This is a genomic window from Zhongshania sp. (assembly GCF_041584495.1).
Taxonomy (GTDB): Bacteria; Pseudomonadota; Gammaproteobacteria; order Pseudomonadales; family Spongiibacteraceae; genus Spongiibacter.
In genome coordinates this window covers 1-55,107 of sequence record NZ_JBFHDY010000006.1, presented here as the reverse complement: position 1 = coordinate 55,107, position 55,107 = coordinate 1, and the positions used below count along the sequence as shown (strand labels likewise).

The following is a 55,107-nucleotide window of genomic DNA, read 5'->3' as shown; positions in this document are numbered from 1 at the left end:
CGCGCAAGGAGCGCAGTGCCTTGTGCTGTAATAAGCGTCGTACGATCTCAACACCATTGATTTCATCACCGTGAATCGCCGCGCTCACAAACAGGGTTGGCCCGTCTTTGCGACCGCGAATCGCTTTTACGGTCATCGATAGTTCCGTGTTGGTATAAAGCTGCGCAACGGGCAGTTCAATCTGGGTGCGGCAACCGACGGGAATGTCAGTGCCGGCAATGGTGAGCTTTTTCATATCGTGGTCTTAACCCCTACCTCGGGTCTTATTCTTGTTTGGGCCGGCATTTTCTTCAATGAATTTTACGATCTCGGCGGCAACATTTTTCTTGCTGGCAGTCTCTATGCCCTCTAAGCCCGGTGAAGAGTTCACTTCCATGACCAGTGGCCCCCGTGACGAGCGCAAAATATCTACGCCTGCGACGTTCAGGCCCATGATTTGTGCGGCTTTAACCGCGGTGGCACGTTCTGCTGGGGTGAGGCGGGTCAGCTCGGCGGTACCGCCGCGGTGCAGGTTTGAGCGGAACTCGCCACTGGCGGCGGTGCGCTGCATGGCCGCGACCACTTTTTTACCAATGACCAAGCAGCGCACATCGGCGCCGCCAGCTTCCTTAATAAATTCTTGCACGAGGAAGTCTGCCTTTAACTCGCGGAAGGCGTCGATAACGCTCTCTGCCGCCTTGGCAGTTTCGGCTAATACCACGCCGCGGCCTTGGGTACCTTCTAGCAGTTTGACCACCACAGGGGCGCCGCCCACCAGTTTAATAAGTTCTTTGGTGTTGTGGACGTCGTGGGCAAAGCTGGAGATCGGCATGCCGACGTTTTTGCGTGACAGCAGTTGCAGGGCGCGCAGTTTGTCGCGTGAACGGCCGAGCGCGACGGATTCGGTGAGGCTGTAGGTGCCCAACATTTCAAACTGACGAATAACCGCGAGGCCATAGGGCGTGATTGAAGCGCCAATGCGGGGGATGATTGCGTCGAAGCCCTCGAGCCGTTCGCCTTTGTACCACACCACCGGCTCGCTGGAGTTTAATTCCATATAGCATTTTAGGGTGTCTAAAACGCGCACTTCGTGGCCGCGCTCCGTGCAGGCTTCTACAAGGCGGCGTGTGGAGTAAAGGCGTCTGTTGCGGGACAGTATGGCAATTTTCATTGTAGGGTATTCTCTTTGTTATCGGCTGCTAGGCGGATTGTTCAGATTGGCTTGGCTAATATTTAGTTCCGCGATTTCGGCGGGGCTAGCTTGGTACTATTTGGCTAGGCGGTTTCCGGGTTTTTGACTGGCGCAATAGGATCGGCTGGGGTCGACAATATAGCGATTCTTCATGGCAGTTCGCCCTAATAACATACGGAATAGCATTTGCGAGCGGTCAGCGAGGGTCATTTCGGCAAGAAATTGTTCGCCGCCAATACAAATACTCGTCTCGATAACATAGCGCATGCTGCGGTGACCGCCAGAATCGGTAACCTGCCGGTAGTCTTTTACCGGCGCACGGCAGGCAACGAGCTCGGTGGTCTCGTGTTGTTGGGGGTTCACTTTAAACGCTACCCACTGCTCGCCGTCTACTTCAATTGCCTGGATGTCAAAGGCGTGAAGTGAGGAGCTACGGGCGCCAGTATCAATTTTTGCCTTAATACCGTTTATGCCCAATGCGGGTAGGGTGACCCACTCTCGCCATCCTAATGTTGTCTGTGGCAAATGTGGCCTCGCAATGTCATTAGACTAAGTTTGGCAGCATAGCCGCTATGCGGCTTGGGGAGTAGCTTTTAAGTGGCTTATTTTTGCTGAAGAAATTGGCTGACACGCCCCTATTGCAGGGGCGTGGTGGGAATTAGCATGCTATTTCCGGATTATGGCTTTTAGGGTTTTATCGGCCTTGTCGCCGTAGGGGGGAATCATGCCCCCCAGTTTCTGGAAGTTAATGTTGCTTTGTTTATAAATCGCTTTGTCATGGCTGAAGGTTTTGAAACCGTCTGCACCGTGGTAATTGCCCATGCCGCTAGGGCCAATGCCGCCAAAGGGGAGGTCTTCGCAGCTAACATGGAAGATAACGTCATTGATGGTAACTGCGCCTGACACGGTGTGATCCAGTATGTGTTGCTGCTCGGTTTTATTCTTACCGAAGTAATACAGCGCCAATGGCCGTGGGCGGGCATTGACGTAGTTAATGCAATCGTCGACTTGGCGATAGGGTTTAATGCATATAATCGGGCCAAATAACTCTTCTTGCATTACCAGCATGTCGTCACTGGGGTTTACCACCAAGGTGAGCGGGATCTTGAATGTGCCTTGTTGCTGGCTGAAATCTTCCTTGGCGGGGTTAAGTTCACGAATATCTGCGCCCTTTTCCCGCGCGTCTGCTAGGTAACTCTGCAGGCGTTGATAGTGACGCTCGTTAATCACCGAGCTGTAATCTGGGTTGTCACGCACGGAGGGGAACATGGTGGCGATATAGGCGCTTGCGGCTTCGGTGAATGCGGCCAATTGATCTTCCGGCACAAACACATAATCTGGTGATAAGCAGACTTGGCCGACATTCAAGATTTTGCCACCGAAAATGCGCTCTACGGCCTCTTGAATTGGGTAGCTCTCGCTGACAATTACCGGTGATTTGCCACCGAGTTCTAGAGTGACGGGGGTTAAGTTGTCACTGGCTGCACGCAGTATATGACGGGCAATGCTGGTGGCACCGGTAAAGATAATGTGGTCGAAGGGCAATGCCGAAAATTGTGCGCCGACGTCTGGGCCGCCATTGAATACGGCAATCTCGTCAGAGGAGAAATATTTGGCAGTTAATGTAGCCAGTAACTCGCCGGTTTTAGGTGTAACTTCAGAGCACTTAATCATGGCGCGGTTACCGGCTGCCAACACGCCAGCCAGTGGTGAAAAGACGGTGTTCAAGGGGAAGTTCCAGGTGCCGATGATACCGACTACGCCCTTGGGCTGAAATTCTACCCGCGCTTTAGCGCCCATTAAATTCATAGGGAAGGGCGCGCTGCGTTTCTCGGCTCTCATCCATTTTTTGACGTGTTTTTTACTGTGCTTAAGGCACTCAATGGTTGCGTAAATGTCTGACATCAGAGATTGATGGCTGCTGCGGTGGCCAAAATCTTGGGTTAGCGTGTCGACAATGATGTCGCGATTGTCAAAAATTAAATCGATTGCCCGGCTGAGGCGATCGATACGCAGCTCTGCGCTGACCGCACCCTCTTCGGTGCACAGTTGCCGCTGGCGGTCGAGCGTAGCGCGCATATCGTCTAATGTTGGCTTACCTGGGGTGATGTTGAGATTGGTCATTGAGCTCTCCGTGATTTGTTGTTGTTATGCTGAAAGAAAAAAGTACTAAAAAGCCATTTGGGGACTAAATCAAAAGGAATCAGATGATGATAAACGCCAAAAGCTTCATTTTGAATTGTGCGGCGGCCTTTGTCTTGTCCGCTGCATCGCCCATTTTTGCCCATGCCGCCACCTTGCCAGAAGCACCTCATGTGGTGATTGCCGCCCGGGGTGAAGTGGAGGCTATGCCAGATATTGCGCGCCTGCAGCTGCAAATTTCCGAGACGCAAGACAGCGCGGTAAAAGCCAAAAACGCGGTTGATCAGCGCAGTGCGCAAGTCCTGAATGCCGCGGCCGAACAAGGTGTACCCGAACGTGATATTCGCGCCTCGCAGATTCGCATTTACCCCGATTACGAGTGGCACGACGGCAAGCGTGTGCTGCGTGGCCAGCGGGTCGAGCGCACAATTGATATTACCTTGACAGATTTGTCGCGCTACGGCGGGCTGCTTGACGCCTTGGTTAACGCCGGCATTAGTGAATTGGGTAATGTCAGTTTTGATCTGTCGCAAAGAGTGGCGCTGCAGGCAGAGGCCGTGCAGGCCGCCATCGCGGATGCCAAGGCCAGAGCTGAGGTGCTCGCGGCAGGCTTTGGTCGCACACTCGCTGGTGTTTATCACATTGACGAGGGCGCTAATGCACCGGTTGTGTATGAGCGGGCTATGATGATGGACGCCAAGGTTGGCGGGGCGGCGCCGATGCTGATTGGTAAAGAGACTGTTAGCGCAAGTTTGACGGTGGTGTTTTTGTTGAAATAAAGGGCGGTGGGCACTCAATTTTGGCACATAAAAAAAGCACCCAGAGTGTGGGTGCCAAGCGGGGGTGTTACTCCTGAGACCATTGTTAGGAGCAAAGGTCAATGAAACTGTTGCCATAGTAACGCTCATCTGGCCAGGTATATATTCGTAATTGTGCGTATCAAGACTGCAGGCAGTAACACAGTATAATTTCTAGTTAACTTGTTGAAATTTAAATAATAATTTATGGGATTTTGCTGGGGTCGCGGATGCTGTCGGCGGTGCGTTTAGCGACCTCAATTTGCGGTGTGCTGTAACTGAAGCAAACGCCGAGCATAACGTCACGATGCTCATTGGCGGCTTGGCCGACTTGAGCATCTATATTGTAGCGACGGGCGCTCGCGACAAAATAGCCTTTTTGCAGGATAAAGGCCGCCTCCAGCTCCTCGCCTGTAAAGCACGCCGATGCCCACTTGCTAAAGCCTTTGTGGAGTACGTTTTGTTTAAGCTCGTCTGGCCCGGTAATTTCCCAATTACAGGTTTGCCAGCGGTGGACGAGCTTGCCGTTGGCGTAGACTTCAGCCGCCGCGGGACTGTTGTTATTGGCCTGATCTTCTACACAAATGTCGTAAATTAACTCTGCTACGTTGCGCCTGCTGTGGCGAATGGCCAATAGTGCTAAATCGAGTAGGTGGGTGCAGTTAGAGGGTGAGTCGGTGAGGGGAATCAATGTTTGAATATCGTCGCGCAGGGCTAAGCCGATTAATTTGCGCAGAGGTCCTGCCGCGCCTGGGCAAGTATCAAATGGGATGCGCAGCACTTCGCTTGGGATATCAGTGACATTTACGCCATCGTGAAAAATAGTGCAGCGAAAGCCATGATTGGTGTCGTCGAGTTCGCCGTGAACCAGTCCCGGTTCAGATTTGAGGCGAATACGACGCCGATAGCGGCCGTGGCCATAACCAGGGTTTTTCGGGTAGTCTTCCAAGGTCGACATATCGCTCTCCACAATGAACTAGAATAGTAGCGAGTTTGTATTGGAAGGGTATGACCTTAGCGGTCTAAACGAGTGACGGTTTCGGTCAATCTGAATCGTTCTGCACACAGGGTGGGTATGTAATGCGACTTTTTTTGAGTTATTTGGCCTTGGCGTGGTTGGGTATTGGTGGCTGGCTCTTGCTCGAGCCCGCTGCCCTAGGCACCTACGCGGGGGTGGCGGCGACGTCGGTAGATGGCACCATTGAATTACGAGCTATGTATGGCGGTATGGAGCTGGCGGTAGGCCTAAGTGCCCTTTGGGCGCTCTGGCGCCCTCGCTGGGTCTGTCATGTGCTATTTTTGAACGGTGTTATTGCCGGTGGTATTGGTGCTGGTCGGTTGTTTGGTGCAGTGTTGGCAGGTAGTGCTTCGGTCTACACCTTGTCTGCGCTGTCATTTGAGTTGAGTGCGGCGGCGTTATGTTGGGTATTTGCCAAGCGTTTGCGTAGCGGAGATCAAAGCAGTGGATGAGTATCAGCAGCTAATTAGTGTGATATCCCTAACGATGGGGGTAGCTTGGGCCAGTGGCTTAAATTTATATGCGGCCATTTTGGTGTTGGGTTTAGGTGGCTCTGTAGGTGGCATTGATTTGCCCGAAAGTTTGGCAGTAGTGCAGGACCCGGCGGTTATTTTGGCGGCGGGTTTAATGTATGCGGTGGAGTTTTTTGCCGACAAAATTCCGGGGGTGGATACTGGCTGGGATGCACTACACACTTTTATTCGGATTCCTGCAGGCGCTTTGCTGGCAGCAAATACCGTGGGTGACGTTAGCCCGGCCTTACAGTTGGCGGCGGGAATTGTTGGCGGTTCGGTGACCTCGGTTACCCACGCAGCGAAGGCCAGTACCCGAATGTTAATCAATACCTCGCCGGAGCCAGTGAGTAATTGGCTGGCCTCGATTAGCGAAGATGTCGCTGTTTTTGGAGGCTTGTGGGTGGCGTTAAATCACCCCGTGCTGTTCTTGATTGGTTTTGTCGTTTTTTTACTGTTGCTGATTTGGTTACTGCCCAAGTTATGGCGAGGTATCGCGCGTATTTTCCGTAAAATTGGTCAGTGGCTGGGCCTAAGTAAAGAAACCGACGCGGCGTTAGTGGGGGCCAGCGAGGCGACAACGGAGTTGGCGAAGCCGAGCTCCCTCGTCGACGCATTGCAGGGCTTGGATTCGCTTCATCAATCGGGCGCGCTAAGTGATGCCGAGTACGCGACGGCGAAGGCCTCCGTTATTGGCGAGCATACCAGTGCAGGTGCGAGTTAGTCTGCGCTACTAAAAACTGTGCGGTGTCGGGCGTTCTCAGCACAAACCCCATGCGCTGGCTGAACAAATGCGTTTTAATCTACAGGCAGATAAGCGCGACAGTTTAGTCTTGCGCCTTGCAATAGACAATTGAGTGGCTAAATACGTGCGAATAATGGATTTTTACAGGTGTTAGTGCCAATGAGCTTTGCTCGAAAGGTGTGTCGTCTTGTCGTGTGTTTGTCGCTAACGATGAATGCAGCACACGCCGGACTAGTGCAAGATTTGCTTAACCAGACGGGTATTTTGTCCGTTGTTAGCCCAGTTACAACTGCTGTTGGTATTGATCTCAACGACAGCCTGGGTGCGATTGATGCTGGTCTGACTGGCACTATACAACCACTGGCAGGCGGGTTGACTGGCTTCGCCGTGACTGATGACTTATTGGCGATGGATCAAGGCATTTTGGCCGCGGACGAGGATGGCGGGGTTGTGGCCATCGATGCACTCGGTTCAGCCAAAGATCAACCCGCGTTGATACCGCTTGCGAATATCGATCCGGTTTTTACTGCAGGCCGAATTCAGACCGATGCCTACGCCTGTGCCGATGGCGATGGTGACGGCGTCTGTGATCAAGATGACCAATGTTTAAAAACCCCCCGTGGTATTAAAACCTTGGCCAATGGCTGTTATATCGATGGCCCTCAGGCCCAGCCACTGAACGGGGTGTTTTTTGCCCACGATAGTTCGCGGCTGAGCCTTGCCGCAAAAGCTGTTCTGGCTATGGTGGTTCCGGTTATTCAGCAATCAGATGCCAAACGTATTGAAGTGGGTGGTCATACCGATTCGCTGGGAGCCGATAAGTACAATTTGCGCTTGTCTGAGGCCAGAGCAAATGCCGTGCGAAGGTATTTGTTGAGTCAGGGCGTGAGCGCTGAGCGTTTGGTCGCCAAAGGGTATGGTAGGTCGCAGCCCCGTGCTGATAATAGCACTGAGGCCGGTAGAGAGATGAACCGGCGCGTTGAGTTAAAGCGTCTGTAAGCTATGTATTCCAACAAAAACCCGATACTACGATTAGCTGAATTGCCGGGGCCGATGTCCCGTTCAATATTTGAGGAGAGTTTGAATGGCAATTGATCTGCCACCGGTAATGCCCCCCCAGCTTGCGAGTCAAATACAGATAGAGGCCGCGGCGCGAGTTGAGACTGCGGCGATAACGGCGGTGATCGGCGGAATTAGTATTCGTATTATTGGTAATACGCAGCTCTCTACCGCGCAAATTGAGGCGCTCTTAGCCGAGTCTGAGTCACCCTCAGACGCGATCACGTCGCTGACGCGGCGCTATTATAATGCTGGGCATTTACTGGTGAGTGTAAGTTATTACCGTGTAGAGAATACGGTCACGGTACTGGTGAATCAGGCTGCGGTGAAAGGTGTACGCGGCAACCCGCAAGTCACCGCGCATTTCGCGAGTTTGGTTGGCGACCGCAATTTAAGTTTGGCGGAGTTTGATCGCGCGCGGGTTTTGGCCGATTTGCAAGCCGAGCGCGCGGGCTTGGCCTACAGCATTGCCTATGAGCAGCACTATGATAATCAGGTCATTCTTGATTTTCGAGAGCAAGTGCTTGTCGATCATGATGCCACCGATCTTGTTTTGGAAATGAGCAACAAGGGTAGCCGCTTCCTTGGTCGTTATTTTGGTCTTGCTGGCATTAAGCATCAATTTGCTAATGGCGCAGAACTCAATGTGGCCTACCGAACTATTTTTGACGAGCTGGGTGAGGCTGGAGATGGTGACGATTATCAACAGCTTGATTTCGGTGTTGAGCATCCCTTTCGTTTTGGTCTTTACGGTATTGAAGCCAGTCATATTGAGTATCAGCGCCAGCCCCAATTCACGAGCAGCAGTACGGGTGGCGGCCTATGTTTGCCGCCGCTACTGAACTGCCCGGTCGTGACGAGCAGTGAAACACTGCATTTGGATGCAGAGATAGATAGTGTTGCGCTGTCGGGTGAGCAGCTACTGTACAGTAACCCTGTGCGGCGCTGGACGGTATTTGAGCGCCTGGAGCACGTGCGTTCAGAACTGCAATCGGCGGCTCAGGACACGCCATTACTCGCGGAGCGCTACCAAACGCTGGAGCTGGGTGCTAAGTATTCCGTGCGGGGGCATTTGGCCGAGGCACCGTCTTATCTCAAACTTCAGCTGTCACTTAAAACCGGATTTGGCGACGGTGGCAGTTTTGCGACCGATACTGGCGAGGGTGTGAGCATCGGCAAGCGCGAGGCGGAGTTTATCTTACTGCAGCCAAAGCTGGGTTATAAGTTTGCTGTGGCGCCAGGCTATGAAGTGGCCTTGAACTTCAACGGTCAGTTTGCCGACAACACGCAGCTGCCTCAGCAACAGCAGTTTGTCCTAGGTGGTATCAGCAGCATGAGTGCCTACTTGCCCGGGGTATTAATTGGGGATGACGGCTACTTTCTGCATCTCGCTGCCAGCGCCAAGCCTCAGTGGTTGGGTTTGGCCTGGGAGTCGTCCATGTTTGTTGAATACGCCGCGACGCACTTCAATAATGCGAGCGGTGACTTGGCGTCTACTCAGCGCTTGGCCGACGCCGGGTTTCGGCTCGTCTTGAAACCGGGTTATGGCTTTGAGACGGAACTACTGGCCGCGGTGCCGGTTATGGATGAAGTCGTCGATGAGCCGCGTTTAGCAGCATTAGAAGCGGATTTCTTTTGGCGTCTGCGTTGGATTTTTTAGTCGCAGGGGTTCATCAGGCGTGGAGCTCAATCGGCAAAGGCCTTTTCTAATAGCTGGGTTAGGCTTGCCTGTTCTGCAGCGCTAAGTTTGGTGACGCGCGTCTGGTGCAGTTCGCTAATGGTAGCGCATAATTTTCCCGCCAAAGAGATACCTTCTGGGCTGAGTTGCACGAGTAGGCTGCGACCGTCGTTGGGGTTTTCGGGACGTAGAATTAAGTTGGAATGTTGTAAGCGATAGAGCACTTTCGTTAAGCCCCCAGAGCTAAAGAGCATCGCTTTACACAGCTCAGTTGGGCTGAGCTGATAGGGCGGGGATTGGCGGCGCAAGGTTGCCAGTACATCGAACTCGGCGCTCGTTAATTGGTGGGCCTGTAAGGCGGCGCCCAATTCCTTCATGAAGCGATCTGCCGCGCGAATAATGTTTAAGACGGCGGGGCTTGCGGCTCGGTACATTTCTGGCCAGTGCTGCTTTTGTTGCTGGCGCAATTCTTTAATGCTGATGCGCTTATCATCCATGGCAGTAACGTGTTTGCGGGCGAAGGTTTGGCTTCATGTTTAGCGCTGCGATTCGAGGCGGTGACTGAATATTATCTTGCTGGCAAGGTAATTTCCAGTTATTATCTTTCCAGAAAGATAAAAGGTGTTTTTTATGTCCTCCACGCTTCCTCCCTTGCGGCTAATACTGCTGCTGGCGTTAATTTTTGCGCTCTCGCCTTTGGCGATTGATATGTATTTGCCTACGATTCCTGCGATTGCGGCTGAACTGGGTGTGCCTGCCCAAGACATTGCCGTAACGGTGAGTCTGTATATGCTCGGTTTGAGCTTTGGTCAGTTTTTTGGCGGGCCGATTAGTGATTATGTAGGTCGCCGCCCGACACTGTTTTTTGGTTTGGCACTTTTTGCGGTCGCGAGTTTAGTCATCGCTTCTACTGAATCGCTGTCGGTGTTTTGGGCTGCGCGGTTTTTTCAGGCCTTGGGTGGCGGCTTTGCCTCAGTAGTGGTGCCAGCGATTATTCGTGATCACACCGAGGGGCAGGATACGGCGAAACTGTTCTCGCAAATCATGTTAATTACCATCATTGCACCCGCACTGGCGCCGAGTATTGGCACCTTGCTTTATAGCTTAAGCGGTTGGAAACTGGTGTTTTTAGTTTTGGCTGCCTACGCGCTTACGGTCTGCTTTCTGGCGAGTATTATTATTAGAAAGCGCGGCACTGATTCGCGCCCACCGCTAGTAGACAGCTTGCTCACCCGCTATAAATTTGTGCTGACAAATCGCACTGCAATGGCGTACCTAGTGGCGCAGAGCTTAGGTTTTAGCGTTATGATCACCTTTGTCGCCAATGCGGCGCTAGTGTATATCGACTTGTACGGTCAAAGTGAGACGGTGTTTTCGATGTTGTTTGCGGGCAATATTGTCACCCTGGCCATCGCTAATCGTATTAATAACCGTCTGTTAAATACCGTCCCCGCTGAGCAAATTTTGCCTCGGGCTATGTTCTTGTTGTTTGTTTTTTGTACGGGTCTGTTAGTGGTTACCGCTTTTGCACCACCGCTCTGGGTGGTGGTGCCCTTGGTCATGTTGGCCGTGGGCGCGCTCGGCGGCGTAATGGGGAACTCTCAGGCCTGTGCTCTGCAATATTTTCCCCAGCACAGCGGCATTGCCTCGGCGTTAATGGGGAGTGCCCAATATCTTATTGGCGGCCTTATTAGTGGGTTGTCGACGCAGTTCCACAGTGATTATATGTGGCCAATGACGTTAACGATGTTTCTTGCATCGGCTTTGGGCCTGTGCGTTGTGCCAAAGTGGGACAAAAAATCCTTAGCTGTTTCGGCATAGCTCCAGCCACCGGAGTATGCCCTCACTGCGGTATTTTTGCCGGTGTAAAATAAAGTAAAAGAAGCGTTTGAAATCTCGAGACTTTGCGTCGAGTGCTACAAGCCGTTTAGTTTCTAGGGCCGATTGTAGTGAGACTTTAGACAGGCAGCCTATTCCTAAGCCGGTTTCTACCGCGCGCTTTATGGCTTCAGTATGCTGCAGTTCTAAACGTATATTGAGGTCGGGTAACAGGTCGTGGAGCGCGCGGTCAAAAGCCTGCCTGGTTCCCGAGCCGGGCTCTCTTAGTATCCACTGGGCTGAGAGTAAATCGGCATTGCTGAGGTTTTTCTTTGTTGCCAGAGGGTGGCTTGGGCTACAAAAAATTTGCAGCTCATCTTCGCGCCATTTTGTGACCTCAAGGTCGGAGTGGTGTAACTCACCTTCAATTAACCCCACATCTAAATCAAAGTTAAGTACTTGCTGGCTGATGGCGGCGGTGTTGGCGACATTGAGAGCGACCTTGGCCGCAGGGTGGCGGCTGATGAATTCTGCCATGATGTCGACCGCAAGGTAATTGCCAATGGTGAGGGTGGCGCCAATTTTTAGCTCGCCAACTTGATCGTGACGGCGAAAACCTTGCTCTAGCGCTTGGGCCTGATCTAACAGGGCCTCGGCCTGGGGGCGCAGCGCCCTACCTAGCTCATTGATTTGCAGCCGCTTGCCAATACGGTCAAAAAGTTGGATGGAAAATTGCTGCTCTAGGTCTTTTAGGGCGCTTGACGCCGCCGACTGTGACATTGACAGTTGCTCTGCGGCGCGAGTGATGTTCTCGGTATGGGCGGCGGCGAGGAAAACTTCAAGTTGGCGAAGGGTGTAGTGCATATTTATAAAACCGATATGAAAAATCATAATAAGTCGTTTTGCCGATAGCATAGCGGGCCCGTAGACTATTGGCAAATCGGGGCTAAGGGGACGGCGCCCATCGCCGTAGGAGAGGTTAGCAGTGAGCAATATTATTCGAGAGCGAGTGACCAGCGTACACCATTGGAACGAGACGTTGTTTAGCTTTAAAACCAGCCGCGACCCATCGTTTCGCTTTGAAAATGGCCATTTCACCATGATTGGCTTGCAGCAAGGTGATCGGCCGCTAATGCGCGCCTATAGCATTGTCAGCGCAAATTACGAAGATGAATTAGAGTTCTTCAGTATCAAGGTTGCCGACGGCCCTTTAACCTCTAAATTGCAGCAGATTAAGATAGGCGATGAAGTGTTGATTAGCCGCAAACCAACCGGCACCTTGCTGGCCGATAATTTACTGCCGGGTAAAAACCTTTACCTGCTCAGCACCGGCACTGGCCTCGCGCCATTTATGAGCATTATCAAAGATCCTGAGGTGTACGATAAGTTTGAGAAAGTGGTGTTGGTGCACGGTGTGCGTTACGAGAGCGAATTGGCCTATCAGGGCTTTATTCGCGAGCATCTGCCCAGCCACGAATATTTTGGTGAGGTAGTCCGGGAAAAATTGATTTATTACCCCACCGTGACGAGAGAGAAATACGCTAATCAGGGGCGCTTGACGGATTTGATTCGCAGCGGGAAGTTGATGCAGGACGTTGGTCTTCCTGCACTGAATACCGCTGACGATCGCTTTATGATTTGCGGAAGCCCGAGCATGTTAAAAGACAGTTGTGCTTTGCTGAATTCTGCCGGGTTTCAGGAGACCCGAGCAGGGGTTCACGGCCACTATGTTATTGAGCGGGCGTTTGTTGAGCATTAATGATGTGAATATCCCGTGGTTTTAGCGCAAAAAAGCTCCGGAACGGGGCTTTTTTTGTTTTGCGCAGCCTAAAGTACTTATTTTTGATCTGGGCGAGCGCTAATGGTGGAGTCCTAGCGGCGGCCTTGTTAAGTTAGTGCTCTTGAAATTCTATTTGTAATTGAGCGCCCAAGATGATCAAAAAAATTCTGTTGCTAATCGTCGTATTGATCGTAGCAGTGATGCTGTACCTGCAATTTGGTAATTTGCCAAAGCCCTTGCCTGCCGACTCCCAGAGCAGCAAATGGCTGGAAAAGGGGATTTACGATGTTGATTATTTTGATGTGGAGCTGGTTGATACAACCCGGCCTAGCCAACCCAATGGCGACTTTGCAGGGAGTAATGAACGACTGCTCAAGACACGTATTTGGTATCCCGAAGGTATTGCTGCGCCAGCCCCCTTGTTGATTTACAGCCATGGTTTTATGTCGACGCGAACCGGCGGCAGCTATCTTGCGCAACATTTTGCCAGTCACGGCTATATTGTTGCGGCAATGGATTACCCCTTAACCCATATGGGGGCGCCGGGCGGCCCCTTGGTAAAAGATGTGGTGAATCAGCCGGGTGATATTAGTTTTCTAATCGATCAGTTTTTGACCTGGGATAGCGATAATAGCAGTCAGTTTTTTGAGAAAATTGATGAAAACCACATTGGCGTCATGGGTTTGTCGCTGGGCGGAATGACGTCGACCTTGGCGGCGTTTCACCCTGAAAATGCCGACTTACGGATTGCGGCGGCGGTCTCAATTGCTGGGCCGGTATTTGTATTTGGCCCGGGTTTTTATGAGTCGCGGGATATCCCCTTTATGATGATTGCTTCGCCTATCGACGCGATGATCGATTACGACACCAATGCCGCTACTATCCCGAAATATGTCAAAGGTTCACTTTTGGTGACCATGCAGGACGCCTCGCACACTGCCTTTGCTACCCCTGGCCGCTATTTCCGCTGGCTAGACAATGCCGACATGGTCGGGTGCAGCATGGTGACACGTGGCCTTGCCAAAACAGACGATGAGGTTTGGTCTGATGCTTTAGGTTCGCCCGAACAGGGCATTATCGCCGCCTCCCAGACCGCTTTGTGCACTATGGACCCTCTGCCTAAGGCCATGAATCCAATTCGCCAGCAGTGGCTGACGACCTTGTCGGTATTCCCGTTTTTTGAGGCGCAATTTGCGTTGAGTGAACTGCGTCGTCAAGACGCTCGAGATTATTTACTGAAAACATTGGCGGCTGAGATTCCAGAGATTAGTGTGCAACGCGGTTCAAAATAATGCTCGTCTCAAATAAGCGGCTATCTGCACGTGGTATAGCCAGTTATATTAGAATGGCGAATAACACAAAAACATAGAGGGGATAATAGAATGACAGTGGCTTTTTGGTGCGTCTTTATTGCGTGTTTACTGCCAATTGTGAGCGCTTGGGTTTGCGCCTATTTTCGCGCCAAGCAATTGGGCCGTGTTGATAATAAACATCCACGAGCACAGTACGCCCAATTGGACGGTGCGGGTGCGCGAGCCTACGCAGCTCAGCAAAATGCCTGGGAAGCACTGCCGATTTTTATCGCAGCGGTTGTGATTGCTCATTTGGCTGGGGTTGCTCCTGAGCGCTCGGCAATTGCCGCTGAAGTGTTTATTGCGGCGCGCTTGCTTTACCCCGTTTTTTACATCGCCAATAAAGATATCTTGCGCTCTTTAAGCTTTATGGTTGGCGTCGGCGCCTGTGTTTCGCTCTTTATTATGGCGGCGTGAACGGTTTATGGCGTTAGCAAAATGGGTGTATGGTCTGCCGCTAGTCTTATCTATGGCTACCATCGTCACGGCAGCACCAAAATCAACAAAAGCTGAAACGGATGAAGGTTTCGCGCCGCAGTTAGAAGAGTTTTTACCGGTTGAGGAGGTTGCGCCGCCGCCGTCGCTGTTGCGTGCTGAACAAATCAAACGTGAGACCCTTGACAGTTTTCCCAGGGGGGGGCCAGATAGCATTGCTGGCTTGGGTGATTGGTGGTTGTCGAATGGCAAACTTTGTGTCGCGGTAAGCGATGTCGGCCACGACGCCGGAATTGTTGCCGGTGGCGGTACATTGATCGACGTGGCGCACTGCGACGCGGCGAATGATCAGTGGACGTACGCCAATATTCTAACTGGCCTCGCGAAAGAAACAGCGATCCCAGTGACGAAGGTGAGTGCGGCGGTGCGTGATGGTAATGGTGAAATCACCACCATGGGTGAAGCTGACGGCATTCGCCAAACGGTTATCTACCGTTTGCCAGAAGGTGCCGATAGCCTTGATATCGAGGTGGTTATTGAACGCATCGGCAAGGGCAAGGCCGTGCATATGAGCGGCTTATTTACCTTGTACTCCCAGCGTTCACTGACTCCTTTTAGTTTGTCTAGCTATGTTCCCGATGCGACTTTGGGTTTTGCCCATCCAGTAATTGACCGGAATAAAGTGTCGTCGTTACTCGCCGGAATGCTGCCCAGCGACTGGAATATTCTGGTGGGGGCAAATAGTTATGACAGTGAAGTGAGTTATGGCGTGCAGTTGCAATCTGCCGAGCTCATTACCAAAAACGGCAGCCGTCAGCCCTTGCCGCGATTTTTGTCGGTATTTCCTAATTACAGTTTGCATGGCTGGATGAGTCGACCGCTGTGGATTCAGAGTGAACGCTTGAATTGGCTTTCTATGCTGCAAAATCAATTCATGGATATTGAACCGGGTGAAAAGCTGCTGTCAAAATTTAGGCTGATGGTCGGTGCCCGCAGTGATGTTGCGGCGATCACCGATCAAATATATCAGGGACCATTGCTGCGCGGTTATGTTAATGACAGTGCGGTGTCGGTGGCCATGTGGGATCAAGATGACCGTCCGGTGAGCCAAGGTCGGGTTGCTGCCGACGGCAGCTTCAATATTCGCTTACCCAAACATGCTCAATGGGTAAAAGTGCAAGCAAGTTCGCCCTGGGGGCAGAAGATAACCCGGGAGCTCTCTTTAATTGATGCCAAGAATGACAGTGGTCGCTGGGTATTTAGAAGGAAAGGTTTGCTTAAGTTGCCCAGTGGCAGTGCCATGAGCCTGCATTTTTTTGGTATTGGCGATACCGCGAATCCGGAGTTTGGCAATGATTTGCTCGGCTTTACGCAGGCCGGGGTATCTCTGCCTGGTTCACTGCGGCGCAATAGAATTGATTTGGCGGGGGTGGCGTCTGACCCAAGTCAAATAGATTTGCCGCCGGGTCAGTATCGGGTGTTGGCGAGCCGGGGCCTAGAATACGATGTTAAAGAGTACTTGCTTACCATTGTCGCAGGAAAAACCAGCCACTTACCTATTATTCCACCGCGACGGATTTGGCGCAGCGACGATTGGCGCTCGGCAGATTTACACGTGCACAGCGGCGCGAGCTTTGACGCAACTTTACCTTTTGATGAGCGGCTGCGCAGTTTTGTTGCCCAAGGTGCCGAGATTTTGGTTGCCAGCGAACACAACCGTCTGGTGGATCATCGGGATCGCGTGGCGGCGCTGGGTTTGACTGGGCAGGTGCAAGTCATTGTTGGCGCCGAGTTGACCGGCATGGCGCGCACAGCCAAGGCGCCGTTTACAGTGGGGCATAGCAATGCCTTTCCGTTGGATGCTAGCCCAGAGACGTTTGCTGGAGGTATTCCCGGGATCGAGAATCGCAGTTTACGTGAAGTTATTGCCGGCGTGAAACAGGTGGCGCCCAAAGCCTTGTTTCAGCTCAACCACCCTCGGGCGGCGGACCCGCTGGATGCCGACCTCGCGTTTTTCGACCATTTGTCAGTGGGGCGATCTTACGACCCAACCCAAGCCCTAGACAGTGTAAACAATGGCAGTCTGCTCGGTCCTGATCCCGTTTCTGGGTTTCGCGACATTGATTTTGATGTGCTAGAGGTGGTCAATGGCGCGGAGTTTGCGGTGTATAAGCAAATTCGCGACGATTGGTTTTCACTACTGAATCAGGGCGCACGTCGCGCCGCGACCGGCAATAGCGACTCGCACGGTTTGCGCAGCGTAGTCGCTTCGCCCCGCAATTATGTGTATATACCTGGGGCGGGTACGCTTCCTTTAGATGAACACCTGTTGACCGAGGCGATTCGAGGCGGCAGAAGCTTTATGAGTACTGGCCCGTTTTTGGCGGTGACGCTGCGCAGTGACAACGAAGATATTGGTTTAGGTGGTTTGTTTCGCGGCGGGCGAGGCGAATTGCACGTGCAGATTGATGCTGCGCCCTGGGTGTCTATTGAGAAATTGACGGTGTGGGTGAATGGTAAAATATACCGGCAGTTAAAGGCCTCGGCGGGAGATCACAAAGTGATTGATCTCATCACCGATGGCGATGCGTATGTCGTCGTCGAAGTGGAAGGCGTGCCGGGGGCGGTATACCGAGCGCTAATGCCGGGCTTGGCGCCGCTAGCCTTGAGTAACCCTATTTACATCGATGGCGACGGTGATGGTCAGTGGCGAGCGCCCTTAGCAATGAACTAGTCTATGCTTGATACTGTCATAGTCGTCATATTGAATACAAGGTAAGTTCATAGCAGGCGTGATTTATTGCCGTGAATAGTGGCGTGTTTTTTTGTCTGATGCCTGTGTCATCATAAGGCAATAATGATTTGACCATAAACAAGGGGGTTCACTGATGAATATTTCTATTAAGGCTGGCCGTTGGAGCGCATTGCTTATCGCGGCAGTCTTTGCCACGGCGTGTAGCATTGACCCATACACCGGCGAAGAAAAAACCAGTAATACCGCCAAGGGCGCAGGTTGGGGTGCTTTGGGCGGTGCGGTACTGGGTGCAGCCGTTTCCAGTAAAGACGACCGCAAAAAGGGCGCTTTGCAAGGTGCCGTTGTTGGTGCCGCGGCTGGCGGTGGTTATGGCTACTATATGGATCGCCAAGAAGCGAAGTTGCGTGCCCGCCTCGAAGGCACGGGTGTTCGCGTTGAGCGGGTTGGCGACAGTATTAAGTTGATCATGCCTGGCAATATCACTTTTGATACCGGTAGCTCTGCCATTAAAGGTGGCTTCCATAGTGTCTTAGATAGCGTGGTTTTGGTAGCGAAAGAGTTTGATAAGACGTTGATGCAAATTAATGGCTATACTGACTCTACCGGTTCATTCCAGACTAACCAGAGCCTGTCTGAGCAGCGCGCCAACAGCGTCGGCCGCTACTTTATGAATCAGGGTGTGGCTGCAAGCCGAGTGCGTACCACCGGCTACGGTCCGCGTGACCCTATTGCTGACAACAGCACTGCCTCAGGCCGCGAGCAAAATCGCCGCGTAGAAATCGAAATGCTGCCAACGCAATAAGCGCATTTTGATGAAGCAGGGGGCGCCGACGGGTGCCCCTTTTTTATGGCAATAAATCGTGTTTTTAAGGTGCTTAGTGCATGAGACTTCCAACTGTTATCACGGTACTTTTCGGTCTGCTGCTCTCAGCCTGTGCAGCGTTTAACCCCATTGAGGAGCCTCAGGTGGCCATTACCCATATCAAAATGGCACCCGGCAATGGCTTTCAGCAACAGTTGCTGGTGGGCTTGCAACTGGATAACCCGAACAGTTTTGCGGTGAATTTGGGCCGCTTGCGGTATCAGCTCAGTTTGCAGGGGCAGGCCTTGGCGGGGGGAAGCTTAAATGAGTCTTTCAGTTTGCCGGCCAACGGCCGCACCCAGATCGTGGTGCCTGTTGATGTTAATTTGCTCAGTGGTATCGGCGTATTACGGGCCGTAATGAACAGCATGCAATCTGAGTTGGATTATCAGTTTAGTTTGACGGCGGCAGTAGAGAATTTTGGCTTTGGCGATATTACGATAAACAAAAATGGCAAGGTGGGTATGGGCGCCGGAGCGCCCTAATTCATCCCGTTGCTGGTCTCAGGCGGTGAGGGCTGCGCTGGCGGAGTTGGTGCCGCCTAGGCTGTCATGCAAACAGAGCAGCTGCTGAGTGAGCTTGTGGGTGGGCGCAAAGTGAATCATTGGGCTCTGCCTGCTGCGAGACTCCTTCATTTTTACTGAACTGCTCAGGTACTGCTCAAAAATGGGCAGGCCATTTTGCTTCATGCTTTCAATCAACTGGGTGGGGAGGGTGGCTTGCGCTTGGAATTGATTGACGACAATGCCCTCCAGCTTGAGGTTTTCGTTGTGATCCTCGCGGATTTCTTCGACGGTTTCCAAGAGCCCCATTAACGCGCCCTGGGAAAAACTGTCGCAGTCAAAGGGGATTAGCAGTGCGTCAGCGGCAATGAGTGCTGAGCGGCTGTAAAAATTCAGGGCTGGCGGGGTATCAATATAAATATGCTCGTACTCAGCCTGTAATTTATTCAAGGCGTCCCGGAGTTTGTATATTTTGTGGCGAGTTTCCAGTTCCCGTTCTATTACCGCGAGTTCGGGGTGTGAAGGCATCAGGTACAGATTTTCGAATTCGGTTTCATAAATGCAATCCGCCGCTTCTTTGCTTTTGCCGAACAAGGACAATTTCTGTTTAAAGAAGTCGGCTGCGTTGTCTTCCAAGTCGCGGAACTGGGCGCCAATCAGGTATTCGCTGCTATTGCCTTGAATATCGAGGTCGATAACCAAGGTTTTGAAGCCTTTCCACGCGCTGATAGCCGCTAAATTACAGGTGATACTGGTTTTGCCAACACCGCCTTTTTGATTAAAAATCACCCGCTTCATGAGTCTGTCCTGACGTGTATCGTTGAAGAGAGAATCCTAGCAGTTCTCGTGCCATGGTGCTATGACCGCCAGTCAGCCGCGGTCGGGGTCATTGCACTATTTAGGGATGTTGCGGTGGGTTTGCTGAAGCTTATGCCTCTTTGCGCATCCATTCTCCGGTGCGCAGGGCGCCAAACAGCATAACGATGGCATAGCCTTCGACAGGCGCGGTGTAGTTCGCGTGGATCTGTTTGCGAAAAATAATACATTCAATTAAATGGGCGGCGACAATGGCTAATCCGCCCCATTGTAACCAGAGGCTGTATTCACCCAGCAGCGGAAAGAAGAAGTTAATGGCGAAACTTAGCCAAAAAGCGAGCATAAATATTTTGCCGAAATTATTCATAGTAAGGGGAGCCTTTGTCCTTATTGTTGATAGAGGCATAATGCGGCATTGGCCGCAGCGCTTCAATATAAGTTAATATTCTGTAACGCAAAAACAGGTAGAAAAACGATGTATACGGGAATTGTTCACGGCGCTTACCCACTGACGTCGGTAATACGAAAGACTGGGCTTAGCCAATTGTCGCTAGAGTTACCTCAGGCCTTATTAGAAGATGTCAGTATTGGTGCCAGTGTCGGCTTAGACGGTGTGTGCATGACGGTGACTGAAATAAAGGGCCAGCAGCTTAGTTTTGACGCCATGCAAGAAACCCTTACGCTCACCACCTTGGGGGGCTTGGCGGTTGGCGATTTAGTCAATGTAGAGCGTTCGGCCAAGCAGGGTGCGGAGATTGGTGGTCATAATATATCGGGCCATGTTGATGGCTGTGCGGAAATTGTTGCCGTTGAACAGGCTGAAAATAACTGCAGCCTGCATTTTCGCTTACCGCCGCAATTGACAAAATACGTATTTAAAAAAGGTTTTATTGGTGTGAATGGCTGTAGTTTAACGGTTGCCGATTATCAGCGCGGCGAGGGGTGTTTTAGTGTGTGCCTGATTCCTGAAACGCTGCGGGTGACCAATTTAGGGCAAAAGGGCGTCGGTGACTGGGTAAATATTGAGGTAGATCGTCAAACCCAGGTGATTGTGGATACGGTAGAGCGGGTATTGGCTGAGCGGTTTAGTGATTAGCGGCTGCTGATGACCAGCGACCAAAGTGATCGCTAGTTGGCAGGGCCTGACTCTTAGTTTTCAGGCATTAGCTTATTGAGCCGTTCAAGGGCGTCTACGTACTCATTGATCAGTCGGAAGATGACGCCACGGGTCGATTCGACGTGATTCATTTGGCCGACCACTTGACCGACGGGGTTAAACGCGATTTTCTGGCAATCACCAACCGACGCATAGCGAGCGGTGCGGCGAATACCATCGCCACTGACCAAACCCTGCAGAGGCATGCCGAGTGGGTCTGGGGTGTCGGGGCGATCCCAGGCTTCAGTCCATTCATTTTTTAGCATGCGACAGGTTTTTCCTGTCCATGAGCGTGAGCGTACAGTATCTTCGCTCGTTGCTTTGAGTAGCGATTCTTTTTGCGCGGGCTCGGCGTGCGCTTCTTCAACCGTCAGCCACAGTGAGCCTGTCCACACTCCCGCGCAACCCATGCTCAGTGCGGCAAGCATTTGCTGGCCACTGCCAATGCCGCCAGCCGCGAGTACGGGTACTGGCGCAGCCGCTTCTACGCACTGAGGCCAAAGCACCACAGATCCAACGTCACCGGCGTGACCGCCACCTTCGCCGCCCTGGGCAACAATAAAGTCTAAGCCCGCTTCTTTGTGGGCCTTGGCCTGTTTAACCCGGCCGCAGAGGGCGCCGACGAGACGACCGCTGTCCTGAATCATTTTCACCTTATCTGCGGGTGGGGTGCCTAATGCGTTGGCGATAAGCTTGCATTTTGGTCGGGTGAGCGCTTCAACGAGCAGTGGCGTGGCGGTGGCTTCTGTCCAGCCGAGTAAGCCCATGCTGTGACTGCCGTCTGGCCACTCTGGCACGCCAGCATCGGCGAGTAGTTTTTGAGCGAAGTCGATGTGTTCTTTCGGTACCATTTTCCACAATTCTTTTTCCAGGTCTTCTGGGCTCATATCGCCCATGCCTTCATATTTTTGCGGAATTACGATGTCAACGCCGTAGGGTAGGTCGCCGATATGTTCGTCGATCCAGTCCAGTTCTGCCTTCAGCTCTTCTGGCGAAAAGCCTACTGCACCAAGCACACCAATGCCCCCGGCCTTGCTGACAGCTACAACCACGTCACGGCAGTGAGTGAATGCGAAGATGGGATACTCGATGCCGAGCTTTTTACACAAATCGGTATACATTATTAGCCTCTGCCTACTAGCGGGGCGTAATTTGAGAGCCCCCTAAATTGATGGCATCAGTATTGCGGAGGGGATGAGCGGTAACAATGGCGGAAGCAATCAATTGTTAATGACGAAAAAGATCAGCCTAAATCCCTTTAGCGTTGGCAAGGTACTTGTGCATAGCGCTTGCGCAGCGTAAAAAGTGAGGAGTAGGCTCTTTGTTATTCTTACTGGAATGCTGCTAAAAATGGATCATATTAAATCTACTAGCGCTCGTATTTTACTTTTGCAGATTCGTCATCGGGCATTAGACGAAGAAATAACGCAGTTGGCCGCGAACCCTTATCAGAATCAGTTACTATTGCAGCGACTTAAAAAGGAAAAGTTACGTATTAAGGATGATATTGAGTTACTCAAGGACGATCTGATTCCCGATTTAGATGCATAATTGTTCGCTACTGCACGGTTTTATTGCTTTAGCTCGTTGGCGTGAGATATGTCGTACATGCCGTGCTGGCGTTCTCCCCTATGGAATCTTTCAAATAGGGGGATAATAGTTTCTGTCTGGAAGGCCAAGGCATTCAACGGATTGGGTGCGACATCGGATGTCGAAATTCTAAAAACTGGAGCAAGTAATTGCTCCGGTTTTTTTATGCGTTGAGCTTTGCTCTGGGCTTGCTTATGCTCGGCATCTTTTCTTTAGGTGTGGGTCAATATGAGCGACCGCAATTTCGACGGCATTGCAGATCGTTTCCGCAAAAATATTTATGGCAATGCCAAGGGTGAACTGCGGCTAGCGCTGTGTTGGCGTGAACTATTGGCGCAGCTACCGGCGCTGAGTCAGCACTCAAGCTTGGCGGTGTGGGACGCGGGTGGCGGCTTGGGGCAGATGAGTATCCGGCTGGCCGAGCTTGGCCACCAGGTGCTGTTGAACGATATCTCCGCCGATATGCTCGCAATTGCCGAGCAGGATATCGCGGTGGCCGGGGTAGCGGATCAGGTTTCTTTAGCGCTGGCGCCAATTCAGCAGGTTGTCGTGAATCCGAGCAAACAGCAGGCCTTTGATTTGGTGCTTTGCCATGCTGTATTGGAGTGGGTGAACGACCCCAAAGAGGTGATTGCTGCGCTAGTCGCGGGAATACGTCCCGGTGGCTACTTGTCGCTGATGTTCTACAACCTCAATGCCTTGATTATTAATAATATGGCGAAGGGTAATTTGTATAAGTTGCGCGACCGGGATTTTGCCGGTCACCCCGGGGGGCTTACACCACCAGCGCCTCGGCAACCTCAAGAAATGATTGCGGCACTCGAAGCCGCTGGGCTGGAGCTGGTCGCCAAGCGCGGAATTCGCCTTGTTTACGATTTAATGCCCAGAACGGTGCGGGCCGAACGTAGTGTGGCTGATGTATTGGCGCTAGAGTGGCAATACGGCGACCAAGAGCCTTTTTGGGCGCTGGGTCGCTATGTGCATTTACTGTGTCGATTGCCCGAGTAAGCTGAAACACTCATGAAGCCTTGCGAAATTGAATTCCGAGCTTTTGGTAAACCGAACCGAGTATCCACAGTGGGCCAATCAGTAAAAATAAAATATTGGTAAAAAACGAGGGCTGTTGGGCTTCGGCCTTGTGGCCAATAAACTGCATCACCCAGGCAATAATCCAAATTGCCCCAGCGGGAATCCACAGCGCTAAAGGTACATAGGCCTGGTAAAGCATAATGCCAGCGGCGAGTAGTATGACAAAGGGCAGCATACCCAGGGCTAAACGGACAGATAGATAGCCGTAGAAAAACATCGCGGCGATCAGCAATATTTGGCCAAGATTGACCGTGGTGTAAGGAATGTTGACCAGCCACAGTAGGGCTACGGTACACACTGCGATGGCCGGTACACACCAAATATGGATACGTTTGTTACGAGGGTTTTGGTGAGAGGCGTCGTATTCGTCTAGCCACTGATTCAGGGTGCGCACAGCGGGTATCTCCAGCAGGGGGGGAATAGCCGTAAATTAGGCCAAGTGTTGCATATCGTCAATGGCCGAATTGACGATGTAAAATGGCATTTCGATTTAATCTTAAAATATTCGCTGGCGGCGTGCACCCTAAGCGAGCTCAATACGTATGAATGCTCGGGTCTTTTTGCGACCGGTTAAGGTGACGCCTAGATCCAATAAGCGCATTTGCAGGCCATATTTTTCCACAAGACTGCGGTGAGCGATCACGCGTTCTTCGGCATTAAGCAAATAGGCTGTCGCACTGTGATCTTCACTAAGACGTTTGCCTAAAACGGTGCAGGCAGCAATTTTGCATTCGCGGAAGTTACGTAGACGCTTTACTTTACCGGCATCGCCAGCTGAAAAAGCGTAAATGGTATGTTCATCACCCGCGCACCACACCGGCGTTGCTACAAAGCTGCCATCGCGTTTTTTGGTACTTAATAAAATATAGCTGGCTTTGTGTAGGGGCTTCATTGTGTGTTTTTCACGGTGATAGAAATGGGGGCTGGTGTGGCGTGTGCCACTAAGGCGGGCAAGAGCGGCTTAAAACAGCGCGGCAGTGTGATTGGCTTCGTTCTTATTTGCCGCCAGTGCTGGCGGCAAATAGGGCATCTACTTTAAGTAAGCGGTGCTGGAGCTGTTCTCCGGTTCACTTAATACAGTGCTACTATACAATAAAATAGCCCGGTCAGTACGCTGGATATTAGGCTAAATTTTGCACCCTGTTGCGCAAACAAATTTAAAGTGTCGCTGTGTGCGCATATCGGTTTTCATCTTGTTCTCCTGTATAGAGATCGTAAATTACGCTAGACCAGCAAAGCTAGCGATTATGCCAATGGTAACAATTGCTAATAGGCTGTATTTGGCAGCGAGTTCAGTAAAGGAATTGAGGTCTTGGCTTTCGATAGCGGCGTGTAAATGGCTCATGGTGTTTCTCCGGTATATGTTTGTTGTTTGTCTTGATGACGTAGCCAGTATACGAAGAATCAATCTTTTATTGGGTTACTGATGAGAGGGGCGTTTCGCGGGTGTTGGGCAGATTTAATGGCTTTTTTAATTTATTAGTCATGTGTCTTAGTGTGGTAATACAAGGACTTAGGGCTTGTATTACCTATAGTTTAGCTCGCGGTTAAGGCGCGGTAATCATGGCGCAGGGGTTAAATCCTTGTAATACAATGATTTTTTCCGGTTTCCGGTTTCCGGTTACAAGCTAGGCGTAATCCACCTAGGTGTTGTCTGCTAAATTAAAATCTCGGAGCATCTCTCCCACTAAAAATGTTTCTACTGCCACCGTGCCGCGAGCAAACCAGTCCTTGGCCTCTTGCAGCGTGCCCACCTCGTAAACTAATAACGGCCAAGGTAAGCAGCGCAAATCCGCCTCGGGTGGTACGCAGTGCTTGTCGCAAAAAATAACTTCGGGCTTGAGCGTGGCGAGGGTGGCCAGCGGCCAGTCTGGCCAATAATCAAAGACGGTCGCAAAGCGCTGCCAACCCGCTTGTTGGGCATAAATTAGGGCATCAAGCTCAAAGCTAATGAGTAGGCAGCGGTCGGCCACCGGCCTGAGTACCTTAATGACGGCATCGACTACTTTAGCGGTACCAAAATGATTGAGACTTTCGGCCTTTATTTCAACATAAGCATTTGCGTTGGGGTAGGTGCGTAATAAGTCGACGATGTCCGCCAGCAAGCACATTGGGTTATTGAGAAATTTGTCGCCAAGGCGTTCCGCTTCAGCGGCATGTAAGTTCAGCAGGGCCTCGGCGCTGAAATCCCAAATCAAGCCTTCGCAGCCACACATACGCTCTAAATTTGGGTCGTGAAATACAAAGGGTACACCGTCGGCGCTGAGCTGAATGTCGAGCTCAATATTGAGCGCACCAACGGCAAGTGCCTCTTGGAAGGCAATTAGCGTGTTCTCGGGGTAGTGTTGGCGCCAGCCGCGATGGGCAATAAAATTAGTGGCTTGCATAGGGTTCCCGTTGGCCTGCCGTAACAATGGTTAATGGTTTTACTGTAGCGCTAAATTCAGCTTAGTGGGAGGGCATTTGTGAGTCTTCGTCCTGCTAATAGACAAATAATGCCCTGATGCAGGGTATGACCGTAGCGGTCGGTCATAGCATCGTTGCATTCTTCATTTTCAATAGATGAAGACCTGCTGGAGATGTCGCGATTGAATGCTTGCGCGCCGTGAATAGGTTTGCCGTAGAGGTCTGCGTTTAAACTTGGCCGGTGGGAATAGATTCCTGCCTGCGCAGGAGTGACGTTCAATTTGGCAGGCGTGGCGTCCAATTTAGCAGGAGTGAGGCTCAATTGTGGTGAGGGTGGCGGCCAATCTTCGCAGCAGTGACTGTCAATGAGCGCGAGATTGGCGTCTAAGAGCTCCCCTGCGGATAATGTCTGATATCGGTGCTGCCGTCCCTGCACGTCATTGCTGAGCAGGCCGGGGCGGTTATGCTTTTACGCGTTCGACTTCAGGCATTCTCTTGCGTGAAGAGCTTGGCATTTTACTTTCTTTCGTTTAGGCCAGGATAAACATCAACTTACGCTGAAAATCATCGAGCTCAGATACTTTTACATTCACGATCTGCTCTAACTGATAATTGCTGTGGGCACTGTGCAGGCGGAGGGTGTCGGCGTCGAAGCTTAATTTTTCGGTAATGGTGCGGGCCTCAACAAAGCCGCTAATACCGTAATCTACCAATTCTACGGTGAAACCACCGCCATTGACGTGGGCAATGCGGGCCGGATAAACCGTGTCGCTGGTGTTAGTGGCAAGGTACTGGTATTGCAGCCACTGCTCCATCTGATTGCTGGCTTGACGGCCGTTGCGCAGGGCTTCTTGTAAACTTGCGGCGGTTTCTTCGTCTGGGCGCTGAATGGTTTCGCCGCGAAGCTTGGCGCGAATGCAGCGCTGTACTATAAGGTCGCTGTATTTGCGCAGTGGCGAGGTAAACGTGCTGTAGCGTTCTAGCCCAAGGCCGAAATGGGGCTTTGGCTCAGCACTAATGCTGCCGGGCTGAAGCATGCGGGCAAATATACTGCGCAGTGGGAGGCTGGATTCGCTCGCGTCACAGGCTTTAATGAGCGCTTTATAACCCTCTAGGCTGCTTATGTCGCAATCAATCAGCTCAGGTAATTCTTTGGCGATTACTTTGCGTACATTGTCGAGGCGGTCTTCACGCAGCCCCGCGTGGCTTACGAACAGTGCTGGGGCGTCGCCTAACCATTCCGCCACACTGCGGTTAGCGGCAAGCATGCACTCTTCCACCAATCGGTGGGCGTCGTTGCGCTCAACTTTAATAATGGCGTCGATTTTACGGTGCTCGTTGAGCTGAAAATGGAAGTCTGCTTGTTCTGGCATCACAATGTGATGTGCGCGGCGATAGCGGTTTAAGGCTTGGCTGGCGGCGTAAAGTTCGTTTAGTGTTGGGTAACCCAAATCCATTTCGCCGTGAATATGGGCGTGCACATCGGTGTAACTTAGTTTGGCGTGGGAGCGAATTAGCGCCTCGCTGAATTGAATGTCGCTAATTTCACCATCAACACTAAGCTGCAGGGTGCAGACAATCGCGGCGCGATCTTCGTTAGCGAGCAGCGAGCAGGCGCCCTGCGAAATGCTATTGGGTATCATCGGCTGGGTAAAGCCTGGCAGGTAAACGCTGCTGGCGCGCTGTTTGGCGGCGATATCAGCTGGGCTGCCTGGGGCTATTACCGCGCCAGGGTCGGCAACGGCAATTTTTAGCAACCAGCCTTGCTCATTACTTTGGGCCCATAGTGCGTCGTCTAGGTCGCGAGTTTCTGCCGAGTCGATGGTGACAAACGGTAAATCCCGCAGATCTTCGCGGCCGTCTAAGTACTTATCTTCGGTTATACCGCAGCTGGCAGGCCAGTCTCTAGGCAGTTTGAATTTGCGCTGAGTGTATTTGCCTTCGATACCGGGCTGATCGGGGCTGCCGATATTTTCAAGTACCTTTACTTGGGATTTGCCGTCTTTAAAGGGGTGCTGTGCCACTTGGCAGTACAGTAGATCGCCTTCGGCACACTTTTTCCGCTGTGAAGGTGGAATAAACAGCAATTTGTTAAAGCGCGGCAAGTCGGGTTCTACAAAATGGCCCTGGCCCCGCACCACATAGCGACCGGTGAAACAGTCCAGTGGGCTGTCGATCAGTTTTTCCAGCTCGGCTTTAAATTTGCCCTTGTCGTCGGTGTGCACCGTAATCTTTACGCGATCACCGGGAAAAACCCGCTGCATATCGTCTGGCGCCAGAAATACATCGCGGTTGTCGTCGAGGCGAACAAAACCGAAGCGGCGTTGACTGCCGCGAACTTCGCCCTCACCTTGGTCTTTGGTTTCAACAATATGAGTTTTGAGTTGGCGGAGTTGCTGCAGGGCATTTTTGTCGAGCATGGAGGCCTGGTACCTGTATTCGGGTCGCTAAAAAGGGGTACAGGGTAGCGGAAATGCGCCGCTGAGTCTTCCGATATCAAAGTAATAACGGTTGACATTGATGGCCATCGCTTTTAATAATCAAGCTACGCTGTGTTGTATGGAGCGGGCTATTGCCGCCAAACTCTTATAGCCTACGGGCTGACAATAACAAACCTTTCGCGCTTCGCGTCTACGCGGCGCCGTTGCTACCGTTTTACACCCTTCTTTTTGATGCCTTTGTTTATTCCCGGCCCCATTGTGTTCAAGGTTCGAAGACGATGATGCGCCGATCTTTCGCTATGTTGCCAACAGAGAGTCCCCTATGGAAAAAATCTTTGTTCTTGATACCAATGTTCTATTGCATGACCCGATGGCACTAAGCGCCTTTCAAGAGCATCGGGTCGTTATCCCGATGACAGTGCTGGAGGAGCTCGATCACATCAAGGACAGGCGCGACAAGGATGTGAGTCGCGAAGCGCGAATTGCCATCAACGCAATAGATAAAATTTTATTCAACGCCAGCCCCAAGGCAATACAAGAAGGGGTGCCCATTCCCTCGGCTCGCAATGATGATAAAAACGGCAGTCTAGCAATATTTCCCGATCAGCTAATTAATCACGACACAGCAGCCCCTTATTTAGATGGCAGTCAGCAGCAAGCCAATGACAACCGGATTATTAATGTCGCCCTGCATCTGCAGCTTAAAACCCCTGAAGCCTATGTTTGTTTGGTCACCAAAGACATTAATATGCGCCTTAAGGCCAAAGGTTCAGGCTTGGAAAACGTCGAGGACTACCGTAAAGATCGAGTTCTAGAAGACATTCAGTACATGGCCAAGGGCTATGAGCATTTGGCGGGAACCCTGTGGGAGTCAGTTAATAAGGTCGACACTCTGCGGGAGGGCAGTCAAACCATCCATGCGCTCAACCGCGAGGTGTTGCCTAAGGCGCATATTAATCAGTTTGTTTACGACGACAATGATTTTGTCGGCATGGTGCGCTCACTTGATGAACATAAGCTCGAACTCCTCGATCTCAGTCGTGATCAGTTGATGCACCAGCGCATGTGGGGCTTGAGTCCGCGCAATTTTGAGCAGGCCATGGCGTTTTTTCTCATCGCGCAAAGTCATATTGATATGGCGGTGATGACGGGCCCTGCTGGTTCCGGTAAAACGTTAATCGCGCTCGCGTATGGATTGCACGCCATTTTAGAAGAAAAACGCTATGACAAAATGATTGTGGCACGCTCTACGCCGCCCATGGCTGAAGACATTGGTTTCTTGCCTGGTACTGAAGAAGAAAAAATGGCGCCTTGGTTGGCGGCCTTTGAGGATAATTTGGAGGTTTTACACGGCAGTGATGAATCGCCTTACAGCAGTATCGAGTACGTAAAAGACAAAGCTAATATTCAATTTAAGTCGCTGAATTTTATGCGCGGCCGCTCCTTTAATAATGCCTATATTGTCATTGATGAGGCTCAGAGCCTCACGCAATTCCAATTAAAATCTATTATTACCCGGGTGGGGGTGAATTCAAAAATTGTGGTCTTGGGCAATTTAGCGCAAATCGACAACAAGTATATTTCGCCGTTGACCTCAGGGCTTACGTATCTAGTTGAAAAATGTAAGCGTTTTGAGCATGCGGGAATAATGCACGTCAACGGCATTGAGCGCTCGCGGCTGGCGGCATTCGCTGAAGAAAACCTCTAGGTGTGAGTTGCGGGGGTGGGGCTAATGCGCTTGTTGTGGTTTTTACAATGTCAATACGGTTAATCCGAACTAGAGATTGACGCGACTTAAGGCTAATGTTAACTCGCTAAAGACTGAAACTTGGAGGGCTGTTTATGGACATAGCAGACGATAAGCGTAAAGCCGCCCCCGGGGTGCCCGATAATGCCTTGAGCATGCTGACGGATTTGCAAAAAATTGCTTTGCGGCGTATCGAAAATTTCGGCTGGCAATTGAAGTTTATTCGCCACCCGAGCTTTGAGCCGCCATTAGTGGTGGTTGAGAACTCGACCGGTGTCAATATTGGCGTTTTAGAAGACGACGGTGGGGTAAACTTAAATCCGCAAATTATTGTGCGCGACTAGCCCCTTTTGTTGCTTAACCAAAAAATTTAACCACCTGCTGGTCGGGGTCGCGGCTGGCCTTGGCATCGTGAAGCTTTTGCAAATAGGCTTCCCACTTAGCTTCTTTGGTTTCGCACAGCTCGCGCAGATAAGCCCAAGAAAAAATACCACTGTCGTGGCCGTCGCTAAACACCAGCTGCAAAGCGTAATTGCCCACCGGGATTAGCTCAGTAATCTTTACATGCATTTTGCCGGTTTGCAGGGTTTCCTGTCCTGAGCCATGACCGCGCACCTCAGCCGAGGGCGAATACACCCGCAAAAACTCAGCGTTCAAGGCAAACTGCTCACCACTGGCGTAAGTGAGTTCCAGCTGCTGAGACTGCTTGCGAAATTTAATGTCGGTGGGTGCTTGGCTCATGATGGTGTCCGTAGGTGGCTAGATGCTGGACGAGAGACGGGAGACGCAAATTCAGTAACAGCGTTTTCCGTCTCCCGTGGCGCGTTTTGCGTATCAGAGAATAAAGCGGCTCAAATCCTCGTCCTTCGCTAATTCACCTAACTGCTCATTCACGTAGTCGGCGTCAATTTTCACCGCGTCTTTGATGTCGCCAGCGTCAAAGGAGATTGTTTCCAGTAGACGCTCGAGCATGGTATGGAGGCGGCGAGCGCCGATGTTCTCAGTGCGCTCGTTCACTTCCCACGCGGTTTCGGCTATGCGGCGAATACCGTCGGCGGTGAACGCAATGCTCAAGCCTTCGGTTGCCAGCAGTGCTTGATACTGCTCAGTCAAGGAAGCGTGTGGCTCGGTGAGTATGCGCTCAAAATCTTCAGGGGTTAAAGCCGAGAGTTCCACTCGAATCGGCAAGCGGCCCTGTAATTCTGGGATTAAGTCCGATGGCTTGCTGAGATGGAAGGCGCCTGAAGCGACAAACAAAATGTGGTCGGTGCGAATGACGCCGTGTTTGGTGCTGACCGTACAGCCTTCAATGAGTGGCAATAAATCCCGCTGTACACCTTCACGAGACACATCGGCGCCACCGGCTTCTTGGCGCTTGGCGACTTTGTCAATTTCATCAATAAAGACAATGCCATTTTGCTCGGCGGCTTCTACGGCACGGGCTTTCAGTTCTTCTTCATTGATTAGCTTGGCGGCTTCTTCGTCTTGGAGCTGTTTGGCCGCAGCTTTAACGGTTAGGCGCCGCGTCTTTTTACGGTCACCTCCCATTTTAGAGAACATACCTTGCAGCTGATTGGTCATTTCTTCCATGCCCGGCGGAGCCATGATTTCTACGCCAACGGGGGCCATATTGAGTTCTATTTCAATTTCCCGTTCGTCGAGTTCGCCTTCTCGAAGTTTTTTGCGGAATAGTTGGCGCGTTGTGGTCTTGCGCTCTTCTTCTGCGGCTTCGCCGCGGGCAGGTGGTAATAAAGCGTCGAGAATGCGCTCTTCGGCGGCGTCAGCGGCGCGATGGGCAACTTGCTCCATCGCCTGTTCGCGATACAACTTAATCGACACATCAACTAGATCGCGGATAATGGATTCCACGTCGCGGCCAACATAACCTACTTCGGTGAATTTGGTGGCTTCTACTTTAATGAACGGCGCGTTGGCGAGTTTGGCCAGGCGGCGGGCAATTTCAGTTTTGCCGACGCCCGTGGGGCCAATCATTAAAATGTTCTTGGGGGTGATTTCGTCGCGCAGTTCCTCATTAAGCTGCATACGCCGCCAGCGGTTGCGTAGGGCAATGGCCACGGCGCGCTTTGCATCACTTTGACCAACAATGTGTTTATCTAATTCGTGAACAATTTCACGGGGTGTCATGGTCGACATGGAGACTCCGAAGGCGCCCTTGGGCGCTAGCTAGTATGCCAAAGATTCAATGGTGCGGCTGTGGTTGGTGTAGATGCAGATGTCGCCAGCGATGGTCAGGCCTTTTTCAACAATATCACCGGCGCTAAGCTCGGTGTTGTCCATGAGTGCGCGGGCGGCGGCGGTGGCAAAGGAGCCACCGGAGCCAATGGCGATCATATTGTCTTCGGGTTCGATGACGTCACCATTACCGCTGATAACCAGGGTGGTTTCTTTGTCGGCGACAATTAGCAGGGCTTCGAGTTGGCGCAGAGAGCGCTCGCTGCGCCAGGCCTTGGCGAGTTCAACAGCGGCCTTGGTGAGCTTGCCTGAGTGCTTTTCGAGTTGAACTTCGAAGAGTTCAAACAGGGTGAATGCATCGGCGGTGCCGCCAGCGAAGCCAGCCAGCACTTGCTCTTTATACAGGCGGCGGACTTTGCGGGCGTTGCCCTTCATTACCGTGTTGCCCATAGTGACCTGTCCGTCGCCGCCGATAACGACCTGATTATTCCGGCGAACCGAGAGTATTGTGGTGCCGCGAAACTGTTCCACGCGGGACTCCTTATAATTGATAGGGAAAAGCGAGTGTTAACAGAGTTAGTGGGGTTGGCCCTTGACGTTTTCAAGGGCGCGGGGAGCTTATACTTAGTTCTTTTGGCGAATCACCAAGGTATCAATACTCTCGTTAATCAGCTTGCTGCGGGCATCGCTCAAGGTGTTGTGCGATTGGAAGGGGCCAACATAAACGCGGTGCCAACGCTCGCCATTGGCTTCGACGGACTCAACCTTGGCGTCTAAGCCAAGCAGCAGAATCTGGGCGCGGCGGCGATCTGCATCGACGCCTTGGCGAAAGGAGCCTGCCTGTAGAATATACTTTTCCATATTGGGGTCGGGCTTGGCATCGACCGGTGGACGGACGTTTTTGGGTGCGTTTGCTGTCGCGGCCGGCTTGGGTGTGGGGCGTTCGTCATTGACAATGACTTCACGTTCAGGGAGCAATGTGAAGAAATCGAATTTGGTGTTTGTGGTCACTTCTTTGTGGTCAGCTTTGACCTTTGCTGCGGCGGCGCTCTTGGCCGCAGCCGCCTCAACGTCATTATTGGGTTGCTTGCTTAGTGCGCTGAACACCAGAATCGAGCAAATTACCCCAGCAATAAAGCCTGTGCCTAGTAAAACCGACGCAGGTAGGCCGCTAGTGGCGGGGCTGCGAGTGGCGCCGCGGCTGGTTTTTTTTGGGGCTTGTGCCATGCCTTACATTTCCTCTGGTGCCGACACGCCTAATAAGCTCAGGCCGTTGCGCAAGACTTGTTGTACGGCGCAGGCCAGCGCGAGTCGGGCGTCGCGCACAGTGATATCTACGCCGAGCATTTTGTGTGCGTTGTAATAGGTGTGAAAGTCGCCAGCCAATTCTCGCAAATAATGCGCCAAGCTGTGGGGCTCAAAGTGCTCGGCCGCGCTGGCCAGTGTCTCGGGGTAGCGTGACAATTTGACTAGCAGGTCTTTTTCGGCCTCATTGTTTAGCTTGGCCAAATTGGCAAGGCCTGCTGCTGGCGTCCATGTTTCGCCCTGTTCAGCGAGTTTGCGTAGAATGCTGGCAACCCGAGCGTGGGCGTACTGGATGTAGTAAACCGGATTGTCCTTGGTCTCGGACTTCGCTAATTCCAAATCGAAATCGGTGGCTTGGTCGGCCTTGCGCATAATATAAAAGAAGCGCGCGGCGTCGTTGCCGACATCTTCACGCAGCTCGCGCAGGGTCACAAACGAGCCCGAGCGGGTCGACATTTGTACTTGCTGGTCGCCGCGATACAGCGACACAAACTGCACCAGCCGCACCACGAGTTTTTCGGGATCGATGCCCATGGCTTGCAGTGCAGCTTTAACCCGGCAGATGTAGCCATGGTGATCGGCGCCCCAAATATTGACCACGGTGTCGAAGCCGCGCTCAAACTTATTGAGGTGGTAGGCAATGTCGGAGGCGAAATAGGTGGTTTGACCATTGTCGCGCTTCACCACGCGGTCTTTGTCGTCGCCAAAGCGGGTCGACATAAACCACAGGGCGCCATCGCGCTCTTCAATAAAACCATTGTCCTGTAATTTGGCGATGGCGCGGGCGACCTGATCGGGCTTCTGGGTCAGGCTGCGCTCAGAAAACCACTGTTGGTATTCAATGCCGAATTCCGCCAAATCGCTGCGAATATCGCCAAGAATGGCATCTAAACCCTTGTTAAACGTAATCTGGTAGTTGTCGCCAAGTAGCGCTTTGGCGCGGTTGATAAGACCGTCGATATGTTTTTCTTTGTCGCCCTCGGGGGCGTCAGCGCAAACGCCAGCAAAGGCCTCAGCGGCGGAGTGGCGCAGAATTTCGCCGTGCTCGGCCAGCAGCTCGCGGCCATAGTCGGCAATATAGTCACCCTGGTAGCCATTGCTGGGGAAGGTGATGGTTTCGCCGCAGGCTTGCAAATAGCGCAGCCATACGCTGGTGCCGAGGATATCCATCTGGCGACCGGCGTCATTCACATAATACTCACGGCACACATCATAGCCAGCGGCTTCCAGCATATTGGCAACGCTGGCGCCGTAGGCTGCGCCGCGACCGTGGCCAACGTGCAGCGGGCCAGTCGGGTTGGCAGAGACAAACTCAACCTGCATCGATTTATTGCGGCTGGCGTGACGGCCAAACTGTTCACCCTGGGCGAAAATATCGTGTAAAACCTGATAGTTACTGGCTTCGTCAACGAAAAAGTTAATAAAGCCGGGTCCGGCGATGTCGACTTTAACAATATCGCTGGTCTCGGGCAGGGCACCGACAATGAGTTGGGCAATGGCGCGGGGGTTAGACTTTAAGGGCTTGGCCAAGGTCATCGCGATATTGCTGGCAAAATCGCCGTGGGCCTTGTCGCGGGTGTGCTCCACCTGAATATTTGCCACCAGATCTTCCGGCCAAGCGTGGGCGCTGCGCAGGGTTTGCAGGGCCTGATGGATATGTGCGGCAACTTTCTCTTTCATGGCGTGGGGCTAACTCTCTGGCGCGAAACAAGGCCGCGTATTATCCCTGTTTACGTCTGTCGGGGCTAGTGTCGGAAAGGCTGGCGCGGCCTTATTCCCCGCAATAGTGCCTAAAACAAATCTATCGGGTCTACATCGACCGACCAGCGCAGGCTTTTGTGCTTGGGCAGTTGGTCGCCGGTGTGGCAGGCAATGGCGAGTTGGCGGTGTAGGATGGGGCGGCGCTCAGCTTGGAGAATGAGCGCGGCGCGAAAACGTCCGGCTTTGCGGGTCATGGGGGCGGGCAGCGGGCCGACAATACTCCAGCTGTTATCGCCAGTGGCAAGCTCGCTACGAATTGCGGCTAAGAAGTCTTCGGCGCAGCGCAGGCTGCTAGCGTCGGCGCGAATCACGGCGCTAAAGCTCACTGGTGGCAGGCTCAGTAGTTGGCGCTCGGCCAGTAACTGTTGGGCAAAGGGTTGGTAGCCCTCGCTCACCAGTGCCAGCAGGGCAGGGTGATCTGGACAGTGGGTTTGAATATAAACTCGGCCGGGTTTGTCGGCGCGACCCGCGCGACCGGCTACTTGTACCAGTAATTGGCCACTGCGCTCGGGGGCGCGGAAGTCGGCGCTAAATAAACCGCCGTCTATATCAATAATGCCGACGAGAGTGACGTCGGGAAAGTGGTGACCTTTGGCCAGCATTTGGGTGCCAACCAATATGCTGGGGCGGCCGTCGCGAATACCATCGACTAAACTTTGCATGCTGCCCTTGGCCGAGGTGGTGTCGCGGTCAATACGAATCACGTCAACGTCGGGGAAGTGGCGTTTAAGGCTTAATTCTAAACGCTCCGTGCCGGGGCCTTGGAAAATAAGTTGGCTGTTGTGGCACTGGGGGCAAATGCTTGGTAGTGGTTCTCTGGCGTCACAGTGGTGGCAGCGCAGCTCGCGGCGGCCGAAATGGGCGGTCATTTTGGCGTCGCAGGCTTGGCAGTTGGCTACCCAGCCGCAGCCATGGCATTGCAATAAGGGTGAAAAGCCCCGGCGGTTGAGGAAAATTAAAACCTGATTGCCCGCTTGCAGGGTGTCGTGGGCAGCGTCGAGCAGGGTTTTACTTAGCCCTTCATCGAGGTGTTGCTGGCGAATATCCAGAAGGCGAATATCGGGTTTGCTGGCGATACCTGCGCGCTCGCGCAGTTCGAGCAATTGATAGCGGTCTTGGCCGACGTTGTGCAGGCTGTCGAGGCTTGGGGTGGCGCTGCCGAGCACCACAGGGCAGTTATGGTCGGCGGCGCGCTTAACGGCAATGTCGCGGGCCGAGTAGCGCCAGCCCTCTTGCTGTTTGTAGGACGCGTCGTGCTCTTCATCGACAATAACCAGTCCAAGGTTTTGAAATGGCGTAAACACCGCTGAGCGGGTGCCAAGCAGAATTCGCGCGCGGCCGCGGCTAATGTCCAGCCAGCTGCGATAGCGCTCGCCGTCGCTGAGGCCCGAATGCAGGGCGCGAACTTGGCCGGGAAAGCGGCTTTCAAAGCGCTCTAAGGTCTGTGGGGTTAGGCCAATTTCAGGGATCAGGGTGAGTACCTGCTCGCCCCGAGCCAAGCACTCGGCAATGCTGCGCAAATACACCTCGGTTTTACCGCTACCGGTGACGCCGTCGAGCAGGTAGCGCGCAAATCGGCCGAGGCTATTGCTGACGACTGATACGGCGTGTTGCTGTTCGGCATTGAGTGCGAGTTCGGTGTTGTTTGCGACGCTACTTGGCGTCGCAGGGGTGTCGGCTTGCTGTAAATAGCCGCCATTAATCAGGGCGTTGAGCACTGCATTGCTGTAGCCAAGGTCTTTGATTTGGCGGCGAGACAGTTGTCCCGCTTGCCGAATTACCGCTAATAAGCTGATCTGCTGGTGGGCGCGAGAGGCTGGTTGCGGCCGTTCCTCCCAGTTGGCGCTGAGCTGCCAGTACTGGGCGGGCTTTTCTTTTGGGGGGCTGGCCTTGCGCAGTACTACCGGCAGCATTTGCGCAACACAATCACCAATCGGATGGTGATAATAGTCGGCGGCCCAGCGGCCGAGCTGAACTAAATTCGCTGGTAGGCTAGGCTGTTCTTCAAGTACCTTTACGACGGCTTTTAATTTATTGCTGGGGATGTCGCAGATGACATCAAGTGCGATAACAACGCCCATTAATTGTTGGCGGCCGAAGGGGATACTCACGCGCAAGCCAATTTCTGCGTCGCGCCCCAAGCTCTCCGGCCATAGGTAGTTAAAGCCTCGACGCAGAGGGCAGGGGACGGCGACGGTGACGAGTTTTGACATAAAGCGGCGGCTATTTGGGCGTGTGAAAACGCCAGTGTATAAGAATTATTACTTGGGGCAGAGCGAAGTTTTTGCGCAGCGGCGCGCTCGGCTTGCTTCTTGGGATAATTCTGTTAACATTCGCCGCCTGAATTTCAAGCTAATTTTGAAATTAGCAGCCTGCGCGGTGCCCGGCAAACGATCGGGTGGCGGCGTCCATTGAGGAAAGACCCATGAAAGCAGATATCCATCCAAATTATGTTGCCATGAGCGTGACTTGCAGCTGTGGTAACGCCTTTGAAACGCGTTCTACTTTGGGCGATGCCCTGCACGTTGACGTTTGTTCATCCTGCCACCCGTTCTACACTGGTAAGCAGAAAATGCTTGATACCGGTGGCCGTGTTGATAAGTTCCGCAAGCGTTTTGGTTCGCGCGGCGCAGTGGCGGCACCTACCGAGTAATTTCCCGGTAGTGCTTAGTGGCTGCGCAGGCAGTCACCATAGAAATGCCCGGTGCTCATCTGACCGGGCATTTTTGTTTATGAGCTTTGGGTTTAGGTCGAATCTCGCATTAATGCGCTAAGGTTTTCGTTATCTGCGGTGACAGTATATGTTGTCGTTGAATATAAGAATGCCCTTAAAGCCCAGCTGTGACGGGCTTTGTCACAGACAGTGACTTGTTACTGCAAGTTCTTTTCTATATGCTTTCTCGCCTCTCTGAGAACGCATTCATATTGGGATTAATCGAATGTCCAAAGATGTTAAGCAGGCGGCTCTGGATTACCACTCGCTCCCGACACCAGGCAAAATCGGCATTATGCTAACCAAGCCTGCTGAAACCCAGAACGACTTATCATTGGCCTATAGCCCCGGTGTGGCCGAGCCAGTGCGGGAAATTGCCCGCGATCCTGCTAATGCTTATAAATACACCAGTAAGGGAAATTTGGTTGCGGTTATTTCCAACGGCACAGCTATTTTGGGTTTGGGCGATTTAGGTCCCTTGGCCAGCAAGCCGGTAATGGAAGGCAAAGCGCTCTTATTTAAGCGCTTTGCTGATATTGATTCGATTGATATTGAAGTCGATGCCGAAGACAGCCAAGCATTTATTGACACCGTTAAGCGTATTTCCATTACTTTCGGCGGCATTAACCTTGAAGATATCAAGGCGCCCGAGTGTTTTGAGATTGAGCGGGTTTTGAAAGAACAATGCGATATCCCGGTTTTCCATGACGACCAGCACGGCACGGCCATTGTGACGGCCGCCGGCATGTTGAATGCGTTGGAAATTCAGGGCAAAAACCTAGAAACCGCCAAGGTAGTTTGTCTTGGTGCAGGATCTGCTGCTATCGCCTGTATGCGTTTGCTGGTTAGCCTCGGCGCTCGTTACGAAAACATCTTTATGATTGACCGCAGCGGGGTGATTTACCCCGGTCGCGACGGTGTTAACGAGTATAAGAAAGAGTTCCAGAACGACACCGAGGCTCGCACCCTGCAAGATGCGATTAAAGACGCCGACGTATTCGTGGGTTTGTCTGGTGCGGATCTGCTCAGTGCAGAGATGCTTTTGTCGATGGCGCCAAAGCCGATTGTGTTTGCCTGCTCTAACCCGGATCCAGAGATTCAGCCCGAGTTGGCGTTGTCAGTGCGCAGCGACTTAATTATGGCAACAGGGCGCTCCGATTACCCGAACCAGGTTAATAATGTCTTGGGTTTCCCGTTTATTTTCCGGGGTGCTTTAGACGTTCGTTCCACGGCAATTAACGAAGAAATGAAAATTGCTGCGGTACACGCGCTTCGTGAATTGGCGAAAGAGCCGGTTCCCCAAGTTGTTATGGATGCCTGTGGCGTGACGGAGCTGGCCTTTGGACCCGATTACATTATTCCTAAGCCGGTAGACCGTCGCTTGCTAGGCAAAGTGGCTGCGGCAGTTGCCAAGGCGGCGGTAGATACCGGTGTGGCGAACTTGCCTTACCCAGCGCATTATCCTTTGTCTTGATGTGAGCTAGAGGCAAAACACTAGACGTCTGACGTCAGACGCTTGAAGCAAAAAGCAAAACCGCCGTAATTTACGTTACGGCGGTTTTTTTGTGGCTGGGCGCTTGGCTTAATCTGCGTCGCCGTTCTGGGCGATAATCTCTTGAATACGTTCTCTTAACCATTGGTGGGCGGTGTCATTATTGGCGCTGCGATGCCAATACATCTGCATTTCCAGTGCGGGCAGTTTTAGTGGCGGTGGGTGACTTTGCAGGGGTAAAAACTGTTGGAAACGCAGCGCCAAATGCCGTGGTAGGGTTAGTAATAAATCCGACTCGGCAACGATATGGCTGGCGGAGTAGTAACTCTGACCACGCAAAATAATATTACGGTTCAGGCCTTTGCGGTTGAGAGCGGCATCTTCAATCACGCTGCCCCGGCTGCGGCCAGACACAGCAATATGCTGGGCTTGCAGATATCCCTTAAGACTTAGCGGCTCCGCTGCCAGTGGATGAGCTTCGCGCATCATCACCCATAGATCATCTTTAAATAAGAATTGCTGTTGAATGCTAGGGTCAACGGCTTGCGGGATATCAACGACCATGGAAATCTCGCCACTGATTAATTGGCGGCTGAGTTGGTCGCGGACTATGCGTTGGCTTTGCAGGCGTATGCTCGGCGCGTGTTGCTTTAACTGGCTAATTAAGCTGGGCAGGGCGACGAACTCCATTGGATCGCCCATACTAATAATAAAACGACGCGTAGACGTGGCGGGGTCGAACTGCTGGCCGCGATGCAAACTCTCTTGGAGTGCAATTAATGAATTGCTGATGTCGGCGGCAATACTGTCGGCTAGTGGGGTGGGGGCAATACTCCGGCCACGGCGAACAAACAGAGGGTCGTCAAAATGCTCGCGCAAACGTGCAAGGGCATTGCTCACCGCCGGTTGGGTAATGTGCAGGTCTTTGGCGGCCTCGGTAAGCGAGCTGGCGCGGTAGACCGCGTCGAATACTTTGAACAGATTGAGATCCATCGGCTTAGTCGCTTAATTAATTCATAGTAGTGATGATATAACATTTATAAAATAAATTAGACTGATATTTTAAGTGGCCGTATGTTTGACGGAATAACTGAGGAGAGTACGTCATGGATTTTAGTCACAGCCCACGTTGCCAAGAATTGATCGATCAGGTGCGCGCCTTTATTAAGGATCGCGTAGAACCCTTAGAGGCTGAATTGCTACCTACAATGCTGGCTAGCCGTGACGGTGGCGACTGGACTAAATGGCGGGTCGATCCGAGAATTGAAGCCCTTAAAGCGGAAGCGAAAGGTTTGGGTTTGTGGAATTTTTTCTTGCACGACGCGGAGCGCGGAGCCGGTTTGTCCACCTTGGAATACGCGCCCTTAGCCGAAGAAATGGGGCGCTCGCATATTGCCGCCCAGATTTTTAATTGCAACGCCCCAGATACCGGCAATATGGAAGTGCTGTGGAAGTACGGTAGCGAAGCGCAAAAGCAGCAGTGGTTAGAACCCCTGCTCGAAGGCAAGATTCGCTCGGTATTTTTCATGACCGAGCCAGATGTCGCTTCGTCAGATGCGACCAATATGGAAGCCACCATTATTGAAGATGGCGATGACCTCATTCTCAACGGTAAAAAGTGGTGGTCGTCTGGGGTGGGTGATCCGCGCTGCGAAATTGGTATCTTTATGGGGGTGAGCAACCCGGAGGCGGCGCGTCACAGCCAGCACTCAATGGTGTTGGTGCCAATGAAAACGCCCGGCGTGGTCATTAAACGAATGTTGCCAGTGTTCAATGCTTACGATGCGCCTGAGGGACACGGTGAAGTGTGGTTTGAGAATGTACGCGTGCCCAAGAGCAATATGATCTTGGGTGCCGGGCGTGGTTTTGAAATTGCCCAAGGGCGGCTTGGCCCTGGTCGGATTCACCACTGCATGCGGGCCTTGGGCGCCGCAGAAAAAGCCTTAGAGCTCATGATTAAGCGCGGCAAGTCGCGTATTGCCTTTGGTAAACCCCTCATTAATTTGGGCGGCAACCAAGAGCGCATTGCAAACTTGCGTATCGCAATCGACCAAGCGCGCCTGCTGACCCTCTATGCGGCATGGAAAATAGACCATGTTGGCGCGCTGGCCGCGCTGACTGAAATTTCTGCGATTAAAGTTGTTGCGCCCAATGTGCTGCAAGACGTGGTCGATGCCGCCATTCAAATTCACGGCGGCGCTGGGGTGTCCAACGACACACCGTTGGCAGGCATGTTTGCCATGGCCCGGGTGTTGCGTCTGGCCGATGGCCCCGATGAAGTTCATCGCGGCCTGATTGCCAGAATGGAATTAGCTAAATACAAATAGGCTGCGGCCAAAATCAAGTATCAATAATAGGGCCTCACGCGGGAGCAAGAAAATATGGATTCAAAACGGGTTTTTATCACGGGTGGTGCGTCTGGTTTGGGCTTGGCGTTAGCTAAATGCTTTGCCGACGCCGGTTATTGGGTGTGTATTGGCGATGTAAACGATAGCCGGGGCGCAGAGGCATTGGCTGAATTGCAGGCCAAGACTACCGCGCACTATTGCAACTGTGATGTCACCCAAGAGAACGCAGTGCAAGCCGCCGCCGACTGGCTGCTCAGTGAGTGGGGCGGTGTCGATGTGGTGGTGAATAACGCGGGCGTGGCCTCGGCGGGGGGCATTACCGAATTTCCCCTGAGCGACTGGGAGTGGATAGTTGATATTAATGTGCTGGGCGTGGTGCGCGGCTGTAAGGTTTTTGCAAAACTGATGCAGGCTCAGGGCAGTGGTCACTTGGTGAATGTTGCCTCGTTGGCGGGGTTGATTTCGCCGCCGAAAATGGCGTCCTACTGCGCGACGAAAGCGGCGGTAGTGGCGATATCTGAGGTGCTGACCTTGGAGTTAGATCCAGACAATATTGCGGTATCCGTGGTGTGCCCGAGCTTTTTTCGCACCAATTTGGCAGAATCAGTGCGGGCTTCAGACCCAGACTCCCAAGCAGCGACTCAGCGCTTGGTGAACAAGGCCAAGCTCAGTGCCGACGAGATCGCCAGCCGCGTCTTTGCCTCTATTGAAAAGCGCGAGTTTTATATTTTGCCTCACCCTGAAGGGCGCAAAATTTGGCGTCTAAAGCGCTGGTTACCGTTTCCGCGTTTTCGCGCCTTGATGCTCAAGCAAACCAATCGCATGATGAGTAAGCGCGATGCCAGAAAATAGTGGCTTAATTGATGTTGCCGGTGGTGTGCGCAGCGGTGAGGAGCTGGATATCGCTGCGGTGGATGCTTGGCTAAAACCGCGGATTGCCGGTTTGAGCGGCGAACCGGTGGTGACGCAATACAGCGGTGGTGCGTCGAACTGGACCTATCGCCTAGAATACCCAAGTCACGATCTCATTCTGCGGCGGCCGCCCAAAGGTACCAAGGCCAAGTCTGCCCACGATATGGGACGAGAACACAAAGTGCAGGCCGCTTTGGCCCCGGTGTTTCCCTACGTGCCAGAGATGCTGGCGTTTTGTGATGACCCGGCGGTAATCGATTGCGATTTTTATGTAATGCGGCGTATTCCGGGCCTGATTCCCCGCGCCAATATGCCCAAGGGCTTGGTGCTGAGTGCAGGGCAGACTCGGGATTTATGTCTGTCGGTTGTTGATAAACTCGTCGCGCTCCATCAGGTGGATTATCGCGCGGCGGGCGTAGAGGGCTTGGGCAAGGGCGAGGGCTATTGCGAGCGGCAGGTTAAGGGCTGGAGCGGACGGTATAGCAAAGCCAAAACCTGGAATGTGCCCTCGTTTAAAAAAGTGATGAGCTGGCTGGCTGCCAACACCCCCAGCGACGTGCGCAGCTGCGTGATTCACAACGACTTCCGGTTTGACAATGTGGTGCTCGACCCCGCTAATCCGAGCTCGGTTTTGGGTATTCTTGATTGGGAAATGGCAACCCTTGGCGACCCGCTAATGGACTTGGGCAGCGCTTTAGCCTATTGGGTTCAGGCCGATGATGACCGCTTTATGCGCTCGACGCGACGCCAGCCAACGCATTTGCCTGGCATGTTAAGCCGCGACGAAGTGCTTGAATATTATAGCGGCAAGATGGGTCTGAAAATCGACAATTGGGCATTTTACGAGGTGTTTGGCTTATTCCGGTTAGCGGGAATCATTCAGCAAATTTACTATCGCTACTACCATAAGCAGACGAATAACCCGGCGTTTAAAAACTTCTGGGTGGTGGTTTGGTATCTCGACCGTCGTTGCCGACGCATCATTCGAGAGCAGCGCTGATGCCCGCGCTGTATCTAATTCGCCACGGTCAGGCCTCGTTCGACGCAGAAGATTACGATCAGTTGTCCTCGCTGGGTGAGCAGCAGGCGGCACATTTAGGTCGCGCTTTTGCGGCAACGGCGCTACGTCCTCAGCATATTGTCTGTGGCGGCATGAAGCGCCATCGGCAGACGGCAGAGCAGTGTTTAGCGGGCTTGAACGGAGAATCCGTTAGCGAGGTGGATTGGCAAATAGACCCCGACTGGAACGAGTACGATCATCTCGATTTACTGCAGGCATACACCACCGCACCCGGGCAGGGTGAGCAGATGGTGGCCGATATGGCGGGTGAAAATCCCCGCGCCGGATTTCAGCGTCACTTTGCCAAGGCAATGCAACGCTGGGTCAGTGGTCAATACGATGATGAGTACGCCGAAACTTGGGCGCAGTTTAGCACCCGTATTCGTCGCGGCTTAGACGCAGCGAGTCGCAATGCCAAAGGCAATGTCTTTGTTTTTACCTCGGGTGGGGCGATCTCGGCGGTGTGTGGGCAAGTACTAGGTTTAAACGCAAATGCCAGCGCCGAGTTGAGTTGGCAATTGGCCAACGCCGCTTATAGCAAAATTATCAGCGGCCAGTCGGGCCTGAAATTGCTCAGTATTAATGAGCACAGCCACTTCGATGGCCGTCATCGCGAACTCCTTAGTTATCGTTAATACGGAAATTTATTATGCGTAAAAATATTCTTATTACTGGCGCCAGCTCGGGCTTGGGTGAAGGTATGGCCCGTGAGTTTGCCGCCAAGGGTTGTAATCTCGCCTTGTGCGCTCGCCGTATTGAGCCCATGCAAACCTTAAAGGCGGAGCTAGAAGCTGCGCACCCCGGCGTAAAGGTTTTCATTCGTGAGCTGGATGTTTGCGATTACGAAAAGGTTTTTGAGGTTTTTCGCGCCTTTCGCGACGATCTTGGCAGCCTAGACCGAGCGATCGTGAACGCGGGTATGGGTAAGGGGGCCTCGTTGGGCACCGGTTATTTTGAGGCCAATCGACAAACCGCAGAAACTAATTTTATTGGTGCGCTGGCGCAGTGCGAAGCGGCGTTGGAAATATTCCGCGCCCAAAACAGTGGCCATTTAGTCACCGTGTCGTCTATGAGTGCAGTGCGCGGCGGCGCACGCGCATTAAATGTTTACGCCGCTAGCAAAGCCGGCCTGCGCAATATGACCGAAGGTATTCGCGCCGATATGATTGGCACACCGATTAAGGTTAGCTGCATACTGCCGGGCTTTATTCTTACACCGATCAACTCTGGCCTTAAAAAAGCGCCGCTGCGGGTGGATTTAAAAACCGGTTGTAACGCAATGGTTAAGGCCATCGAAAAAGAACGCGCCGAAGCCAAAGTGCCAGGCTGGCCGTGGGTTGTCGTGGGGTTTGCAATGAAGGTATTGCCTTTGAGCGTTGTGTCGAAGATGACCTAGCGCGGCAAGATGCTTGCTCCTTCGCAGGGGTGACCGGGAGACGGAAAACGCAAAAGCAGGTTCGCGCGCTGTGAGTCATACCTGCGAAGGCAGGTATCCATGTGAGCAAAGCGAATGCAGTAGCGTTCACCGTCTCCCGTCAAGCATTCTGCATCACTTCAGCTTTTTGTATTTCACCCGCTTCGGCCCCGCATTTTTCCCTTTGCGCTGCACAAAATCCTCGTGGTATTCAGCGTAATTGCCTTCAAAGAACACAATATCGCTATCGCCTTCGTAGGCCAGGATATGGGTGGCAATACGGTCGAGGAACCAGCGATCGTGCGAGATCACCAGTGCGCAGCCAGGGAAGTCGAGCAGAGCGTCTTCCAGTGCACGCAGGGTTTCTACGTCCAAGTCGTTGGAGGGTTCGTCGAGCAGCAAGACGTTGCCGCCTTCTTTCAGGGTGCACGCCAAATGCAGGCGGCCGCGCTCACCACCAGACAGTTCACCAACCCGCTTTTGCTGATCGCTACCTTTAAAGTTGAAGCGGCCAATGTAAGCCCGCGACGGCACTTCATAGCTGCCAATGCGCAAAATATCTTGGCCTTCGGATACGGCTTCCCAAACGGTTTGCTTGTCGTCGAGGTCGTCGCGCATCTGCTCAACTGAGACCAGTTTTACGGTCTCGCCAATGACAATTTCGCCGCTGTCAGGCTGTTCTTTGCCGGTAATCATGCGCAGTAAGGTCGATTTACCGGCGCCGTTACCGCCGATAATGCCAACAATCGCGCCCTTGGGAATGGCAAAGCTCAGGTTGTTAATCAGCAGGCGGTCGCCATAGCTTTTGCTGACGCCGTTAACCTCAATCACCTTATCGCCCAGGCGGGGTCCTGGTGGAATATAAATTTCGTTGGTTTCGCTGCGGTTTTGGAATTCCTGCGAGTTTAGTTCTTCAAAACGAGCGAGACGCGCCTTGCTCTTACTCTGGCGCCCCTTGGCGTTGCTGCGCACCCACTCCAATTCGGCGGCAATGGTCTTTTTGCGCGAGGCGTCAGACTTGGCTTCTTGGGCGAGGCGGGCATCTTTGGCTTCTAGCCAGTCGGAGTAATTGCCCTCGTAGGGAATACCGCGACCGCGATCCAATTCCAAAATCCAGCCAGCAGCGTTGTCGAGGAAGTAGCGGTCGTGGGTAATGGCCACTACGGTGCCGGGGAAGTCACATAAAAAGCGTTCTAGCCAGCCAACCGATTCTGCGTCCAAGTGGTTGGTGGGCTCGTCCAGCAGGAGCATGTCGGGGTTCGACAAGAGCAGGCGGCACAAGGCAACACGGCGGCGTTCACCGCCCGACAGTGTCGTTACATTGGCGTCCCAGGGTGGTAGGCGCAGGGCGTCCGCGGCCACTTCCAATTTGTGGTCGAGGTTGTGGGCGTCGGTGGCTTGAATAATATCTTCGAGCTGAGCTTGGCGTTTAGCCAAGGCATCAAAGTCGGCATCGGGTTCTGCGTAGGCGGCATACACCTGATCCAACTCGGTAAGCGCATTTTTGGCTTCGGCGACGCCGTCTTCAACATTACCGCGCACATCTTTAGCGGGATCTAAGGCGGGCTCTTGCGACAAATAGCCTATCTTGGTGCCGGGCTGAGGACGGGCTTCACCGTTAAACTCAGTGTCAACCCCGGCCATAATCCGCAGTAGGGTGGATTTACCAGAGCCATTGAGGCCAAGCACACCGATTTTAGCGCCGGGGAAAAAGGATAGCGAGATGTCGTGCAGAATTTCGCGCTTGGGGGGCACGACCTTGCTGACACGGTTCATGGTATAGACGAATTGCGCCATGCTGACTCCTGAAAATAGCGGAAAGCCGCCGTATACGGCGGCTTAGAAACAGGGAAGAAAGGTACCGAAAGCGACGATATTGCGCAAGGTGGTATTCGCGCGGTGAGATGGTATGTGGGAGTCGCTCTGGCAATAATATTGCTCGACAAGCTTGCTAGCGTTATTCTGCGCGGGTATCTACTGCGACCTGCATGCAGCGGATAGCCATGGGATGGCGTGCACACTCCTTGTTTCATATTCCGTGAGCTTTCCTGCTAGGCCCTTTATTTGTTGTTGTGCGCTATTTGTATCGCGCAATGTCGGGGGGCGATTAAAGCTGCGTTTCGTGGGCTTGGTGGGGTTCGTGCCGCTTGTATCTTGTTTGGTTATTGGCGTGTGCCTTAGAGGAACTTGATGAAACTCAATGTCAGTGTTTGCTGCGACAAATGCGCATGTACCACCCATTGCCAGCTTGCCCTGTTTAATCGCCCGCAGCAGCCTTGGACGTTTCGCTGCGCGGCTTGTGACGCTCAAATCGACATTACTATGGTCGCAAGTGCGGATCGCTCTAAGGTTATTACCAAGGTGAAGGGGGCCGGTAAACTCGATGAGCGCTGGTTTTGAACGCGTCAGCTATGGGGTAGAAATCATTTTTCGTCACCTTCTATTAAAGCCCAATAATAATATTGGGCTTTAAGGCGCCAGCTGCGCCATTTTCAAGCCCCCGAATGTAATTGTTATGCCAACATTAAACGGTGCCGATAACGCGCATTTATTGTACAATGCGCGGCTTTTCAGAGCCTGTGTATGCCTCGGGGGTAGTGATGTTTAGTAAAGAGATGACAATAGCCGGATTTGACGCTGAAATTTGGTCTTCGATCCAAGAGGAAGAGGTGCGTCAGGAAGAGCATATTGAGCTGATCGCGTCGGAAAACTACACCAGCCCAGCGGTAATGCAGGCGCAGGGTACGGTGCTGACCAATAAATACGCCGAAGGCTATCCCGGAAAGCGCTACTACGGCGGCTGCGAGTACGTGGATAAAGCCGAAACCTTGGCGATTGATCGCGCTAAGGCGCTGTTTGGCGCCGATTACGCCAATGTTCAGCCCCACTCCGGTTCACAGGCCAATGGCGCGGTATACCAAGCCTTAGTGCTGCCAGGTGAAACGGTATTGGGCATGAGTTTGGATGCGGGTGGTCACTTGACCCACGGTGCCAAGCCCAACTTCTCAGGCAAAACCTATAATGCGGTTCAGTACGGTCTGAACAATGAAACCGGCGAAATCGACTACGCTCAGGTTGAAGCGCTGGCGCTTGAGCACAAGCCAAAAATGATCGTGGCTGGCTTCTCGGCATACTCCGGGATTGTTGATTGGGCAAAATTCCGCGAAATCGCCGATATGGTTGGCGCCTACCTGATGGTCGACATGGCACACGTTGCCGGTTTAGTTGCCGCCGGTATTTACCCCAACCCAATTCAGTATGCCGACGTGGTTACCACGACCACCCACAAAACTCTGCGCGGTCCACGCGGCGGTTTGATTTTGGCCAAGGCTAATCCTGACATCGAGAAAAAGCTGAACTCGGCGGTATTCCCGGGTGGTCAGGGCGGCCCGCTGATGCACGTTATTGCGGCAAAAGCAGTTAGCTTTAAAGAGGCGATGACCCCCGAGTACGTCACCTATCAAAAGCAGGTAGTAGCCAACGCCAAGGCCATGGCCAAAACCTTTATTGGTCGCGGTATTAATATTGTGTCTGGCGGTACTGAAAACCACCTGATGCTGGTCGACCTCATCGGTAAGTCTTACACCGGTAAAGACGCTGACGCCGCACTGGGCGCCGCAAACATCACCGTTAACAAAAATGCGGTACCAAACGATCCACGCTCACCGTTCATTACCAGTGGCTTGCGCGTTGGTACGCCTGCGGTCACTACTCGCGGCTTCAAAGAGGCCGAGTGTGTAGAGCTGGCTAACTGGATGTGCGACGTACTTGAAGCACTCGAAGCCGGCGATGCCACGGCCAAAATCGAAGAAGTGAAGGTGAAGGTTCTGGAAATCTGTAAGCGCTATCCCGTTTACGCTTAATGCTGGACGGGAGGCGGGAGACGCAAAACAGTTGCGGCGCATCGCGCCGTTTTCTTAGCGTCTTCCGTCTCCCATCAAGCCTCTCCCACACTGTGCTAAACTTCGGCAATATTAAACGCCCCTGAGGCAAAACCATGCGCTGCCCGTTCTGCAATTTTGACGACACCAAGGTAATCGATTCTCGGCTGGTGGCCGAGGGTGGGCAGGTTCGTCGGCGGCGGGAGTGTTTGTCGTGCTCTGAGCGTTTTACCACCTACGAAAGCGCTGAGCTCTTGATGCCTAAAATTATCAAGAGTGACGGTTCTCGCGAGCCCTTTGACGAAGCCAAGATGCGCTCTGGGGTGCTAAAGGCTTTAGAGAAACGGCCGGTCAGTGTTGAGCATATCGAGGCGGAAATTAGCGGCATCAAACGTCGTATTCAGGCAACGGGTGAGCGCGAAATTGACAGTCGCGATGTCGGTGAGCAAGTAATGGAGGCCTTAAAGGCGCTAGATCATGTCGCCTATGTACGATTTGCATCGGTATACCGCAGCTTCCAAGATTTAGATGAGTTTCGCGCCGAGATAGACCGTTTGTCGGCCGAGCCTCGAATAGGAAAATCGGACGAGTAATGAGTTTCTCAGATATAGACCGTGAGATGATGGCGCTTGCCTTGCAATTGGCAGAGCGCGGCCGTTATAGCACCAGTCCCAATCCGAGAGTAGGTTGCGTCATTGCTCAGCATGACAAGGTCATTGCGCGGGGCTGGCATATTCGTGCTGGCGATGGTCACGCCGAAGTGAATGCCCTCGCGCAAATAGCGAGCGCCGAAGATTGCACAATATACGTCACCCTTGAGCCCTGTAGCCATTTGGGGCGCACGCCACCCTGCGCCGACAGGCTGCTTGAGGCCAATGTGGCCCGCGTGGTGATTGCTGTTGAGGACCCCAATCCGCTGGTGGCGGGGCAGGGTATCGCGCGCCTGAGAGAAGCGGGTGTTCAGGTTGATGTCGGCTTAATGGTCGAGCAGGCAATAGAAATCAACAAAGGGTTTATGCGTCGTATAAACGGCGGCCTACCGTGGTTGCGCTTGAAATCGGCCTGCAGTTTAGACGGCCGTACCGCAATGGCGTCGGGTGAAAGCCAATGGATTACTGGGGCTGCGGCGCGCCAAGATGTTCAGCGTCTGCGCGCACAGAGCTGCGTTATTGTCAGTGGCGTTGACACTATTTTGCACGACAATGCCCTGTTTAATGTTCGGCCCGAGAGTTTTGCCCCCGAGCAAGTGAATGAATTTTGGCGGCAGCCTTTGCGCGTTATTGTTGATTCCACGCTGCGCACCCCAGTCAACGCCAAGCTGTTTGACGAAGGTGGTGAGGTTATTATTGCTACCGTGGTGCAAGACCCTGAGCATTATGCGCCCTTGTCTGCGGCGGGCGCAATTATTCTCAGCCTTGACGATGACGGTAATGGTCGCGTGTCGCTGCCCGCGTTGATGCGTTACTTGGCGGACCGGGGCTGTAATGAGGTCTTGCTCGAAGCGGGGCCAACATTGACGGGTTCGGCGCTGCGCGCGGGCTTAGTAGACGAGTGGTTTGTGTATATGGCGCCGAGTTTGATGGGCAGCTCAGCCAGACCCTTAGTGGATTGGCCGATGACCAAGATGGCTGGCCAGCAGGCGCTGGACATCGTTGATATTCGCGCAGTGGGTAAAGACTGGCGTATTCACTGCCGTCTACCTGCATTATTAGAGGGCGCATAGGTGTTTACCGGCATTATTGAGGCCTGCGGTAAGATCGCCGCAACTGAACTGCGCGGTGGCGATTTACGTCTGCGCGTGCAAAGTGCTGATTTGCCCATGCGCGAGGTCAAGCTTGGCGACAGTATTGCCACCAACGGTGTTTGCCTGACGGTGGTAGAATTGCTGGCTGACGGTTACTGGGCTGATGTGTCTAGAGAAACCTTGGCCCACAGTAGTTTCGCGCAGGCCAAGGTAGGGCAGGCGGTAAATTTAGAGCGGGCCATGCTGGCGAGTAGCCGGTTTGATGGCCATATTGTCAGTGGTCACGTTGATGGCGTGGGCCGGATCGTGAGCTGTGAAAAAGATGCGCGCTCGGTGCGGCTGCGGGTAGAGGCGCCAACAGAGCTTGCGCGCTATATTGCAAGCAAGGGTTCAATTTGCGTCGATGGCGTGAGCCTGACTGTAAATCGTATTGAGGATCAGGTATTTGATCTCAATATCGTGCCGCACACCGCGGCGCAAACCATTATTCAACACTACCGGCCCGGCGCCGCAGTGAATTTAGAAGTCGATGTTGTCGCCCGCTATTTAGAGCGTTTATTACAAGCGCAAAATAGCGAGGCGGGGAGCGCACGCGCACAAGGCGTGTCGATGGCCACCTTGGCAGAAAATGGGTTTTTGACAGCGCGCAAATAAAGCGCGCACATAAAGGCAATGACTATGGCGTTTAGCAAAGTAGAAGAACTGGTTCAAGACATCCGTCTGGGTAAGATGGTTATTCTCTTAGACGACGAAGACCGCGAAAACGAAGGCGATCTAGTGATGGCGGCGGAGTGTGTGCGTCCCCAAGACATCAATTTTATGGCCAAATACGGGCGCGGCTTGATTTGCATGCCAATGACCAAGGAGCGCTGTAAGCAATTGAACCTGCCCTTGATGGTTGACCGCAACGCCTCGGGTTTTGGGACCAAATTCACCCTGTCGATTGAAGCGACCAAGGGCGTGACCACTGGTATTTCGGCGGCTGACCGCGCTCACACCGTGCGCACTGCCGCAGCCCGCAATGCAGTGGCTGGCGACATTGTGCAGCCTGGCCATATTTTTCCGTTGATGTCTGAGCCGGGTGGCGTATTAAGCCGCGCCGGTCACACCGAAGCCGCTTGCGATTTGTCGCGTTTGGCCGGTTTTGAAGCCACTGGCGTGATTTGCGAAATCATGAACGAAGACGGCACCATGGCGCGCCGCGAAGATTTAGAATTATTCGCCGCCGAGCACGATTTAAAAATGGGTACCATTGCCGACCTCATCCACTACCAAGTGTTGAACGAGCAGACCATTGAAAAAATCAGCAGTGGCACCATCGCTACCGACTTTGGTGACTTTGAGCTGCACGCCTACAAAGATTCCGTTGCTGGCGAAATTCATTTTGCACTTCAAAAAGGTGCTATCGATGCCGCCACGCCAACGCTGGCGCGGGTGCATTTGGGTTCCACCATTCGCGACTTACTGCAAACTCAACCACCGGGTTCAACCACCGGTTGGAATATGCACCGGAGTCTGGCCGCCGTCGCCACAGAAGGGGGGGTAGTGGTGTTACTCGCTCACCGCGAAACGCCAGAGTCGATATTGGCTGACCTCGGCATTGCCCAAGGTGTGACGCCACCGCTACAGGGCGACAGTGTGCAATACCAAACCACCTATTTTAATGTTGGCTTGGGTTCGCAAATATTACGCGATGTTGGCGTGGGTAAAATTCGCCTGATGGGTGCGCCAGTTAAATACAATGCTATTTCTGGCTTCGACCTAGAAGTAGTGGAATTTATCAGCCCTGAAGACGTTGGCCAAGCCTAATTAATTAAGACTTTAAGGAACGACTATGAAAACGATTGAAGGTACTTTCACTGCCGTCGGTGGTAATTACGCGATTGTTGTGGGCCGCTGGAATAGCTTTGTGGTGGAGAGCTTGTTGGAAGGCGCCCTAGACTCACTGCGCCGCCACGGTGTTAAAGAAGACAATATCACTATCGTGCGCGCCCCCGGCGCCTTTGAAATTCCGCTGGTATGCCAGAAAGTGGCAGACAGTAAAAATTACGACGCCATTATCGCCCTTGGCGCGGTTATTCGCGGCGGCACCCCGCACTTTGAATATGTGGCTGGCGAGTGCGTGAAAGGCTTGGCGCAGGTTTCTATGCAGTACAGCGTGCCAGTGTCTTTTGGTGTTTTGACAGTAGACAGCATTGAGCAAGCTATTGAACGCGCTGGTACTAAAGCGGGCAATAAAGGCGAAGAAGCGGCCATGTCTGCCATTGAAATGGTGAGCCTGCTTAAACAGCTTTAAGTGTTGTATTGACCGTTTTGGTAAATGATTTTCGCGTCGCCCATTCAGTTTCTGGTAAGCGGTGGCGCGGTTTTTTAAATGTGGTTTTATCCACTGTGAATGAGTAATTTTTTGTGGCTAATCGTCAGCAAAGTCCGTCCCATAATCAGCTTGCCGCAGGTCGTCGCAAGGCCCGTCACTACGCGATGCAGGCACTGTATCAATGGCATATGGCTGGCCAAGCCTTGAGCGTTATTGAAGCTGAGTTTCAAGCTGATTACGACATGAGTAATGTCGATAAAGAATTTTTTCACGATTTGGTGCACAGCATTCCCGCCCAGCTCACCGACTTGCACGGTCTGTTTGAAAAGCACCTAGACCGTAAGCTTAGCGATCTCGACCCCATTGAATTGTGCTTGTTGCGCATGGGTAGTTTTGAACTACTGCGCCGTATCGATGTACCGTATAAAGTCGCTATTAATGAAACCATCAACCTCGGTAAACGCTTTGGTGCCACTGACGGTTACCGCTATTTAAACGGTATTCTCGACAAAGTGGCAATGGAATGTCGCGCGGTTGAAGTCGCGGCGGAACGCGGTAAATCTCCCAAGCCAGCAAGCGACGCCGAATAAGTCGGCGATTAGCGAAGCTTATGCCGGTATCTGAATTCCAATTAATCCAGCAGTATTTTAAGGCGGGCGCCGCTGCGGCGCTGGCCTGCCCGAACTCACCAGTGCGTTGCGGTATTGGTGACGACTGTGCGGTTCTCGCATTGCCGCCAGGAGACGAGCTACTGGTGTCGGTCGACACCTTGGTGGAGTCAGTGCACTTCCCCGCCAATTACCCCTCAGACATACTTGCCCGTCGCGCTTTAGCTGTATGCGTTAGCGATTTAGCGGCCTGTGGTGCGACACCGCTTGGCTTTACCCTGGCCTTAACGCTACCCACGGTGGAAGAGCCGTGGCTGGCGGGCTTTGCCAATGCCTTGGCCGTTGCCGCCGCGGAATTCGGTATTGCACTGGTGGGCGGTGACACCACCCGTGGGCCGCTGTGTTTAAGCCTGCAAGTTATGGGCTCTGCGCCAGCGGGCACCGCCATTTTGCGCAGTGGTGCGCGTCCCGGTGATCTTGTATTTGTCTCAGGCCAACTGGGCGATGCGAGAGCAGCACTGGCTTACCTAGATAAGCCGCTGGCGCAGTTAAGTGCCTCAGAAACAGCCTTGCTGGCCCGCTATCACTCGCCAGAGCCACGCTTGGCCCTAGGTCAAAAGCTGCGAGGCATCGCCAGCGCAGCCGTCGATATATCTGACGGTTTGGCCGCAGACCTTGGCCATATCCTCAAGGCCAGCGGTGTGGCAGCGGTGCTGTATACTGAATACCTACCCTTGTCGGCGGCGCTCACTGAAACAAATCCCGAGCGCGCCACTGAGTTTGCCCTTAGCGGCGGCGACGATTACGAGCTGTGCTTTACCGTGCCAGCCGAACACCGCGAGGCAGTGTTGGTACTCGGTACTGAGTTAAATCTGCGCCTTACTGAAGTCGGTTATGTCGACGTTGGTGAAGGCCTTGCCTGCTATGCAGCCGACGGCAGGGTGATAATGCCTGCTGCTGGCTACCAACATTTTTGAATGGTTCACACAATGAAAATACCCGCCTCATTACTTAAAAACCCAGTGCATTTATTGTCTGTCGGGTTTGGTAGCGGACTGGCGCCTAAAGCGCCCGGCACCTTCGGTACAATTGCCGCCCTGCCGTTTTGGTATGCACTGCAATTTTTGCCACCGGCTTATTATGTGGTGGCCTTGATCTTGGCTTTTATACTTGGCGTATATCTCTGTGGCGCCACTGCCGACGCCTTAGGCGTGCACGATCACGGCGGTATTGTATGGGATGAATTTGTCGGTCTGTGGATTGCACTGTTTATGGTGCCAATGCATCTCGGTTGGATCCTTTTAGGTTTTGCATTATTTCGCTTATTTGATATTTGGAAGCCCTGGCCAATACGGGTGCTGGATGCCAAGGTGCACGGCGGCTTTGGCATTATGATCGACGATGTGCTGGCCGGTGTTTACGCTTATCTAACACTGCAATTATTGTATGTGTTGAATTAAAAAATTAATTATTACGCATTTGCGAGG

58 protein-coding genes (1 of these 58 only partly in view) are annotated in these 55,107 nt (G+C 52.7%); 34 read left to right on the top strand and 24 right to left on the bottom strand.

Annotated elements, in window-relative coordinates:
- From ABYP33_RS02265 to ABYP33_RS02250, 4 genes are all read right to left on the bottom strand, one after another.
- On the bottom strand, positions 1–235 hold the beginning of the coding sequence (locus ABYP33_RS02265) for a succinylglutamate desuccinylase/aspartoacylase family protein (protein ID WP_373087896.1). The gene continues 830 nt to the left of window position 1, outside the view; 235 of the gene's 1,065 nt are visible here — the first part of the coding sequence; the start codon lies at positions 233–235; its stop codon lies off the left edge, out of view.
- A gap of 9 nt (positions 236–244) precedes the next feature.
- A complete protein-coding gene (gene rimK / locus ABYP33_RS02260; protein WP_008252529.1) occupies positions 245–1,150 on the bottom strand; it encodes a 30S ribosomal protein S6--L-glutamate ligase in 906 nt (301 codons plus the stop codon).
- A 96-nt stretch (positions 1,151–1,246) separates the two neighbouring features.
- Positions 1,247–1,696: an ATP-dependent zinc protease gene (locus tag ABYP33_RS02255; protein WP_373087893.1), complete on the bottom strand. Its 450-nt coding sequence runs from the start codon at positions 1,694–1,696 to the stop codon at positions 1,247–1,249.
- Between the two features lie 141 nt (positions 1,697–1,837).
- On the bottom strand, positions 1,838–3,295 hold the full coding sequence (locus ABYP33_RS02250) for a coniferyl aldehyde dehydrogenase (protein WP_373087891.1): 1,458 nt from the start codon (positions 3,293–3,295) through the stop codon (positions 1,838–1,840).
- A gap of 83 nt (positions 3,296–3,378) precedes the next feature.
- On the opposite strand from ABYP33_RS02250, the gene ABYP33_RS02245 reads away from it, so the two are divergent.
- Positions 3,379–4,092: an SIMPL domain-containing protein gene (locus ABYP33_RS02245; protein WP_373087889.1), complete on the top strand. Its 714-nt coding sequence runs from the start codon at positions 3,379–3,381 to the stop codon at positions 4,090–4,092.
- A 223-nt stretch (positions 4,093–4,315) separates the two neighbouring features.
- Here the strand turns inward: ABYP33_RS02245 and ABYP33_RS02240 are convergent, their stop codons facing one another.
- Positions 4,316–5,068 carry a DUF2889 domain-containing protein gene (locus ABYP33_RS02240; protein ID WP_373087887.1) on the bottom strand — a complete coding sequence of 251 codons (753 nt, stop codon included), beginning with the start codon at positions 5,066–5,068 and terminating at the stop codon, positions 4,316–4,318.
- A 122-nt stretch (positions 5,069–5,190) separates the two neighbouring features.
- Here ABYP33_RS02240 and ABYP33_RS02235 point away from each other — a divergent pair, with 122 nt between their 5' ends.
- The 4 genes from ABYP33_RS02235 (at position 5,191) to ABYP33_RS02220 (ending at position 9,104) form a co-directional block, all read left to right on the top strand.
- Complete coding sequence (locus tag ABYP33_RS02235; protein ID WP_373087885.1) at positions 5,191–5,580, top strand: DUF4345 family protein; 390 nt, start codon at positions 5,191–5,193, stop codon at positions 5,578–5,580.
- A complete protein-coding gene (locus ABYP33_RS02230) occupies positions 5,573–6,364 on the top strand; it encodes a DUF4126 family protein (RefSeq protein ID WP_373087883.1) in 792 nt (263 codons plus the stop codon). The genes ABYP33_RS02235 and ABYP33_RS02230 overlap by 8 nt, the downstream gene beginning before the upstream one ends.
- Before the next feature lie 180 nt (positions 6,365–6,544).
- Positions 6,545–7,384: an OmpA family protein gene (locus ABYP33_RS02225; protein WP_373087881.1), complete on the top strand. Its 840-nt coding sequence runs from the start codon at positions 6,545–6,547 to the stop codon at positions 7,382–7,384.
- A gap of 85 nt (positions 7,385–7,469) precedes the next feature.
- The gene (locus ABYP33_RS02220) at positions 7,470–9,104 is read left to right on the top strand and encodes a hypothetical protein (RefSeq protein ID WP_373087879.1); all 1,635 of its coding nucleotides are present in this window, start codon (positions 7,470–7,472) and stop codon (positions 9,102–9,104) included.
- A 26-nt stretch (positions 9,105–9,130) separates the two neighbouring features.
- Here the strand turns inward: ABYP33_RS02220 and ABYP33_RS02215 are convergent, their stop codons facing one another.
- Positions 9,131–9,619 (bottom strand): MarR family winged helix-turn-helix transcriptional regulator, encoded by a 489-nt coding sequence (locus ABYP33_RS02215; protein ID WP_373087877.1) that lies wholly within the window; start codon positions 9,617–9,619, stop codon positions 9,131–9,133.
- 133 nt (positions 9,620–9,752) lie between these two features.
- Here ABYP33_RS02215 and ABYP33_RS02210 point away from each other — a divergent pair, with 133 nt between their 5' ends.
- Entirely contained in the window at positions 9,753–10,943 is a 1,191-nt protein-coding gene (locus tag ABYP33_RS02210; RefSeq protein ID WP_373087875.1) for a multidrug effflux MFS transporter, read from the top strand.
- Here ABYP33_RS02210 and ABYP33_RS02205 read toward each other — a convergent pair.
- Positions 10,926–11,804 (bottom strand): LysR family transcriptional regulator, encoded by an 879-nt coding sequence (locus ABYP33_RS02205; RefSeq protein ID WP_373087873.1) that lies wholly within the window; start codon positions 11,802–11,804, stop codon positions 10,926–10,928. The two genes, ABYP33_RS02210 and ABYP33_RS02205, sit on opposite strands and share 18 nt — an antisense overlap.
- Before the next feature lie 121 nt (positions 11,805–11,925).
- On the opposite strand from ABYP33_RS02205, the gene ABYP33_RS02200 reads away from it, so the two are divergent.
- The 6 genes from ABYP33_RS02200 (at position 11,926) to ABYP33_RS02175 (ending at position 18,609) form a co-directional block, all read left to right on the top strand.
- Positions 11,926–12,699: a ferredoxin--NADP reductase gene (locus ABYP33_RS02200; protein WP_373087871.1), complete on the top strand. Its 774-nt coding sequence runs from the start codon at positions 11,926–11,928 to the stop codon at positions 12,697–12,699.
- 173 nt (positions 12,700–12,872) lie between these two features.
- Positions 12,873–14,012: an alpha/beta hydrolase family protein gene (locus ABYP33_RS02195; RefSeq protein ID WP_373087869.1), complete on the top strand. Its 1,140-nt coding sequence runs from the start codon at positions 12,873–12,875 to the stop codon at positions 14,010–14,012.
- 90 nt (positions 14,013–14,102) lie between these two features.
- The gene (locus tag ABYP33_RS02190) at positions 14,103–14,489 is read left to right on the top strand and encodes an MAPEG family protein (RefSeq protein ID WP_373087867.1); all 387 of its coding nucleotides are present in this window, start codon (positions 14,103–14,105) and stop codon (positions 14,487–14,489) included.
- A gap of 7 nt (positions 14,490–14,496) precedes the next feature.
- Positions 14,497–17,241, top strand: a complete 2,745-nt coding sequence (locus ABYP33_RS02185) for a CehA/McbA family metallohydrolase (protein WP_373087865.1) — start codon at positions 14,497–14,499, stop codon at positions 17,239–17,241.
- Between the two features lie 154 nt (positions 17,242–17,395).
- Positions 17,396–18,064 (top strand): OmpA family protein, encoded by a 669-nt coding sequence (locus ABYP33_RS02180; RefSeq protein WP_373087863.1) that lies wholly within the window; start codon positions 17,396–17,398, stop codon positions 18,062–18,064.
- An 80-nt stretch (positions 18,065–18,144) separates the two neighbouring features.
- Positions 18,145–18,609 carry an LEA type 2 family protein gene (locus tag ABYP33_RS02175; RefSeq protein ID WP_373087861.1) on the top strand — a complete coding sequence of 155 codons (465 nt, stop codon included), beginning with the start codon at positions 18,145–18,147 and terminating at the stop codon, positions 18,607–18,609.
- An 18-nt stretch (positions 18,610–18,627) separates the two neighbouring features.
- Here ABYP33_RS02175 and ABYP33_RS02170 read toward each other — a convergent pair whose 3' ends face one another.
- Entirely contained in the window at positions 18,628–19,425 is a 798-nt protein-coding gene (locus tag ABYP33_RS02170; RefSeq protein ID WP_373087859.1) for a ParA family protein, read from the bottom strand.
- Positions 19,426–19,555: 130 nt separating this feature from the next.
- Positions 19,556–19,810, bottom strand: a complete 255-nt coding sequence (locus ABYP33_RS02165) for a DUF1145 domain-containing protein (RefSeq protein WP_373087857.1) — start codon at positions 19,808–19,810, stop codon at positions 19,556–19,558.
- 108 nt (positions 19,811–19,918) lie between these two features.
- On the opposite strand from ABYP33_RS02165, the gene ABYP33_RS02160 reads away from it, so the two are divergent.
- On the top strand, positions 19,919–20,539 hold the full coding sequence (locus ABYP33_RS02160; RefSeq protein ID WP_373087855.1) for a riboflavin synthase subunit alpha: 621 nt from the start codon (positions 19,919–19,921) through the stop codon (positions 20,537–20,539).
- 53 nt (positions 20,540–20,592) lie between these two features.
- Here the strand turns inward: ABYP33_RS02160 and ABYP33_RS02155 are convergent, their stop codons facing one another.
- On the bottom strand, positions 20,593–21,720 hold the full coding sequence (locus ABYP33_RS02155) for a nitronate monooxygenase (RefSeq protein WP_373087852.1): 1,128 nt from the start codon (positions 21,718–21,720) through the stop codon (positions 20,593–20,595).
- A 229-nt stretch (positions 21,721–21,949) separates the two neighbouring features.
- Here ABYP33_RS02155 and ABYP33_RS02150 point away from each other — a divergent pair, with 229 nt between their 5' ends.
- Together ABYP33_RS02150 and ABYP33_RS02145 are read left to right on the top strand one after the other, a co-directional pair.
- Positions 21,950–22,150, top strand: coding sequence for a YdcH family protein (locus tag ABYP33_RS02150; protein WP_184461317.1), 201 nt, complete (start codon positions 21,950–21,952; stop codon positions 22,148–22,150).
- A gap of 267 nt (positions 22,151–22,417) precedes the next feature.
- Positions 22,418–23,197, top strand: coding sequence for a methyltransferase domain-containing protein (locus ABYP33_RS02145; protein ID WP_373087850.1), 780 nt, complete (start codon positions 22,418–22,420; stop codon positions 23,195–23,197).
- A 10-nt stretch (positions 23,198–23,207) separates the two neighbouring features.
- Here ABYP33_RS02145 and ABYP33_RS02140 read toward each other — a convergent pair whose 3' ends face one another.
- From ABYP33_RS02140 to ABYP33_RS02115, 6 genes are all read right to left on the bottom strand, one after another.
- Complete coding sequence (locus ABYP33_RS02140; protein ID WP_373087848.1) at positions 23,208–23,672, bottom strand: DUF962 domain-containing protein; 465 nt, start codon at positions 23,670–23,672, stop codon at positions 23,208–23,210.
- Between the two features lie 129 nt (positions 23,673–23,801).
- On the bottom strand, positions 23,802–24,170 hold the full coding sequence (locus tag ABYP33_RS02135; protein ID WP_373087845.1) for a PPOX class F420-dependent oxidoreductase: 369 nt from the start codon (positions 24,168–24,170) through the stop codon (positions 23,802–23,804).
- A gap of 327 nt (positions 24,171–24,497) precedes the next feature.
- Complete coding sequence (locus ABYP33_RS02130; protein WP_373087843.1) at positions 24,498–24,623, bottom strand: hypothetical protein; 126 nt, start codon at positions 24,621–24,623, stop codon at positions 24,498–24,500.
- Positions 24,624–24,921: 298 nt separating this feature from the next.
- Positions 24,922–25,665: a glycerophosphodiester phosphodiesterase family protein gene (locus ABYP33_RS02125; protein WP_373087840.1), complete on the bottom strand. Its 744-nt coding sequence runs from the start codon at positions 25,663–25,665 to the stop codon at positions 24,922–24,924.
- Between the two features lie 56 nt (positions 25,666–25,721).
- Positions 25,722–26,120 carry a hypothetical protein gene (locus ABYP33_RS02120; RefSeq protein ID WP_373087838.1) on the bottom strand — a complete coding sequence of 133 codons (399 nt, stop codon included), beginning with the start codon at positions 26,118–26,120 and terminating at the stop codon, positions 25,722–25,724.
- Positions 26,121–26,214: 94 nt separating this feature from the next.
- Positions 26,215–28,104 (bottom strand): VacB/RNase II family 3'-5' exoribonuclease, encoded by a 1,890-nt coding sequence (locus ABYP33_RS02115; RefSeq protein ID WP_373087836.1) that lies wholly within the window; start codon positions 28,102–28,104, stop codon positions 26,215–26,217.
- Positions 28,105–28,447: 343 nt separating this feature from the next.
- On the opposite strand from ABYP33_RS02115, the gene ABYP33_RS02110 reads away from it, so the two are divergent.
- Both ABYP33_RS02110 and ABYP33_RS02105 read left to right on the top strand, forming a co-directional pair.
- Complete coding sequence (locus tag ABYP33_RS02110) at positions 28,448–29,833, top strand: PhoH family protein (RefSeq protein ID WP_373087834.1); 1,386 nt, start codon at positions 28,448–28,450, stop codon at positions 29,831–29,833.
- Positions 29,834–29,967: 134 nt separating this feature from the next.
- Complete coding sequence (locus ABYP33_RS02105) at positions 29,968–30,216, top strand: hypothetical protein (RefSeq protein WP_373087831.1); 249 nt, start codon at positions 29,968–29,970, stop codon at positions 30,214–30,216.
- Between the two features lie 13 nt (positions 30,217–30,229).
- Here ABYP33_RS02105 and ABYP33_RS02100 read toward each other — a convergent pair whose 3' ends face one another.
- The 6 genes from ABYP33_RS02100 to ABYP33_RS02075 form a co-directional block, all read right to left on the bottom strand.
- Positions 30,230–30,613 carry a gamma-butyrobetaine hydroxylase-like domain-containing protein gene (locus tag ABYP33_RS02100; protein ID WP_373087829.1) on the bottom strand — a complete coding sequence of 128 codons (384 nt, stop codon included), beginning with the start codon at positions 30,611–30,613 and terminating at the stop codon, positions 30,230–30,232.
- 93 nt (positions 30,614–30,706) lie between these two features.
- A complete protein-coding gene (hslU, locus tag ABYP33_RS02095) occupies positions 30,707–32,026 on the bottom strand; it encodes an ATP-dependent protease ATPase subunit HslU (RefSeq protein ID WP_373087826.1) in 1,320 nt (439 codons plus the stop codon).
- A gap of 30 nt (positions 32,027–32,056) precedes the next feature.
- Positions 32,057–32,596: an ATP-dependent protease subunit HslV gene (gene hslV, locus ABYP33_RS02090; protein WP_373087824.1), complete on the bottom strand. Its 540-nt coding sequence runs from the start codon at positions 32,594–32,596 to the stop codon at positions 32,057–32,059.
- Positions 32,597–32,689: 93 nt separating this feature from the next.
- Entirely contained in the window at positions 32,690–33,292 is a 603-nt protein-coding gene (locus ABYP33_RS02085) for an SPOR domain-containing protein (protein ID WP_373087822.1), read from the bottom strand.
- A 3-nt stretch (positions 33,293–33,295) separates the two neighbouring features.
- Positions 33,296–35,050 carry an arginine--tRNA ligase gene (argS, locus tag ABYP33_RS02080; RefSeq protein WP_373087820.1) on the bottom strand — a complete coding sequence of 585 codons (1,755 nt, stop codon included), beginning with the start codon at positions 35,048–35,050 and terminating at the stop codon, positions 33,296–33,298.
- A gap of 110 nt (positions 35,051–35,160) precedes the next feature.
- The gene (locus ABYP33_RS02075) at positions 35,161–37,344 is read right to left on the bottom strand and encodes a primosomal protein N' (protein WP_373087818.1); all 2,184 of its coding nucleotides are present in this window, start codon (positions 37,342–37,344) and stop codon (positions 35,161–35,163) included.
- Between the two features lie 212 nt (positions 37,345–37,556).
- Between ABYP33_RS02075 and rpmE the strand changes: the two genes are divergently transcribed.
- Both rpmE and ABYP33_RS02065 read left to right on the top strand, forming a co-directional pair.
- On the top strand, positions 37,557–37,784 hold the full coding sequence (gene rpmE, locus ABYP33_RS02070; RefSeq protein ID WP_008252447.1) for a 50S ribosomal protein L31: 228 nt from the start codon (positions 37,557–37,559) through the stop codon (positions 37,782–37,784).
- Between the two features lie 286 nt (positions 37,785–38,070).
- A complete protein-coding gene (locus ABYP33_RS02065) occupies positions 38,071–39,318 on the top strand; it encodes a malic enzyme-like NAD(P)-binding protein (RefSeq protein ID WP_373087815.1) in 1,248 nt (415 codons plus the stop codon).
- 108 nt (positions 39,319–39,426) lie between these two features.
- On the opposite strand, the gene ABYP33_RS02060 is transcribed toward ABYP33_RS02065, so the two are convergent.
- Positions 39,427–40,329, bottom strand: coding sequence for a LysR family transcriptional regulator (locus ABYP33_RS02060; protein WP_373087812.1), 903 nt, complete (start codon positions 40,327–40,329; stop codon positions 39,427–39,429).
- 113 nt (positions 40,330–40,442) lie between these two features.
- On the opposite strand from ABYP33_RS02060, the gene ABYP33_RS02055 reads away from it, so the two are divergent.
- Genes ABYP33_RS02055 through ABYP33_RS02035 form a run of 5 tightly spaced genes read left to right on the top strand, consistent with a single transcriptional unit; the run spans position 40,443 to position 45,052 of the window.
- Positions 40,443–41,663 carry an acyl-CoA dehydrogenase family protein gene (locus tag ABYP33_RS02055; protein ID WP_373087810.1) on the top strand — a complete coding sequence of 407 codons (1,221 nt, stop codon included), beginning with the start codon at positions 40,443–40,445 and terminating at the stop codon, positions 41,661–41,663.
- Positions 41,664–41,717: 54 nt separating this feature from the next.
- Positions 41,718–42,536, top strand: coding sequence for an SDR family oxidoreductase (locus ABYP33_RS02050; protein ID WP_373087808.1), 819 nt, complete (start codon positions 41,718–41,720; stop codon positions 42,534–42,536).
- Positions 42,523–43,596: a phosphotransferase family protein gene (locus ABYP33_RS02045; protein ID WP_373087805.1), complete on the top strand. Its 1,074-nt coding sequence runs from the start codon at positions 42,523–42,525 to the stop codon at positions 43,594–43,596. Before ABYP33_RS02050 ends, ABYP33_RS02045 begins: the two co-directional genes overlap by 14 nt.
- On the top strand, positions 43,596–44,291 hold the full coding sequence (locus ABYP33_RS02040; protein WP_373087803.1) for a histidine phosphatase family protein: 696 nt from the start codon (positions 43,596–43,598) through the stop codon (positions 44,289–44,291). Before ABYP33_RS02045 ends, ABYP33_RS02040 begins: the two co-directional genes overlap by 1 nt.
- A gap of 14 nt (positions 44,292–44,305) precedes the next feature.
- Complete coding sequence (locus tag ABYP33_RS02035) at positions 44,306–45,052, top strand: SDR family oxidoreductase (RefSeq protein ID WP_373087800.1); 747 nt, start codon at positions 44,306–44,308, stop codon at positions 45,050–45,052.
- A 153-nt stretch (positions 45,053–45,205) separates the two neighbouring features.
- Here the strand turns inward: ABYP33_RS02035 and ettA are convergent, their stop codons facing one another.
- Entirely contained in the window at positions 45,206–46,867 is a 1,662-nt protein-coding gene (gene ettA / locus ABYP33_RS02030; RefSeq protein WP_373087798.1) for an energy-dependent translational throttle protein EttA, read from the bottom strand.
- A gap of 393 nt (positions 46,868–47,260) precedes the next feature.
- Between ettA and ABYP33_RS02025 the strand changes: the two genes are divergently transcribed.
- The 10 genes from ABYP33_RS02025 to ABYP33_RS01980 all read left to right on the top strand — a co-directional run bounded on the left by ABYP33_RS02025 (position 47,261) and on the right by ABYP33_RS01980 (position 55,080).
- On the top strand, positions 47,261–47,470 hold the full coding sequence (locus tag ABYP33_RS02025) for a hypothetical protein (protein ID WP_373087795.1): 210 nt from the start codon (positions 47,261–47,263) through the stop codon (positions 47,468–47,470).
- Between the two features lie 200 nt (positions 47,471–47,670).
- Positions 47,671–48,933, top strand: coding sequence for a serine hydroxymethyltransferase (gene glyA, locus ABYP33_RS02020; RefSeq protein ID WP_373087793.1), 1,263 nt, complete (start codon positions 47,671–47,673; stop codon positions 48,931–48,933).
- A 134-nt stretch (positions 48,934–49,067) separates the two neighbouring features.
- The gene (nrdR, locus tag ABYP33_RS02015; RefSeq protein ID WP_373087791.1) at positions 49,068–49,544 is read left to right on the top strand and encodes a transcriptional regulator NrdR; all 477 of its coding nucleotides are present in this window, start codon (positions 49,068–49,070) and stop codon (positions 49,542–49,544) included.
- Entirely contained in the window at positions 49,544–50,674 is a 1,131-nt protein-coding gene (gene ribD, locus ABYP33_RS02010) for a bifunctional diaminohydroxyphosphoribosylaminopyrimidine deaminase/5-amino-6-(5-phosphoribosylamino)uracil reductase RibD (protein ID WP_373087789.1), read from the top strand. The genes nrdR and ribD overlap by 1 nt, the downstream gene beginning before the upstream one ends.
- Positions 50,675–51,349, top strand: a complete 675-nt coding sequence (locus ABYP33_RS02005; protein WP_373087786.1) for a riboflavin synthase — start codon at positions 50,675–50,677, stop codon at positions 51,347–51,349. It begins immediately after the preceding gene.
- 24 nt (positions 51,350–51,373) lie between these two features.
- Positions 51,374–52,504 carry a bifunctional 3,4-dihydroxy-2-butanone-4-phosphate synthase/GTP cyclohydrolase II gene (gene ribBA / locus ABYP33_RS02000; protein ID WP_373087784.1) on the top strand — a complete coding sequence of 377 codons (1,131 nt, stop codon included), beginning with the start codon at positions 51,374–51,376 and terminating at the stop codon, positions 52,502–52,504.
- A gap of 25 nt (positions 52,505–52,529) precedes the next feature.
- Positions 52,530–52,991: a 6,7-dimethyl-8-ribityllumazine synthase gene (gene ribE, locus ABYP33_RS01995; RefSeq protein ID WP_008252422.1), complete on the top strand. Its 462-nt coding sequence runs from the start codon at positions 52,530–52,532 to the stop codon at positions 52,989–52,991.
- Between the two features lie 113 nt (positions 52,992–53,104).
- Positions 53,105–53,602, top strand: a complete 498-nt coding sequence (nusB, locus tag ABYP33_RS01990; protein WP_373087782.1) for a transcription antitermination factor NusB — start codon at positions 53,105–53,107, stop codon at positions 53,600–53,602.
- Between the two features lie 20 nt (positions 53,603–53,622).
- Positions 53,623–54,597: a thiamine-phosphate kinase gene (thiL, locus tag ABYP33_RS01985; protein ID WP_373087780.1), complete on the top strand. Its 975-nt coding sequence runs from the start codon at positions 53,623–53,625 to the stop codon at positions 54,595–54,597.
- A 12-nt stretch (positions 54,598–54,609) separates the two neighbouring features.
- Positions 54,610–55,080: a phosphatidylglycerophosphatase A gene (locus tag ABYP33_RS01980; RefSeq protein ID WP_373087778.1), complete on the top strand. Its 471-nt coding sequence runs from the start codon at positions 54,610–54,612 to the stop codon at positions 55,078–55,080.
- The last annotated feature ends 27 nt before the right edge of the window (positions 55,081–55,107 follow it).

What these genes read in the sequence shown, in the direction of transcription:
- ABYP33_RS02210 (WP_373087875.1), top strand. Translation starts at nt 9,753, where the DNA reads ATGTCCTCCACGCTTCCTCCCTTGCGGCTAATACTGCTGCTGGCGTTA.
- ABYP33_RS02060 (WP_373087812.1), bottom strand. Translation starts at nt 40,329, where the DNA reads ATGGATCTCAATCTGTTCAAAGTATTCGACGCGGTCTACCGCGCCAGC.
- ABYP33_RS02180 (WP_373087863.1), top strand. Translation starts at nt 17,396, where the DNA reads ATGAATATTTCTATTAAGGCTGGCCGTTGGAGCGCATTGCTTATCGCG.
- ABYP33_RS02240 (WP_373087887.1), bottom strand. Translation starts at nt 5,068, where the DNA reads ATGTCGACCTTGGAAGACTACCCGAAAAACCCTGGTTATGGCCACGGC.
- ABYP33_RS02165 (WP_373087857.1), bottom strand. Translation starts at nt 19,810, where the DNA reads ATGAATAATTTCGGCAAAATATTTATGCTCGCTTTTTGGCTAAGTTTC.
- ABYP33_RS02125 (WP_373087840.1), bottom strand. Translation starts at nt 25,665, where the DNA reads ATGCAAGCCACTAATTTTATTGCCCATCGCGGCTGGCGCCAACACTAC.
- ABYP33_RS02135 (WP_373087845.1), bottom strand. Translation starts at nt 24,170, where the DNA reads ATGAAGCCCCTACACAAAGCCAGCTATATTTTATTAAGTACCAAAAAA.
- rpmE (WP_008252447.1), top strand. Translation starts at nt 37,557, where the DNA reads ATGAAAGCAGATATCCATCCAAATTATGTTGCCATGAGCGTGACTTGC.
- ABYP33_RS02085 (WP_373087822.1), bottom strand. Translation starts at nt 33,292, where the DNA reads ATGGCACAAGCCCCAAAAAAAACCAGCCGCGGCGCCACTCGCAGCCCC.
- ABYP33_RS02205 (WP_373087873.1), bottom strand. Translation starts at nt 11,804, where the DNA reads ATGCACTACACCCTTCGCCAACTTGAAGTTTTCCTCGCCGCCGCCCAT.
- ABYP33_RS02225 (WP_373087881.1), top strand. Translation starts at nt 6,545, where the DNA reads ATGAGCTTTGCTCGAAAGGTGTGTCGTCTTGTCGTGTGTTTGTCGCTA.
- ABYP33_RS02100 (WP_373087829.1), bottom strand. Translation starts at nt 30,613, where the DNA reads ATGAGCCAAGCACCCACCGACATTAAATTTCGCAAGCAGTCTCAGCAG.
- ribD (WP_373087789.1), top strand. Translation starts at nt 49,544, where the DNA reads ATGAGTTTCTCAGATATAGACCGTGAGATGATGGCGCTTGCCTTGCAA.
- ABYP33_RS01980 (WP_373087778.1), top strand. Translation starts at nt 54,610, where the DNA reads ATGAAAATACCCGCCTCATTACTTAAAAACCCAGTGCATTTATTGTCT.
- ABYP33_RS02040 (WP_373087803.1), top strand. Translation starts at nt 43,596, where the DNA reads ATGCCCGCGCTGTATCTAATTCGCCACGGTCAGGCCTCGTTCGACGCA.
- rimK (WP_008252529.1), bottom strand. Translation starts at nt 1,150, where the DNA reads ATGAAAATTGCCATACTGTCCCGCAACAGACGCCTTTACTCCACACGC.
- ABYP33_RS02215 (WP_373087877.1), bottom strand. Translation starts at nt 9,619, where the DNA reads ATGGATGATAAGCGCATCAGCATTAAAGAATTGCGCCAGCAACAAAAG.
- hslU (WP_373087826.1), bottom strand. Translation starts at nt 32,026, where the DNA reads ATGTCGACCATGACACCCCGTGAAATTGTTCACGAATTAGATAAACAC.
- ABYP33_RS02150 (WP_184461317.1), top strand. Translation starts at nt 21,950, where the DNA reads ATGGATCATATTAAATCTACTAGCGCTCGTATTTTACTTTTGCAGATT.
- ABYP33_RS02130 (WP_373087843.1), bottom strand. Translation starts at nt 24,623, where the DNA reads ATGAGCCATTTACACGCCGCTATCGAAAGCCAAGACCTCAATTCCTTT.
- ettA (WP_373087798.1), bottom strand. Translation starts at nt 46,867, where the DNA reads ATGGCGCAATTCGTCTATACCATGAACCGTGTCAGCAAGGTCGTGCCC.
- ABYP33_RS02195 (WP_373087869.1), top strand. Translation starts at nt 12,873, where the DNA reads ATGATCAAAAAAATTCTGTTGCTAATCGTCGTATTGATCGTAGCAGTG.
- ABYP33_RS02110 (WP_373087834.1), top strand. Translation starts at nt 28,448, where the DNA reads ATGGAAAAAATCTTTGTTCTTGATACCAATGTTCTATTGCATGACCCG.
- ABYP33_RS02185 (WP_373087865.1), top strand. Translation starts at nt 14,497, where the DNA reads ATGGCGTTAGCAAAATGGGTGTATGGTCTGCCGCTAGTCTTATCTATG.
- glyA (WP_373087793.1), top strand. Translation starts at nt 47,671, where the DNA reads ATGTTTAGTAAAGAGATGACAATAGCCGGATTTGACGCTGAAATTTGG.
- ABYP33_RS02075 (WP_373087818.1), bottom strand. Translation starts at nt 37,344, where the DNA reads ATGTCAAAACTCGTCACCGTCGCCGTCCCCTGCCCTCTGCGTCGAGGC.
- ribE (WP_008252422.1), top strand. Translation starts at nt 52,530, where the DNA reads ATGAAAACGATTGAAGGTACTTTCACTGCCGTCGGTGGTAATTACGCG.
- ABYP33_RS02190 (WP_373087867.1), top strand. Translation starts at nt 14,103, where the DNA reads ATGACAGTGGCTTTTTGGTGCGTCTTTATTGCGTGTTTACTGCCAATT.
- ABYP33_RS02115 (WP_373087836.1), bottom strand. Translation starts at nt 28,104, where the DNA reads ATGCTCGACAAAAATGCCCTGCAGCAACTCCGCCAACTCAAAACTCAT.
- ABYP33_RS02145 (WP_373087850.1), top strand. Translation starts at nt 22,418, where the DNA reads ATGAGCGACCGCAATTTCGACGGCATTGCAGATCGTTTCCGCAAAAAT.
- ABYP33_RS02220 (WP_373087879.1), top strand. Translation starts at nt 7,470, where the DNA reads ATGGCAATTGATCTGCCACCGGTAATGCCCCCCCAGCTTGCGAGTCAA.
- ribBA (WP_373087784.1), top strand. Translation starts at nt 51,374, where the DNA reads ATGGCGTTTAGCAAAGTAGAAGAACTGGTTCAAGACATCCGTCTGGGT.
- nrdR (WP_373087791.1), top strand. Translation starts at nt 49,068, where the DNA reads ATGCGCTGCCCGTTCTGCAATTTTGACGACACCAAGGTAATCGATTCT.
- ABYP33_RS02055 (WP_373087810.1), top strand. Translation starts at nt 40,443, where the DNA reads ATGGATTTTAGTCACAGCCCACGTTGCCAAGAATTGATCGATCAGGTG.
- ABYP33_RS02160 (WP_373087855.1), top strand. Translation starts at nt 19,919, where the DNA reads ATGTATACGGGAATTGTTCACGGCGCTTACCCACTGACGTCGGTAATA.
- ABYP33_RS02050 (WP_373087808.1), top strand. Translation starts at nt 41,718, where the DNA reads ATGGATTCAAAACGGGTTTTTATCACGGGTGGTGCGTCTGGTTTGGGC.
- ABYP33_RS02035 (WP_373087800.1), top strand. Translation starts at nt 44,306, where the DNA reads ATGCGTAAAAATATTCTTATTACTGGCGCCAGCTCGGGCTTGGGTGAA.
- ABYP33_RS02065 (WP_373087815.1), top strand. Translation starts at nt 38,071, where the DNA reads ATGTCCAAAGATGTTAAGCAGGCGGCTCTGGATTACCACTCGCTCCCG.
- ABYP33_RS02250 (WP_373087891.1), bottom strand. Translation starts at nt 3,295, where the DNA reads ATGACCAATCTCAACATCACCCCAGGTAAGCCAACATTAGACGATATG.
- ABYP33_RS02105 (WP_373087831.1), top strand. Translation starts at nt 29,968, where the DNA reads ATGGACATAGCAGACGATAAGCGTAAAGCCGCCCCCGGGGTGCCCGAT.
- argS (WP_373087820.1), bottom strand. Translation starts at nt 35,050, where the DNA reads ATGAAAGAGAAAGTTGCCGCACATATCCATCAGGCCCTGCAAACCCTG.
- ABYP33_RS02235 (WP_373087885.1), top strand. Translation starts at nt 5,191, where the DNA reads ATGCGACTTTTTTTGAGTTATTTGGCCTTGGCGTGGTTGGGTATTGGT.
- ABYP33_RS02045 (WP_373087805.1), top strand. Translation starts at nt 42,523, where the DNA reads ATGCCAGAAAATAGTGGCTTAATTGATGTTGCCGGTGGTGTGCGCAGC.
- ABYP33_RS02155 (WP_373087852.1), bottom strand. Translation starts at nt 21,720, where the DNA reads ATGTATACCGATTTGTGTAAAAAGCTCGGCATCGAGTATCCCATCTTC.
- thiL (WP_373087780.1), top strand. Translation starts at nt 53,623, where the DNA reads ATGCCGGTATCTGAATTCCAATTAATCCAGCAGTATTTTAAGGCGGGC.
- ABYP33_RS02175 (WP_373087861.1), top strand. Translation starts at nt 18,145, where the DNA reads ATGAGACTTCCAACTGTTATCACGGTACTTTTCGGTCTGCTGCTCTCA.
- ABYP33_RS02245 (WP_373087889.1), top strand. Translation starts at nt 3,379, where the DNA reads ATGATGATAAACGCCAAAAGCTTCATTTTGAATTGTGCGGCGGCCTTT.
- ABYP33_RS02170 (WP_373087859.1), bottom strand. Translation starts at nt 19,425, where the DNA reads ATGAAGCGGGTGATTTTTAATCAAAAAGGCGGTGTTGGCAAAACCAGT.
- ABYP33_RS02025 (WP_373087795.1), top strand. Translation starts at nt 47,261, where the DNA reads ATGAAACTCAATGTCAGTGTTTGCTGCGACAAATGCGCATGTACCACC.